Annotated in this window: 52 protein-coding genes, 1 tRNA gene and 1 riboswitch (1 of these 54 running past the window's edge); of the genes, 29 read left to right on the forward strand and 24 right to left on the reverse strand. The window is 62.4% G+C overall.

From position 1 onward, the window contains the following. Positions 1-154: 154 nt before the first annotated feature. Positions 155-679, reverse strand: coding sequence for a GcrA family cell cycle regulator (locus NKI24_RS17670; protein ID WP_023677348.1), 525 nt, complete (start codon positions 677-679; stop codon positions 155-157). 355 nt (positions 680-1034) lie between these two features. Between NKI24_RS17670 and NKI24_RS17675 the strand changes: the two genes are divergently transcribed. The 3 genes from NKI24_RS17675 (at position 1035) to NKI24_RS17685 (ending at position 4333) form a co-directional block, all read left to right on the forward strand. After that, a complete protein-coding gene (locus NKI24_RS17675) occupies positions 1035-2234 on the forward strand; it encodes an aspartate aminotransferase family protein (protein ID WP_352457728.1) in 1200 nt (399 codons plus the stop codon). 14 nt (positions 2235-2248) lie between these two features. Further along, positions 2249-3160 (forward strand): ornithine carbamoyltransferase, encoded by a 912-nt coding sequence (argF, locus tag NKI24_RS17680; protein WP_352747004.1) that lies wholly within the window; start codon positions 2249-2251, stop codon positions 3158-3160. Between the two features lie 162 nt (positions 3161-3322). Next, positions 3323-4333: an Hsp33 family molecular chaperone gene (locus NKI24_RS17685; RefSeq protein ID WP_023677351.1), complete on the forward strand. Its 1011-nt coding sequence runs from the start codon at positions 3323-3325 to the stop codon at positions 4331-4333. A gap of 6 nt (positions 4334-4339) precedes the next feature. Here NKI24_RS17685 and apaG read toward each other — a convergent pair whose 3' ends face one another. Beyond that, entirely contained in the window at positions 4340-4732 is a 393-nt protein-coding gene (gene apaG, locus NKI24_RS17690; RefSeq protein WP_352744534.1) for a Co2+/Mg2+ efflux facilitator ApaG/CorD, read from the reverse strand. Positions 4733-4959: 227 nt separating this feature from the next. On the opposite strand from apaG, the gene NKI24_RS17695 reads away from it, so the two are divergent. After that, positions 4960-6114 carry a glycosyltransferase gene (locus tag NKI24_RS17695; RefSeq protein ID WP_352747007.1) on the forward strand — a complete coding sequence of 385 codons (1155 nt, stop codon included), beginning with the start codon at positions 4960-4962 and terminating at the stop codon, positions 6112-6114. A gap of 36 nt (positions 6115-6150) precedes the next feature. On the opposite strand, the gene NKI24_RS17700 is transcribed toward NKI24_RS17695, so the two are convergent. Beyond that, the gene (locus NKI24_RS17700; protein ID WP_352747010.1) at positions 6151-7341 is read right to left on the reverse strand and encodes an O-succinylhomoserine sulfhydrylase; all 1191 of its coding nucleotides are present in this window, start codon (positions 7339-7341) and stop codon (positions 6151-6153) included. Positions 7342-7411: 70 nt separating this feature from the next. Beyond that, positions 7412-7489, reverse strand: a riboswitch (SAM riboswitch). A 135-nt stretch (positions 7490-7624) separates the two neighbouring features. On the opposite strand from NKI24_RS17700, the gene NKI24_RS17705 reads away from it, so the two are divergent. Then, positions 7625-8719 carry a 2'-deoxycytidine 5'-triphosphate deaminase gene (locus NKI24_RS17705; protein ID WP_352457732.1) on the forward strand — a complete coding sequence of 365 codons (1095 nt, stop codon included), beginning with the start codon at positions 7625-7627 and terminating at the stop codon, positions 8717-8719. A 17-nt stretch (positions 8720-8736) separates the two neighbouring features. On the opposite strand, the gene NKI24_RS17710 is transcribed toward NKI24_RS17705, so the two are convergent. The 5 genes from NKI24_RS17710 to chvE all read right to left on the reverse strand — a co-directional run bounded on the left by NKI24_RS17710 (position 8737) and on the right by chvE (position 14384). After that, on the reverse strand, positions 8737-9189 hold the full coding sequence (locus NKI24_RS17710) for a hypothetical protein (RefSeq protein WP_352747013.1): 453 nt from the start codon (positions 9187-9189) through the stop codon (positions 8737-8739). Positions 9190-9216: 27 nt separating this feature from the next. Beyond that, positions 9217-10209, reverse strand: coding sequence for an AraD1 family protein (gene araD1, locus NKI24_RS17715; protein ID WP_352747015.1), 993 nt, complete (start codon positions 10207-10209; stop codon positions 9217-9219). A gap of 189 nt (positions 10210-10398) precedes the next feature. After that, positions 10399-11691, reverse strand: coding sequence for a multiple monosaccharide ABC transporter permease (gene mmsB, locus NKI24_RS17720; RefSeq protein ID WP_292659525.1), 1293 nt, complete (start codon positions 11689-11691; stop codon positions 10399-10401). Then, the gene (mmsA, locus tag NKI24_RS17725; RefSeq protein WP_352747017.1) at positions 11688-13220 is read right to left on the reverse strand and encodes a multiple monosaccharide ABC transporter ATP-binding protein; all 1533 of its coding nucleotides are present in this window, start codon (positions 13218-13220) and stop codon (positions 11688-11690) included. Before mmsA ends, mmsB begins: the two co-directional genes overlap by 4 nt. 99 nt (positions 13221-13319) lie before the next feature. Further along, a complete protein-coding gene (gene chvE, locus NKI24_RS17730) occupies positions 13320-14384 on the reverse strand; it encodes a multiple monosaccharide ABC transporter substrate-binding protein (protein ID WP_254816339.1) in 1065 nt (354 codons plus the stop codon). Between the two features lie 316 nt (positions 14385-14700). Between chvE and NKI24_RS17735 the strand changes: the two genes are divergently transcribed. Further along, the gene (locus tag NKI24_RS17735; RefSeq protein ID WP_352747020.1) at positions 14701-15690 is read left to right on the forward strand and encodes a LysR family transcriptional regulator; all 990 of its coding nucleotides are present in this window, start codon (positions 14701-14703) and stop codon (positions 15688-15690) included. Positions 15691-15996: 306 nt separating this feature from the next. On the opposite strand, the gene NKI24_RS17740 is transcribed toward NKI24_RS17735, so the two are convergent. Beyond that, positions 15997-16070, reverse strand: a tRNA-Gly gene (locus NKI24_RS17740). A 131-nt stretch (positions 16071-16201) separates the two neighbouring features. Between NKI24_RS17740 and NKI24_RS17745 the strand changes: the two genes are divergently transcribed. Continuing rightward, positions 16202-16465 (forward strand): DUF6460 domain-containing protein, encoded by a 264-nt coding sequence (locus NKI24_RS17745; RefSeq protein ID WP_023677362.1) that lies wholly within the window; start codon positions 16202-16204, stop codon positions 16463-16465. 4 nt (positions 16466-16469) lie between these two features. Here the strand turns inward: NKI24_RS17745 and NKI24_RS17750 are convergent, their stop codons facing one another. Next, a complete protein-coding gene (locus tag NKI24_RS17750; RefSeq protein ID WP_352747023.1) occupies positions 16470-17372 on the reverse strand; it encodes a histone deacetylase family protein in 903 nt (300 codons plus the stop codon). Positions 17373-17422: 50 nt separating this feature from the next. On the opposite strand from NKI24_RS17750, the gene NKI24_RS17755 reads away from it, so the two are divergent. Next, positions 17423-18847 carry an MATE family efflux transporter gene (locus NKI24_RS17755; RefSeq protein ID WP_352747157.1) on the forward strand — a complete coding sequence of 475 codons (1425 nt, stop codon included), beginning with the start codon at positions 17423-17425 and terminating at the stop codon, positions 18845-18847. 3 nt (positions 18848-18850) lie between these two features. On the opposite strand, the gene NKI24_RS17760 is transcribed toward NKI24_RS17755, so the two are convergent. Further along, the gene (locus NKI24_RS17760; RefSeq protein ID WP_352747025.1) at positions 18851-19927 is read right to left on the reverse strand and encodes a quinone-dependent dihydroorotate dehydrogenase; all 1077 of its coding nucleotides are present in this window, start codon (positions 19925-19927) and stop codon (positions 18851-18853) included. Next, on the reverse strand, positions 19924-20274 hold the full coding sequence (locus NKI24_RS17765) for a DUF952 domain-containing protein (RefSeq protein ID WP_023677366.1): 351 nt from the start codon (positions 20272-20274) through the stop codon (positions 19924-19926). The genes NKI24_RS17760 and NKI24_RS17765 overlap by 4 nt, the downstream gene beginning before the upstream one ends. Positions 20275-20400: 126 nt before the next feature. On the opposite strand from NKI24_RS17765, the gene NKI24_RS17770 reads away from it, so the two are divergent. Together NKI24_RS17770 and NKI24_RS17775 are read left to right on the forward strand one after the other, a co-directional pair. Continuing rightward, entirely contained in the window at positions 20401-20832 is a 432-nt protein-coding gene (locus tag NKI24_RS17770; protein ID WP_352448652.1) for a hypothetical protein, read from the forward strand. A gap of 118 nt (positions 20833-20950) precedes the next feature. After that, complete coding sequence (locus NKI24_RS17775) at positions 20951-21613, forward strand: response regulator (RefSeq protein WP_473556440.1); 663 nt, start codon at positions 20951-20953, stop codon at positions 21611-21613. Positions 21614-21616: 3 nt separating this feature from the next. Here the strand turns inward: NKI24_RS17775 and NKI24_RS17780 are convergent, their stop codons facing one another. Further along, positions 21617-25105, reverse strand: coding sequence for a PAS domain-containing hybrid sensor histidine kinase/response regulator (locus NKI24_RS17780; RefSeq protein ID WP_352747028.1), 3489 nt, complete (start codon positions 25103-25105; stop codon positions 21617-21619). Positions 25106-25337: 232 nt separating this feature from the next. On the opposite strand from NKI24_RS17780, the gene mscL reads away from it, so the two are divergent. After that, the gene (gene mscL, locus NKI24_RS17785; RefSeq protein WP_352457754.1) at positions 25338-25760 is read left to right on the forward strand and encodes a large conductance mechanosensitive channel protein MscL; all 423 of its coding nucleotides are present in this window, start codon (positions 25338-25340) and stop codon (positions 25758-25760) included. Between the two features lie 111 nt (positions 25761-25871). Beyond that, the gene (locus NKI24_RS17790; protein ID WP_352747031.1) at positions 25872-27038 is read left to right on the forward strand and encodes a pyridoxal phosphate-dependent aminotransferase; all 1167 of its coding nucleotides are present in this window, start codon (positions 25872-25874) and stop codon (positions 27036-27038) included. Between the two features lie 149 nt (positions 27039-27187). On the opposite strand, the gene hemA is transcribed toward NKI24_RS17790, so the two are convergent. Beyond that, positions 27188-28465 (reverse strand): 5-aminolevulinate synthase, encoded by a 1278-nt coding sequence (gene hemA / locus NKI24_RS17795; protein WP_352448656.1) that lies wholly within the window; start codon positions 28463-28465, stop codon positions 27188-27190. 265 nt (positions 28466-28730) lie between these two features. Here hemA and galE point away from each other — a divergent pair, with 265 nt between their 5' ends. Then, positions 28731-29726, forward strand: coding sequence for a UDP-glucose 4-epimerase GalE (gene galE, locus NKI24_RS17800; protein WP_352448657.1), 996 nt, complete (start codon positions 28731-28733; stop codon positions 29724-29726). Between the two features lie 44 nt (positions 29727-29770). Beyond that, positions 29771-31021, forward strand: coding sequence for a D-amino acid dehydrogenase (locus tag NKI24_RS17805; RefSeq protein ID WP_352448658.1), 1251 nt, complete (start codon positions 29771-29773; stop codon positions 31019-31021). Positions 31022-31057: 36 nt separating this feature from the next. Here the strand turns inward: NKI24_RS17805 and NKI24_RS17810 are convergent, their stop codons facing one another. The 7 genes from NKI24_RS17810 to NKI24_RS17840 all read right to left on the reverse strand — a co-directional run bounded on the left by NKI24_RS17810 (position 31058) and on the right by NKI24_RS17840 (position 38199). Next, on the reverse strand, positions 31058-32428 hold the full coding sequence (locus NKI24_RS17810) for an FGGY-family carbohydrate kinase (protein ID WP_352448659.1): 1371 nt from the start codon (positions 32426-32428) through the stop codon (positions 31058-31060). Next, complete coding sequence (gene rhaM / locus NKI24_RS17815) at positions 32425-32742, reverse strand: L-rhamnose mutarotase (RefSeq protein ID WP_352448660.1); 318 nt, start codon at positions 32740-32742, stop codon at positions 32425-32427. The genes NKI24_RS17810 and rhaM overlap by 4 nt, the downstream gene beginning before the upstream one ends. Beyond that, positions 32742-33743 (reverse strand): ABC transporter permease, encoded by a 1002-nt coding sequence (locus NKI24_RS17820; RefSeq protein ID WP_352448661.1) that lies wholly within the window; start codon positions 33741-33743, stop codon positions 32742-32744. Before NKI24_RS17820 ends, rhaM begins: the two co-directional genes overlap by 1 nt. Continuing rightward, the gene (locus NKI24_RS17825) at positions 33740-34717 is read right to left on the reverse strand and encodes an ABC transporter permease (protein ID WP_352744510.1); all 978 of its coding nucleotides are present in this window, start codon (positions 34715-34717) and stop codon (positions 33740-33742) included. The genes NKI24_RS17820 and NKI24_RS17825 overlap by 4 nt, the downstream gene beginning before the upstream one ends. Continuing rightward, a complete protein-coding gene (locus NKI24_RS17830) occupies positions 34714-36255 on the reverse strand; it encodes a sugar ABC transporter ATP-binding protein (RefSeq protein ID WP_352747037.1) in 1542 nt (513 codons plus the stop codon). Before NKI24_RS17830 ends, NKI24_RS17825 begins: the two co-directional genes overlap by 4 nt. A gap of 83 nt (positions 36256-36338) precedes the next feature. Beyond that, positions 36339-37334, reverse strand: a complete 996-nt coding sequence (gene rhaS / locus NKI24_RS17835) for a rhamnose ABC transporter substrate-binding protein (RefSeq protein WP_352448664.1) — start codon at positions 37332-37334, stop codon at positions 36339-36341. Between the two features lie 55 nt (positions 37335-37389). Continuing rightward, positions 37390-38199: a DeoR/GlpR family DNA-binding transcription regulator gene (locus NKI24_RS17840; protein ID WP_023677380.1), complete on the reverse strand. Its 810-nt coding sequence runs from the start codon at positions 38197-38199 to the stop codon at positions 37390-37392. Between the two features lie 187 nt (positions 38200-38386). On the opposite strand from NKI24_RS17840, the gene NKI24_RS17845 reads away from it, so the two are divergent. The 3 genes from NKI24_RS17845 to ggt (NKI24_RS17855) all read left to right on the forward strand — a co-directional run bounded on the left by NKI24_RS17845 (position 38387) and on the right by ggt (NKI24_RS17855) (position 44268). Continuing rightward, complete coding sequence (locus NKI24_RS17845) at positions 38387-40489, forward strand: bifunctional rhamnulose-1-phosphate aldolase/short-chain dehydrogenase (RefSeq protein WP_352747040.1); 2103 nt, start codon at positions 38387-38389, stop codon at positions 40487-40489. Between the two features lie 180 nt (positions 40490-40669). Beyond that, on the forward strand, positions 40670-41962 hold the full coding sequence (gene rhaI / locus NKI24_RS17850; RefSeq protein WP_352747043.1) for an L-rhamnose catabolism isomerase: 1293 nt from the start codon (positions 40670-40672) through the stop codon (positions 41960-41962). 569 nt (positions 41963-42531) lie between these two features. Continuing rightward, the gene (gene ggt, locus NKI24_RS17855) at positions 42532-44268 is read left to right on the forward strand and encodes a gamma-glutamyltransferase (RefSeq protein ID WP_352747046.1); all 1737 of its coding nucleotides are present in this window, start codon (positions 42532-42534) and stop codon (positions 44266-44268) included. Between the two features lie 64 nt (positions 44269-44332). Here the strand turns inward: ggt (NKI24_RS17855) and NKI24_RS17860 are convergent, their stop codons facing one another. From NKI24_RS17860 to NKI24_RS17870, 3 genes are all read right to left on the reverse strand, one after another. Further along, positions 44333-44674 (reverse strand): hypothetical protein, encoded by a 342-nt coding sequence (locus NKI24_RS17860; protein WP_292663955.1) that lies wholly within the window; start codon positions 44672-44674, stop codon positions 44333-44335. Positions 44675-44852: 178 nt separating this feature from the next. After that, the gene (locus NKI24_RS17865; RefSeq protein ID WP_352747049.1) at positions 44853-45302 is read right to left on the reverse strand and encodes a hypothetical protein; all 450 of its coding nucleotides are present in this window, start codon (positions 45300-45302) and stop codon (positions 44853-44855) included. 140 nt (positions 45303-45442) lie between these two features. Next, a complete protein-coding gene (locus NKI24_RS17870) occupies positions 45443-45742 on the reverse strand; it encodes a DUF1236 domain-containing protein (RefSeq protein WP_352747052.1) in 300 nt (99 codons plus the stop codon). A gap of 423 nt (positions 45743-46165) precedes the next feature. On the opposite strand from NKI24_RS17870, the gene NKI24_RS17875 reads away from it, so the two are divergent. From NKI24_RS17875 to NKI24_RS17930, 12 genes are all read left to right on the forward strand, one after another. Beyond that, entirely contained in the window at positions 46166-46357 is a 192-nt protein-coding gene (locus NKI24_RS17875) for a DUF3606 domain-containing protein (protein ID WP_352747054.1), read from the forward strand. Between the two features lie 219 nt (positions 46358-46576). After that, positions 46577-46726, forward strand: a complete 150-nt coding sequence (locus NKI24_RS35965; protein WP_502901470.1) for a hypothetical protein — start codon at positions 46577-46579, stop codon at positions 46724-46726. 654 nt (positions 46727-47380) lie between these two features. Continuing rightward, positions 47381-47758, forward strand: a complete 378-nt coding sequence (locus NKI24_RS17885) for a VanZ family protein (RefSeq protein WP_352747059.1) — start codon at positions 47381-47383, stop codon at positions 47756-47758. Between the two features lie 512 nt (positions 47759-48270). Next, complete coding sequence (locus NKI24_RS17890; protein WP_352747061.1) at positions 48271-48942, forward strand: GntR family transcriptional regulator; 672 nt, start codon at positions 48271-48273, stop codon at positions 48940-48942. 85 nt (positions 48943-49027) lie between these two features. Further along, positions 49028-49873 carry a transporter substrate-binding domain-containing protein gene (locus tag NKI24_RS17895; RefSeq protein WP_352747064.1) on the forward strand — a complete coding sequence of 282 codons (846 nt, stop codon included), beginning with the start codon at positions 49028-49030 and terminating at the stop codon, positions 49871-49873. 85 nt (positions 49874-49958) lie between these two features. Continuing rightward, complete coding sequence (locus tag NKI24_RS17900; protein WP_502901469.1) at positions 49959-50672, forward strand: ABC transporter permease; 714 nt, start codon at positions 49959-49961, stop codon at positions 50670-50672. Continuing rightward, positions 50669-51388 carry an ABC transporter permease gene (locus NKI24_RS17905; protein WP_352453426.1) on the forward strand — a complete coding sequence of 240 codons (720 nt, stop codon included), beginning with the start codon at positions 50669-50671 and terminating at the stop codon, positions 51386-51388. The genes NKI24_RS17900 and NKI24_RS17905 overlap by 4 nt, the downstream gene beginning before the upstream one ends. A 21-nt stretch (positions 51389-51409) precedes the next feature. Beyond that, positions 51410-53002, forward strand: coding sequence for a gamma-glutamyltransferase (gene ggt / locus NKI24_RS17910; protein ID WP_352747066.1), 1593 nt, complete (start codon positions 51410-51412; stop codon positions 53000-53002). Between the two features lie 532 nt (positions 53003-53534). Continuing rightward, a complete protein-coding gene (locus NKI24_RS17915) occupies positions 53535-53918 on the forward strand; it encodes a hypothetical protein (RefSeq protein ID WP_352453410.1) in 384 nt (127 codons plus the stop codon). Beyond that, positions 53915-54670, forward strand: a complete 756-nt coding sequence (locus NKI24_RS17920) for an AAA family ATPase (protein ID WP_352698114.1) — start codon at positions 53915-53917, stop codon at positions 54668-54670. The genes NKI24_RS17915 and NKI24_RS17920 overlap by 4 nt, the downstream gene beginning before the upstream one ends. A 13-nt stretch (positions 54671-54683) precedes the next feature. Next, positions 54684-55502 (forward strand): class I SAM-dependent DNA methyltransferase, encoded by an 819-nt coding sequence (locus NKI24_RS17925; protein WP_352747070.1) that lies wholly within the window; start codon positions 54684-54686, stop codon positions 55500-55502. 1082 nt (positions 55503-56584) lie between these two features. Continuing rightward, positions 56585-56798: the beginning of a DUF927 domain-containing protein gene (locus NKI24_RS17930; protein WP_352747073.1), read on the forward strand. 3860 nt of this gene lie beyond the right edge of the window; the window shows 214 of its 4074 coding nt (coding positions 1-214); its start codon is at positions 56585-56587; the stop codon falls past the right edge of the window.

Here is a 56798-nt window from a genome sequence, read left to right on the forward strand (position 1 = left end):
GTAGGGCAGTAGGGCAGTAGGGCAGTAGGGCAGTAGGGCAGTAGGGCAGTAGGGCAGTAGGGCAGTAGGGCAGTAGGGCAGTAGGCTATCGCTTCGGGAGCGTGCTTCTCTACAATTCACCTACTGCCGTAGCCTTGCTCCCCTATTCCCCTAACTATCTGCTCCGCCGCCGCTCCGATGCCGGCTGGAACGCCACGCGGGCGTGGTACTTGCAGTAGGGGCCGGTTTCGGCGGCGTCGTTGCCGCAGAAATGGAAGTCTTCCGAAAGCGGATCGCCGTTCGGCCATTTGCAAGTGCGCTCGTTTAGTTCGACAAGTTGCAGATGCCGCGAGATCGGCACGACGACGTTCTCGACCGGGCGGATATAGTGGCGCGCCACCGGTTCGGCATCGAACTGCGCCTTGAGCGCGGTCGCACCGATCGACATCGAGGTGGTGGCATGGCGCGTGGCGCTTGCTGCCCGGGACACCGATTTCTGGATCGTCGATCCCTGCACCGTCTTCTTCTGGCGTGCCGGTGAGGCGGTCGTGCGTCCGCGACCGGACAGTTTCAGCCGGTGCACTTTGCCGATGACCGCATTGCGGCTGACCCCGCCAAGCTGTGCGGCGATCTGGCTGGCGCTGAGGCCCTCCGACCACAATTTTCTGAGAAGTTCGACTCGCTCGTCAGTCCAGTTCATGAGACCGCGCTCCTGCTGAAACGTGCGGCAATCGGAATCCATTCCCGACCCGGCTTCTGCCGGGCAGACACCACATATATCGGGTGATTAGGTCCGCCGCACGAAATCTAGTTATTTCTCTACTACAATTACCTTATGCGCTGACTCGGTGACAAGAGTCCCAAGGCCAACACGAATCGGTTTTTTCGGTTTTCCCCAACTTGCCCGGTCGCTTATGAGCCGGCGTTATGCTGGGGGACTTGCCGCGCGACCTTGCGCGACCTTTTCGTTGACTTCACGGCCGAAAAACACGATAAGCCACAAGGGCCGCCGCTTTGGCGGCTTTTTGATTTTTCCGGTTCCGGAGACGCATATAATGAGCGGTTCGGCGCTTTTCGAGACCTTTGTTCGCGCACCCCTGGCTTTCGACCACGGTGAAGGCACTTGGCTGGTCACCGACAAGGGCGAGCGATATCTCGATTTCGCCGGCGGCATCGCCGTGAATTCGTTGGGCTACAGCCATCCGCATCTGGTCGCGGCCCTCACCGAGCAGGCCGCCAAGCTCTGGCACGTCTCCAATCTGTACGAGATTCCGGGACAGAGCCGGCTCGGCGAGCGGCTGGCCGACGCAAGCTTCGCCGACAAGGTGTTCTTCACCAATTCCGGCGCAGAGGCGCTCGAATGCGCCATCAAGACGGCGCGGCGCTACCACTTCGTCAAGGGCCATCCCGAGCGTTACCGCACAATCACCTTCGAAGGCGCCTTCCACGGCCGCACCCTGGCGACCATCGCCGCCGGCGGCCAGTACAAGTATCTGGAAGGTTTCGGCCCCAAGGTCGACGGCTTCGACCAGGTCGGTTTCGACGATATGGATGCCGCCGAGAAGGCGATCACGCCTGAAACCGCAGCGATCCTGATCGAGCCGGTGCAAGGCGAGGGCGGCATCAGGCAAGTGCCGACGCAATCGCTGAAGCGGCTCAGGCAGCTCTGCGATCAGCACGGACTGCTCCTGATTTTCGACGAGGTCCAATGCGGCGTCGGCCGCACCGGAAAGCTGTTCGCGCATGAGTGGGCGGGTGTCACACCCGACCTCATGGCGGTGGCCAAAGGCATCGGCGGCGGCTTCCCGATGGGTGCCTGCCTCGCCACCGACGAGGCAGCGGTCGGCATGACCGCCGGCGTGCACGGCACCACCTTCGGCGGCAATCCGCTGGCAATGGCGGTCGGCAACGCCGTGCTCGACGTGGTGCTGGAAGACGGCTTTCTCGAAGACGTCCGGCGCAAGGCACTGCTGTTGAAGCAGGGGCTCGCTGGCGTCGCCGACGAATTTCCGGATGTTATCGAAAGCATCAGGGGTAACGGCCTGATGCTCGGGCTTAAATGCGCGATGCCCAACACCAAGGTCACGGTGGCACTGCGTGACCAGCATCTCTTGACGGTTCCGGCAGGCGACAACGTTATCCGCCTGCTACCGCCTCTTACCGTCACCGACGCCGAGATCCACGAAGCGCTCGAGCGCATTCGTGCCGGCGCCAAGAGCCTGGCGGATGCCATCGTCGCTGCCGCTGCGAAGTAATCCTGGAATTTCTGATGTCCCTTCGCCATTTCACCGATCTTTCCGCCGTTTCCGAAGGCGATCTGCGCTTCATGCTCGACGACGCAGCGGTGCGAAAGGCAAGGCTCAAGGCCGGCGAACACAGCAAGCCGCTCGAAGGCAAGGTGCTGGCGATGATCTTCGACAAGCCGTCGACGCGCACGCGCGTGTCGTTCGACGTCGGTATGCGGCAGTTGGGTGGCGAGACGATCATGCTGACCGGCACCGAGATGCAGCTTGGCCGTTCGGAGACCATTGCCGACACGGCCAAGGTGCTGTCGCGCTATGTCGATGCCATCATGATCCGCACCACCTCGCATGACCGGCTGCTGGAACTGACGGAAAACGCTACGGTCCCCGTCATCAACGGGCTGACCGACGAGACCCATCCCTGCCAGCTGATGGCCGACATCATGACCTTCGAAGAGCACCGCGGTCCGGTGGCCGGTAAAACGATCGCCTGGACCGGCGACGGCAACAACGTGCTGCATTCGCTGCTGGAGGCATCCGCGCGGTTCCATTTCAAGCTGAACGTCGCCGTGCCCGAGGGCAGCGAACCGGCCCAGAAGCATGTCGACTGGTCGAAAGCCAATGGCGGCAAGCTGAAATTCACCCGTTCGCCCGAGGAGGCCGTTCAGGAGGCCGACTGCGTCGTCACCGACTGCTGGGTGTCGATGGGCCAGGAGCACCGTGCCCGCGGCCACAATGTCTTCCTGCCCTATCAGGTCAATGCGGCACTGATGGCGAAAGCCAAGCCGGACGCGCTGTTCATGCACTGTCTACCGGCGCATCGCGGTGAGGAGGTTACCGACGAGGTCATCGACGGACCGCATTCGGTGGTGTTCGATGAGGCCGAGAACCGGCTCCATGCCCAGAAGGCGGTCTTGGCCTGGTGCCTGGGCGCTTGATACGAGCCGCGGTGATCCGGGCCGGCCTGATCTGCGCCGCCTTGATCTGGGCCGCCTTGATCCGGGAGTTGGTGGTGCCTATCTCAGGCGCATCACGCAAATCGAGCGCGTCTCGTCGCATGCGCCCCGGAGGGCGGTATCGCCGCGCCCCGGAGCTTTGTCATGTTGGAAACTCATCAATTGGCTGAACATAAACCCAAGCTCGGCGAATTCGGCTACGCCGGCGACGACCATGTCGTGCCGTTCGAGGTCGGCCCGCTCGACGTGCGCGGTCGCACCGTCCAGCTCGGGCCGATGCTCGATGCTATTCTCAGCCGCCACGACTATCCCGAGCCGGTCGCCCGGCTCCTGGCTGAAGCCTGTGTGTTGACGGTATTGCTCGGAACTTCGCTGAAGTTCGAGGGCAAGTTCATTCTGCAGACCCGCACCGACGGGCCGGTCGACATGCTGGTCGCGGATTTCTCCACGCCGCACGCGCTGCGCGCTTATGCCCGCTTCGATGCCGACCGGCTGCAGGCTTTGACTTCTGCGGGCGAGACGTCACCGCAGACGCTGCTCGGCAGCGGCGTCCTGGCGCTGACCATCGACCAGGGCGCTCACACACAACGCTACCAGGGCATCGTCCAGCTCGACGGCGTCACACTGGAAGATGCCGCACGCACTTATTTCCGCCAGTCGGAGCAGATTCCGACCGACCTCCGGCTTTCGGTTGCCAAGCTTCTGACGCCCGGCGTCGGCGGTGCCCGCGAGCAATGGCGGGCCGGTGGCCTGCTGGCACAATTCCTGCCGCAGTCGGCGGAGCGCATGCGCGTACCCGACCTTCCCGGTGGCGACGGCGATCCGCGTGAGGAAATCCACGACCCGACCGACAATTCCTGGCAGGAGCTGCTGGCGCTGGTTGGTACTATTGAACCGACCGAGCTGATCGATCCGACGATCGGCGCCGAACGGCTGCTTTACCGGCTTTTCCACGAGCATGGCGTCCGCGTGTTCGGCGGGGTGCCGGTCGCCGACCAGTGCTCATGCTCGAGGGAGAAGATCCACGGCATCCTCGAAGGCTTTTCTGCCGAGGAGATCAGGGACAGCACCGAGGATGGCAGCATTCACGTCGCCTGCGAATTCTGCTCGAAGCAATATGACTTCGACCCGGCGGAGTTTGCAGCGGCCGGATGACGGCCGTCAATTGACGGTGCGCCGCATTCCCGGCAAGTCGAGCGAGAAGGCGGGGATGGCGACGTCGAACGTCTCGCCCCGCTTGTTGCGCATGGTGTAGTGCCCGACCATGATGCCGGACGGCGTCGAGAGCGGGCATCCAGACGTATACTGATAGCTGTCGCCGGGGTTGAGTCCGGGTTGCTCGCCGACGACCCCGGGGCCGCGCACTTCCTCGACCTTGCCGGTGCCGTCGGTAATGTGCCAGTAGCGCGACAGAAGCTGCACGAACTCATCCGACTGATTGTCGATGATCACCTGATATCCCCAGACATAGCGGTTTTGCGGCGGGTCGGAGTGATCCTCCAGATAGAACGGCCTGACCTGCACTTCGATGTTGCGGGTGACGGCGCTGTACATAAACTGCTCCAAAGCAATGTAGATGGAACTTTCGACGCTCAGCGCAGTTTGATCAACGATGCGCGTCATCTCCTTGCCCGACTCGAGCGCAGGTGCCGAAAAACAATGTCATTTAAGTGACACATGACAATGATGGTGTGCAGGCTTGTGCCGGGCGACTCAGCGTTCTGTCGAATTGTTGAAAACGGCCGTCATGCGGCCGGCACTTCTGGAGTGACCAGATCTCGATGGAACCGACATTCGCAGCCGCCCTCCTTTCCATAGCCATCCTTCTTTCAAATCTCGCCAGCATCCTGTTAGCTTCGCTGAAGCTGAAGCGACCAGCCAGGATCGCACCGCCCGCGGCCAACGCGCCGCCGGTATCGATCGTCATCCCGGCGCGCGGCGTCGAGGCATTTGCCGAAGAGACGCTGGAGCGCGCCTTCTCACTCGACTGGCCGCGCTACGAACTCATCTTCTGCGTTGCCCATGCCGACGACCCGGTGGTCAAGCCGATCACCGCCGCAATGGCGCGCTTTCCAGCTATTCGCGCCCGTCTTCTAGTCGGTGACGACCGCATCAGCGGCAATCCAAAACTCAACAATTGCGTGAAGGGTTGGGAGGCGGCGCATTATAGCTGGGTCATCCTTGCCGATTCCAACGTGCTTATGCCGAGCGACTACGTCCAGCACCTGATGGCGGCGTGGCGGCACGACACCGGCCTCGTCTGCTCGACGCCGATCGGCTCGCGACCGGACGGCTTCTGGGGGGAGGTCGAATGCGCCTTTCTCAACACGCTGCAGGCACGCTGGCAGTACGCCGGAGAGGCGCTCGGCCTCGGCTTCGCGCAGGGCAAGAGCATGTTGTGGAATAAGCCGATGCTCGACGCCAATGGCGGCATCTGCGCGCTTGCTGCCGAGATCGCCGAAGACGCCGCCGCGACCAAGCTGGTCAACGGGCTCGGACTGCGGGTCAATCTTGTCGCCTCGCCCTTCGAACAGCCGCTCGGCCGGCGCACGTTTGGCGAGATCTGGTCGCGGCAGGCGCGCTGGGCGCGGCTGCGCCGCGTCACCTTCGCGCTGTTCTTCGCCCCCGAGATCCTGATCGGCGCAGCGCCGCCGCTGGTGCTTGCTCTGATCGCGGCGGCTGACGCCGGCGTCAGCCTGCCGGCAACCGCCATCGCCGTGCTGGTCGCGGCCTACCTGCCGGAATGCGCCTTGGCCTCGGCCAAGGGATGGCACCTGTCGCTGCGCACCATCCTGGCGATGATGGCGCGAGACCTGATGCTTCCCGCCATTTGGGCGCGCGGATGGCTGAGCGGCGCCGTCGACTGGCGCGGCAATGTGATGACTATCCAGACCAAGGCCGTCGCGGAGCTGGAAGAGACGCCGTCCGGCGCCTGATCGGCGCGTCCCCGCTCGCCTCTGTTCGGCCAGCCCTTATCCGGCAACTCTCAGTGCCTGCTCGATGTCTTCGAGCAGGTCGTCGGCGTCCTCAAGGCCAACTGACAGCCTGAGCGTTCCCGGTCCGATGCCGAGCTCGGCGCGGGCCTCATCGGTCAAGTTCTTGTGCGTCGTCGTCGCCGGATGGGTGATCAGGCTCTTGGCGTCGCCGAGATTGTTGGAAATCAGCACGACGTCGAGTGCGTTCTGGAAGGCAAAGGCCGCCTGCTTGCCGCCCTTCACATCGAGGCAAATCAGCGTCGAGCCGCCCGACATCTGCTTCTGGACCACGGCCGCTTGCGGGTGGTCGGCGCGGCCGGGATAGATGACGCGGGCGATTTGCGGGCGCTCGGCCAGGAAATCCGCGATGCGGCCGGCACTTTCCGTCTGCTGGCGTACGCGTAGCGGCAGCGTCTCCAGGCCTTTCAGCAGCGTCCAGGCATTGAAGGGCGAGAGGCTTGGGCCGGTGTGGCGGAAATAGTCATGCAGGTTCTCGTCGATCCATTTCTTGTCCGACAGAACGATGCCGCCAAGACAGCGCCCCTGGCCGTCAATATGCTTCGTGGCCGAATAGACGACGATGTGGGCGCCGAGCTGCAGCGGTTTCTGCTGCAAGGGCGTAGCGAAGACATTGTCGACGATCAGCCTGGCGCCGATCGAATTGGCAAGTCCCGCGACGGCGGCAATGTCGACTACCTCCAGCGTTGGATTGGTAGGGCTTTCCAGGAAAAACAGTTTGGTGTTGGGCTTGACCGCCTTTTCCCAATTGGCGATGTCGGTGCCGTCGATCAGCGTTGCCTCAATGCCGTATTTCGGCGCCAGCGTCTCGACCACCCAGCGGCAGGAGCCGAACAGCGCGCGCGCCGCGACGATATGGTCGCCCGCCTTGGCGCTGCACAGCAGTGCTGCCGTCACCGCCGCCATGCCGGATGCCGTGGCGCGCGCGTCCTCGGCTCCTTCCAGCGCGCACATGCGTTTCTCAAACATGTCGACCGTCGGATTGGCATAGCGCGAATAGATGAAGCCCGGCTCCTCGCCCTTGAAGCGGGCCTCCGCCGCTTGCGCCGTCTCGTAAACATAGCCTTGGGTGAGATACATCGCCTCGGAGGTCTCGCCGAAGCCGGAACGCAGCGTCCCGGCATGCACGAGTGCGGTCTGAGGCTTCCAGTCGCGCTTCTTGGTCATCATTCCATCCAAACACCAAAATTGGTCCAAACAACAAAAAACCGGTCGCGAAAGTCGCAACCGGTCCATATGGCCTTGCGGCCCGACGGTCCTTTAGCGACTTGTTTAACGTGGCTGCAAGCCGACCGGCCAAATCACCACGGGATAACGAGCTTTAGACCCGCGCCACGCTTGCGTCAATTGCCGGCATGATTAAGAGGGTTGTACCAAGCAGGTGCCAAAGGCGTCCACGGTCGGACCTGCGACAGAACAAGACCTCGCCCGGCGTTCGAACGGAGCCAGACCCTTGCGGCAGACAGGCATTCTTCCCGATCAGGATATTTCCGCGCTGTTCCAGACGGGTGCGCTGAAATCGCCGCGCACGCTCGATGCCGATCAGATCCAGCCGGCCAGCCTTGACCTCAGGCTCGGCGACAAGGCCTGGCGGGTGCGCGCTTCCTTCTTGCCCGGCCCGGACCACAGGGTTGTCGACAAGCTCGACCGGCTGAAGCTGCACGAGATCAACCTCGCCGAAGGTGCCGTGCTGGAAACCGGCTGCGTCTACATCGTGCCGCTGCTCGAAAGCCTGGCGCTGCCCGCCCATATTTCCGCCTCCGCCAACCCGAAAAGCTCGACCGGACGGCTCGATATCTTCACCCGGGTAATGACCGACCGTGGCCACGAGTTCGACAAGATCGCCGCCGGCTATGAAGGCCCGCTCTATCTGGAGGTCAGCCCGCGCACTTTCCCGATCGTCGTGCGCACCGGCTCGCGGCTGTCGCAGATCAGGTTCCGCACCGGCAATGCGCTCTTGTCGGAAAGCGAGCTGCACGACCTGCACCGCGCCGAGATGCTGGTCGCCACCGAACCACCCAATATCTCAGGCGGCGGCATCGCGCTGTCGATCGACCTCGACGGCGACAAGGATGGGCTTGTCGGCTATCGCGGCAAGCACCACACCGGCCTGGTCGACGTCGACAAGCGCGCCGCGCAGGATGTCGTCGATTTCTGGGAGCCGCTCTACAAGAGCGGTGCCGGCGAGCTGGTGCTCGATCCGGATGAATTCTATATTCTGGTGTCGCGCGAGGCGGTGCATGTGCCGCCGCTCTACGCGGCCGAAATGACGCCCTTCGATCCGCTGGTCGGCGAGTTCCGCGTCCATTATGCCGGTTTCTTCGACCCGGGTTTCGGCCATTCGGCGTCGGGCGGCACCGGCAGCCGGGCGGTGCTCGAGGTGCGTAGCCACGAAGTGCCGTTCATCCTCGACCACGGCCAGATCGTCGGACGGTTGGTCTACGAGCACATGCTGAAACGGCCGCGGGCGCTCTACGGCACAGATCTAGGCTCGAACTATCAGGCGCAGGGCCTGAAACTGTCCAAGCATTTCCGCGCCGCCCGCTGAGCTTGTTCGCAATTCCGTCAGCCGCGAAACAGATATTCTTTCGCGGCGCCAAGGCAGCCATGAAACTGACCGACAAAGAGCAGTTCTCGCACTGCCAATCGCTTCTTCCCCCAAAATCCTCTGGTTTGCTTCTCGTCGTCAAGTGAGGCGCTTGAGCTGGACTGCAAGGGGAACAACTGCTTGTCGATACATCCCAGCACATGGGCTCTGGCGGAGTCGACACCGCAGGCTCTGCCATTGTCGTTCAGTCTGTCAGCGCGGAGTGCGGACGTCATGCGATCCGCGTTGCGCATCAGAAAGCTCACTTGCGATTTCGAATAGCCGGTGGCCAGAAGCCGGTTAGTCATCGACATCCGGGCCTCGCGATAGGATTTTGCGCTGCATTGTCCGGCGCTGTAAGCCGCTGGGGAGAAATAGGCGAGGAACAGGACTAAACTTACGAACACAGTGCCAATCCGCAGGCCGTTCATTTCTCGCCCCTGAATTATGTCACCAGTTTACAACGCCTTCACCGCCACCTTCACCGGCTGCTCGATTTCAAGCGGGTTGCGCAGAGGCAGGCCGAAATCCTGCGCCTCGATTTCGAATACGTCGCCGGCCTCGGTCCTGATGCCGTCGGCGAAGGACAGCGTCGCCGTGCCGAACATGTGCACATGCACGTCGCCCGGCTGGCGGAAGGCCGAGTATTTGAAGTGGTGATGCTCGAGATTGCCAATGGTGTGCGACATGTTCGCCTCGCCCGACAGGAACGGCTTTTCCCAAAGCAGCTTGCCGTCGCGCAGGATGCGTGAAGCGCCGCGGATGTCGGGCGGCAGGTCGCCGATCAGGATCTCCGGCCCGAACGAGGCGTTGCGCAGCTTGGAATGGGCGAGGAAGAGGTAGTTCACGCGCTCGGTGACGTGGTCGGAAAACTCGTTCGACAGGGTGAAGCCGACACGGAACGGGGCGCCGTCGTCACCGATCACATAGATGCCGGCAATTTCCGGCTCCTCGCCGGCATCCTGAGCGAAGGCGGGCGACATAAGCGCCGCACCGGGCGCCACCGCCATGGTGCCGTTGCCCTTGTAGAACCATTCCGGCTGCACGCCGATCTGGCCTTTCGCCGGCTTGCCGCCCTCAAGCCCCATGCGGAACATCTTCATGGAATCGGTCAGCTGTTCCTCGCCGTCCGTGCTGAGCTTCTTGTGCATGGAATCGCGGGTCGCGGCGGAGCCGAGATGCGTCAGCCCGGTGCCGGTGAGATGGAGATGCGCCGGATCGGGATGGTTGATCGGCGACAGCAGCCGGCCCTTCTTGTAGGCTGCGTCGAGATCGACGGTTTCGCCGAAGCCTTTGCGCTCGATCAGGGCGACAAGCCCACTGCCGGTACGCGCGGCTTCCATCGCCAGCGAATAGACGCTGCGGGCGCCGTTGATGACGCGGGTCTTGCCGCCGTTGCGGGCAACGACGCGGATCGTCTCGGCGTCGTCGAGGATTTGTGAGATCAGCATGGTAACCCTCTCTGAATTGTGGGCTGGCCTGCCCTTTCTCGGCAAACCCTACCCTGCGCGGCCCGGACCCTGTCCGCGCCTCGGTTGAAATTCTCGTCCGGATTGCGCTCGCGGATCAGGTCCCTCGGGGGACTTCTTTGCGCCGCCCGGCAGCGCCGCGATGTGACCCGTATGCCTCCTGGTTGCCTCTCAAGCCTTGTTCTTGTTGTAGACGTCAAAGACGACGGCGCCGAGCAGCACCAGGCCTTTGACCACCTGCTGCCAATCAACATTGACGCCCATGATCGACATGCCGTTGTTCATGACGCCCATGATGAAGCCGCCGACCACCGCGCCGATCACCTGGCCGACGCCGCCCATCGCCGAAGCGCCACCGATGAACACCGCGGCGATGACGTCGAGCTCGCTGCCGAGGCCGGCCGCCGGCACAGCCTGCCCCAGGCGCGCCGCGATAATCAGGCCGCCGAGTGCCGACAGCACGCCCATATTGATGAACACCATCAACGTCAGCCGTTCGGTCTTGATGCCCGATAGCTGGGCTGCCTTGGCATTGCCGCCCATCGCATAGATGCGACGGCCGATCGTCATGCGTTTGGTAACGAAGACGAACAACGCGATCAGCACGCCCATCACCATGAGAACGATCGGGAGGCCCCTATAGGTGGCGAATTGGTAGACGAGAAACAGCGCCAGCGCGCTGATCACCAGCGTCTTGACGACGAACAGCGAGAAGGGCTCGGCTTCGTAGCCATGCTTCTCGCGGGTGCGCCGTGCCCTGAGCCCGAAATAGGCATAGGCGAGCACGGCGACGAGGCCGATCACGATCGTCGTCAGGTGCAGCGTCAGGCCGCTGCCGACAATGGTTTTGCCGGCGGCGTTCACGGTTGGCGGTATCAGCGTCAATGGGCCGATCAGGTCCGGAATGAAGCCGGAACTGAGCGCCTTGAAGCCGACGGGAAGCGGCCCTACGGAAGACCCGCCACCCAGCAGCGCCTGGCAGATGCCGCGGAAGATCAGCATGCCCGCCAGCGTGACGATAAAGCTCGGTATTCGGTGATAGGCAATCCAGTAGCCTTGTGCCGCGCCGATCGCACCACCGACGATCAGGCAGATGATCGACACCACCAGCGGATTGCTCAATGGGCCAAGCGGCCAGATGACCATCATCATCGCCGCCAGTGCGCCGATGAAGCCGGCGACGGAGCCGACGCTGAGATCGATGTGACCCGAAACGATCACCAGAAGCATGCCCAGCGCCATCACGATGATGAAGCTGTTCTGCTGCACGAGATTGCTGAGGTTCACCGGCTTGAACAGCGTTCCGGACGTGGTGAACTGGAAGAACACCATGATTGCGATCAACGCCAGCACCAACCCGTATTCGCGCAGGTTGGTGACCAGCGCCGAGACGGCAATGCGAGGTCCCTGTTGTAGATCCTGGGCAACGCCGGTCTGCGGCCCGGGAGCGCTTTCGGTGCTCATGATGCTTTTCCTTCTCCGCGGACGATGGCGCGCATTATCTTTTCCTGGCTGGCGTCGCTTGCCGCCATTTCGCCGACGATGCGTCCTTCGTTCATGACGTAGATGCGGTCGGTGATGCCGAGCAGTTCGGGCATTTCCGACGAGATGACGATGATTGCCTTACCCTCGGAGGCGAGACGCGCGATGATCGTATAGATTTCATACTTGGCGCCGACGTCGATACCGCGTGTCGGCTCGTCGAGGATCAGCACTTCCGGATTGGCGAACAGCCATTTCGACAGCACCACCTTCTGCTGATTGCCGCCAGAAAGGTTGCCGGTCATCTGGTAGACGCTCGAGGCGCGGATATTGGTCCTGCCGCGATAATCGTTGGCGACCGAAAGCTCGCGCAAATCGTCGATCACGCCGCGGCGCGACACGCCGGGCAGGTTGGCGAGTGTGATGTTGTGCTTGATGTGGTCGATCAGGTTGAGACCGTAGGTCTTGCGGTCCTCGGTAACGTAGGCGATGCCGTGTTCCACCGCCTTGCTCACCGAAGAGACGTCGATCGGCTTGCCGTTGAGGAACACCTCGCCGGTGATGCGACGGCCATAGGACCGGCCGAACAGGCTCATGGCAAACTCGGTCCGGCCGGCGCCCATGAGCCCGGCAATGCCGACCACTTCGCCTTTGCGGGCGTTGAGATTGATACCCTTGATGACCTGCCGCTCGGCATGGATGGGGTGGTAGACCGACCAGTTTTTCACTTCCAGAACGGTCTCGCCGATCTTCGGCTCGCGCGGCGGATAGCGGTCGTCGAGCGAACGGCCGACCATCGAGGTAATGATGCGGTCCTCCGAGATGTCCTTCTTGGCCAGCGTCTCGATGGTCCGTCCGTCACGGATGATGGTGACCTTGTCGGCGACCCGGTTCACCTCGTTGAGCTTGTGCGAGATCAGGATCGAAGTGATGCCTTGCCGCTTGAATTCGAGCAGCAGATCGAGCAGCGCCTGGCTGTCCTTTTCGGACAGGCTCGCGGTCGGCTCGTCGAGAATGAGCAACTTCACTTCCTTGCTGAGCGCCTTGGCGATCTCGACCAGCTGCTGCTTGCCGACGCCGATATTGGTGATCAGCGTGTTGGGGTCTTCCTTGAGGCCGACCTTCTTGAGCAGGGCGCTGGTGCGCGCCTCATTGGCATTCCAGTCGATGACGCCGTATCTGGCGTGCTCGTTGCCGAGAAAGATGTTTTCGGCGATCGACAGCATCGGCACCAGCGCAAGCTCCTGGTGGATGATGACGATGCCCTTGCGCTCGCTGTCATGGATGCCTTTGAAATGGCACTCATCGCCGCGATAGATGATCTGGCCGTCATAGGTGCCGGACGGATACACACCCGACAGCACCTTCATCAGCGTCGACTTGCCGGCGCCGTTCTCGCCGACCACGGCATGGATCTCGCCTTCCTCGACCATGAGCTTGACGTTCGACAGCGCCTTGACGCCGGGAAACGTCTTGGTGATGTCGCGCATCTCCAAAATCGTCGATGCCATTGAGAATACCACTCCTGCGAGGTCCGCAAACAATACCGGGCTGGCTCGCCAACGAAAAGGGGCCCTGCCTGCGCAGGACCCCAGGCTTTGTAACCGCGATTACTTCAGTTCTTCGGCCTTGATGTAGCCGGAGTCGACCACCAGGGCCTGGTAGTTCGACTTGTCGACGTCATGCGGCGTCAACAGGATCGAGGGAACGACCTTGACGTCGTTGTTGTAGGTCGTGGTGTCGAGGCCTTCCGGCTTGCCGCCCGAGAGCACCTTGTCGACGAGTTCGACCGTCGCCTTGGCGAGTTCGCGGGTGTCCTTGAACACGGTCGAATACTGTTCGCCGGCGATGATCGCCTTGACCGAAGCGGTCTCGGCGTCCTGTCCGGTGACGATCGGCCATGGCTGATCGGCGGTGCCGTAGCCTACGGCGCGTAGCGAAGCGATGATGCCGCGCGACAGGCCGTCATAGGGCGAGAGCACGCCATCGACGCGGCTGCCGTCCGAGTAGTTGGCGGAGAGCAGATTGTCCATGCGGGCCTGGGCGGTTGCCGCCAGCCAGCGCAGCGTGCCGACCTTGTCCATGCCCATCTGGCCGGACTTCACGACGAGGGTCTTGTCGTCGATCAGCGGCTGAAGAACCGACATGGCGCCGTTATAGAAGAAGAACGCATTGTTGTCGTCCGGCGAACCGCCGAACAGCTCGATGTTGAACGGGCCCTTCTTCTCGGGATAACCGAGACCCTTGAGCAGCGATTTGGCCTGGATGACGCCGACGCCGAAATTGTCGAAGGTGGTGTAGTAGTCGACATTTGGCGTCTTCTTGATCAGGCGGTCGTAAGCGACGACGACAACGCCGGCGTCATTCGCCTTCTGCAACGCATCGCCCATCGTGGTGCCGTCGATCGAAGCGATGATCAGCGCCTTCGGGCCCTTGGTGATTTCGTTTTCCAGTTGGCTGAGCTGGTTCGGAATGTCGTCCTGCGCGTACTGCAGGTCGACAGTGTAGCCCAGAGCCTCGAGCTGGGACTTGACGGCGTCGCCGTCGTTGATCCAGCGCTGCGAGGTCTTGGTGGGCATCAGCACGCCGATCAGGCCTTCGCCCGCCTGCGCCGGCAGCGTCATGGCCGCGATGCCTAGGGCCGCGACGGCGGCCAGTGTCTTGATAATCTTCACATTAACTCTCCCTGGTTGATGGACGCGTACCCTTGGGTTTCGTGGGCCGCGCAATCGTGCAGGAGCGCCAAACGCGCCGCTGCCGTCAATCGATCTCCGGTATCCTCCCAATCGGCCCCGAGACTCTGGTTCAATCGATACGAGTTTTCCCTCGTCACCGACCGTCAAGCCTCAGGACGCGCGAAGGGTGTGTCGCTTTGCCATAACTGTCAAATGCGATCTTTGATGGTTGCTATATCGAGACTGATATGGCTTAGGCTAGTGACGACGCTGCCGGATCCAGCCAGGGCGCCGGGCGTAAGAGTAGGGAAGAATCATGGCGGCGCTGCGAAATCCTGGCGGAATATCAGCCGGTTACGATGAGATCCCGGGTGATGGCGGAACCTTGCTGCGCAGCGGCTTGAGCCTGCGTCACATGCGCATGATCGCAGCCCTCGACGAGCACGGCCGAGTGAGCGCCGCGGCCCAGGTCATGAACATCTCGCAGCCGGCGGCCTCGCGCATGATCGCCGAGATGGAGGCCGTGCTCGACGTCAAGCTCTGCGAAAGGCTGCCGCGCGGCATCACGCTGACACCCTATGGCAAGGCGTTGGCACGGCGCGCGCGATCGATCCTGCTCGAGATGCGCGAGGTCGATCGCGAGATTTTCGAGCTCAAGGCGGGCAAAGGCGGCTCGGTGTTCCTGGGTGCGGTGACAGCACCGGCGATCGAGCTGGCGGTGCCGGCGATCCGCGAGATCCGGCGCCTTTATCCGCGCATCGAACTCACCATGCAGGTCGAGACATCGAACGTCCTGGCGCGCGAGCTGATCGCCTCCCGCCACGACTTCATCATCGCCCGCATCCCCGACGACCTCAATCCGCGGCTGTTCGAAGCGCGAGTCATCGGCGTCGAGAAGGCCTGCCTGATCGTGCGCCGCGGCCACCCGCTGACCAAGCGCAAGGCGGTGCGACTGGAAGACACCGCGGCCTATGATTGGGTTTTCCAGTCGGGCGGCTCGCCGCTGCGCCAGGCGATGGAGAGCAACTTCCTGAACCGAAACATCGCGCTGCCGGACCGCATCCTCAACACCAGTTCGCTGCTATTGACTCTGGTCATGGTCGCGCAATCCGACGCCATCGCGCCGGTGTCGATCCAGGTCGCGAAGTTCATCCAGAGCCCGGAAGGCCTGGCCGGCGCCATCGACGTCGTCCAGACCGAATTCGATATCGAGGTCAGGCCCTACAGCCTGATCACGGTGAAGAACCGCGCGCTGTCACCGGCAGCCAAGATGCTGCACGATTTTATTCTGCGAGAGGTGGGCTGAGGGTTGGAGCGGGCAGCGGGCGCATCCCGGCCAGACGACCAGACAAGCCCGCCAGCAGCGGCGCCGATGCACGTCGGCCCTATTGTGTGATGCTCAAAAAAGCCCGCCAGCAGAAGCCAGCGGGCCAAGGGTAGACTTTCCGGTTGGGGTCATTCGAGGCCCCGCCGACCCTCAATGTGAGATATTCCACGAACTGGCACATCGGCCAAACAGATGAAAGACGGCTAGCCGGGCTGTAAAAACTGCCTGTAAATCCGCTGGTTTTCAGCTTGGCCAGAACAAGTGCAATGCACCGGGGGCAAAAGCTGGAGCGGGTAGCGGGAATCGAACCCGCGCGTTCAGCTTGGGAAGCTGACAAGCTACCATTACATCATACCCGCGCAGGTTCCTCCGATATCATGGCCCGGCGCCGATGCGCAATCCGGTTTGAGGGCTCGGCTTGATGCAGGGCTATCAACTGCGTATTTCTAGGCATGTGCCCGAATCGCGGCACCCGACTGTGGAGACAGGCTTGTCCGCACTGAACCGCTTTCTCGGCGATACGCCGCTCCGGGTGATCCTGAAGCTGCTTGTGGTGTCGTTCCTCGTCGGGCTGGTCATGAATGCCTTCGGCTGGTCGCCGATGGATGTGCTTTATGGCATTCGCAAATTCTTCATCGACCTGTGGAATTTGGGCTTCCACGCCATCGACCGCTTTCTCGGCTACATCCTGCTCGGTGCCGCGATCGTCGTGCCGGCCTTCATCCTGCTCAGGATCGCTAACTACCGGAAGTGAATTTTCAGGCGTAGCCCGCCGCCACCTCGAACAGGATGGCGTGCCGTGCAGCAAGTGCTGCGACATCCGTCGAATAGCCTCCGCCGATAACGCCGCATACCGGTATGCCAAGCGTGCGGAAATGGCGGATCACCATATCGTCGCGGGCGCGTAGCCCGTCATCCGTGAGCGACAACCTGCCGAGCCGGTCCTCGACATGGACATCGACGCCGGCATTGTAGAAGACGAGGTCCCAGCGCCTTCGCGCCGACAGCTCCGGCAGGATGGCGTCCAGCCACTCCAGATAGGCTGCATCGCCGGCGCCGTCTGACAGGGCGACATCGAGATCGGAGGCGATCTTGCGCGCGGGGTAGTTGCGGTCGCCATGCATGGAGAAGGTAAACACGCGCGGCTCGTCGTTCAGGATATCCGCCGTGCCGTCGCCCTGATGCACGTCGAGGTCGACGACCAGTATGTTTTGGACAGCAGCTTCGGCGAGCAGCACCAGCGCGGCAACGGCTACGTCGTTGAAGGTGCAGAAGCCGGCGCCTTGCGCGCGCCGTGCATGATGGCTGCCGCCGGCGGTGCTGCAGGCGATGCCGTTCAGCAACGCCAGCCGCGCTGCCAGCACCGTGCCGGCCGTTGCGAGCTGCGCCCTCAGCGAAACCCGCTGTCCAATAGGGAAACCGATCTCGCGCTCGATTCTCACCGGCACTTCGCAGGCAAGCACCTGGTCGACATAGTCTGCCGCGTGGGCAAGCTTCAGCCATGATGACCGCGCCGCCTCCGGCATGTTGAGCGCTTCGGGCTGCGCCAGGCCGCGTGCCCGCAAGGTATCCATCAGCAGCGGATATTTGCTCATCGGGAAGCGGTGGTTGACGGCGAAGCCGGCGTCGTAGTCGGGATGATGAACGATCTGCAAGGGCATGGGACGGGCGGTGCGCCAGAGGCGGGTTTCGGTTGACCATAGCGGCGCGGATGGTTGCGCGAGGTCCGCAAACTGGGGCACATCGGCTAGCCGATCAAGCCGCAACAGGAAGCAACACGCGTTTGGAGCAGGCTTTACCCACCGAAGTCCACGCCTCCGAAGCCAGGGCCTTCGTCGTCACCAACCGCTCGGTGCTCGCCATCGCCGTGCCGATGACGCTTGCCTATCTGACGACGCCGTTGCTCGGAATTGTCGACACGGCGGTGGTTGGGCAGTTCGGCGACGCCGCCCTTCTCGGCGGCCTTGCGGCCGGCGCCCTGATCTTCGACGTCGTTTTCACGACCTTCAACTTCCTGCGCTCCGGCACCACCGGCCTCGTCGCCCAGGCCTTCGGGCGCGGCGATGCGCTGGAGGAGCAGGCGGTGTTCTGGCGCGCCGTGCTGATCGCGGTCGTCGCCGGCGTCGTGCTTGCCGCGCTTGCGCCGCTGGTCTCCACCGCCGGGCAATGGTTCATAGGCGCCGAACCGCGCGTCAGCGCGGCGATGGACGTCTATATCCGCATCAGGATGCTCGCAGCACCGTTCTCGCTGATCAATTACGCCATCCTCGGTTACGTGCTTGGGCGCGGCGAGGGCGGGCTCGGGCTGATGCTGCAGTTGATACTGAACGGCATCAACATCGCCCTCTGCTTCCTGCTTGGCCTGGAGCTCGGCTGGGGCGTTGCCGGCGTTGCCTGGGCAACGGTCACCGGCGAATTCGTCGCCATGCTGCTTGGTCTCGCCATTGTCGGCCGGCGCTTTTGGGCGGCGCCCAGGCTGCCGCGCCACCGCGTCCTCGATCTGCCGGCATTCCTGCGCATGATGTCGCTCAATCGCGATATCATGATCCGCTCCTTTTCGCTGCTCGCCGCCTTCGCGCTGTTCACGCGCCAGGGCGCACAATTCGGCACTCTGACGCTGGCCGCCAACGCCGTGCTGATGAACCTCTTCCTGGTTGCCGGCTATTTCCTCGACGGTTTCGCCACCGCTGCTGAACAGCTCGCCGGGCGCGCCATAGGCGCCCGTGCCGCCACGGCGTTTGACCAGGCGGTGCGGCTGACGCTGCTTTGGGGGCTCGGGCTGGCGGGCGCGGCGACACTCTTCTTCTTGCTAGAGGGCACGGATCTGATCGCCCTTATCACGACCGCGACAGACGTCCGCGCCATCGCCGATATCTACCTGCCCTGGGCGGCGTTCACCGCGCTCAGCGGCCTGCTGGCTTTCGAGATGGATGGTGTTTTCATCGGCGCGACATGGTCGCGCGACATGCGCAACATGATGCTGTTGTCGTTCCTGTCGTTCAGCGCCGCGCTGCTGATTCTGGCGCCGGCCTTCGGCAATCACGGCTTGTGGGCGGCGTTGCATGTCTTCCTGCTGGTACGCGGCTTCAGCCTGCTCGCCATATTGCGGCTGCGGGTGCGCACAGCCTTTAACTGATCGCTAAAGCGGTTTCGCCGCCCAGTGATCGAGGCGGCTGTCGCGAAGCTCGCGCAGTGACTTCAGCCCTTGACTGTCCACGAAACGGGCCATGCCGGAAAGAATGCGCCCCGGCAGCGCAGGCCCGGCATAGATCATGCCGGTATAGAGCTGCACGAGATCGGCGCCGGCACGGATCTTTTCCAGCGCCGTCTCGGCGGAATCGACGCCGCCGACGCCGATGATAGTGGGATCCGGGCCAAGCAGTTTTCGCATCCTTGCCAGCACGATAGTCGAGCGCTCGAACAAGGGTTTCCCCGAAAGCCCGCCGGTCTCGCCGGCAAGGCCGGCGCTGCTCAGGCCGGCTCGCGCGATCGTTGTGTTGGAGACGATGACGCCGTCCATTTGCTTGTCGCTGATCTCGGCAGCGATGTCCTCAAGCTCGGCCTCGACCAGATCCGGCGCGATCTTGAGGAACACGGGCGGTTTTGCCGGTGCCGCCGCACGCGCGGCCATGACCCGCGACAGGAGCTCGCCAAGCTGTTCGCGCGCCTGCATGTTGCGCAGGCCCGGCGTGTTCGGCGAGGAGATATTGATTGTCAGATAGCCGGCGTATCGCGCGAACCGGATCACGCCGCGCTCATAATCACTGACGCGGTCGGCGCTGTCCTTGTTGGCGCCGATGTTGATGCCGACGATGCCGGGGCGGCCTTTTCGGGCGGCAAGACGCTTCTCTGCGGCGGCGTGGCCTTCATTGTTGAAGCCCAGCCGGTTGATCACTGCCCCGTCCGAAGGCAGCCGGAAGATGCGCGGCTTCGGATTGCCCGTCTGCGGCAGCGGCGTGATCGTGCCGACCTCGGCGAAGCCGAAGCCGAGGCCGAGCAGCGCGTCCGGCACTTCGGCATTCTTGTCGTAACCCGCGGCCATGCCGAGCGGGTTCGGGAAATCGAGCCCGCAACGGCTGACCTTTAACCTGTTGTCCTGCGGCGGACGACCGGCGACCGGCAGCCCGCATCTCAGCGCGGCAATCGACAGCCCATGCGCGGTTTCCGGATCGAGCGTGAACAGCAGTTTCTGGCCGATCCGGTCGAACGCGCTCATTCGGCCTCCAGCGCCGGGAATTCATGCCGGCCGTCAGCGCCGAGCGGCAATGCCTGCACCGAAACGACCGCATCGAGGCCGAGCCCGCCATAGAGATGCGGGAACAGGGCGCCGCCGCGCGAGACCTCATATTTCAGCGCATCGCCGAGGCGCGCGCTATCGACGGCGACCAGCAGCAACCGGCTTTGGCCGGCGAAATGTTTGGCCGCCGTTTCCCGAACCTGCCCGGCGGTAGAAAAATGGATGAAGCCGTCGGCGACGTCGATCGGCGCGCCGGTGAAGCCGCCTTCTCTTTCAGCCTCGCGCCACAGCGCCTCGGGAACTATCTTGTAGATGATCTCGGACATCGTTGCGCTATAGTCCGAACCGACCACGCGGGGAAGGGCAGGCCCGTGTTCTTCCCCATTTCAGGTTCATCCCCATTTCAGGCGCAAACTGTGATAGATTGCGCTGACTGGCTCATGGAGGAAAACATGCGTCTGAAACACGTCTTGATCCCCGCAGCACTGGTGTCGCTTGTCGCGGCGTCGGCCTTTTCCGAGGAAGCCGATCGCTACCGGTTGGAGAAATCGGCCAATGGCTATGTCCGCATGGATACGCAAACCGGCGCCATGTCGCTCTGCGAGGAACGCTCCGGCCAACTCGTCTGCAAGACGGCGGCCGACGAACGTGCCGCCCTACAAGATGAGGTCGACCGGCTGCAAAATTCGGTGAAGGCGCTCGACGAACGCGTCGCCAAGCTCGAAAATTCGCTTGCCGCGCGTTTCGAATCGACTTTGCCCAGCGAGGAGGATTTCAACAAGACGATGGGCTACATGGAGCGCTTCCTGCGCAGCTTCATGGACATCGTCAAGGACATGGACAAGGACGAAGACAGCGCCAAGCCCAATTCGCAAAAGACCTAGGCAATTCGCAAAAAGACCTGGGGCGGGAATAGCAAGCCGCCCACCCGAACAGCAGGCGTAGTGTTATGATCGTTCAGATCCTGCAAGGCGGAAAATCGCCAACGGGATTCGGGGAGGGATATCACCGTTGGGCTACACATTCGTCATTGCCGATGATCACCCGCTTTTTCGCGGTGCATTGAGGGAGGCTCTCGCGGGCATCGGAGACGTTGCCGCCATTCATGAGGCCGGCGATTTCGAAAGCGCCAAGGCGCTGGTCCTGGCCAATGAGGATGTCGATCTGGTGCTGCTCGATCTCTCGATGCCGGGGGCAAGCGGTCTTTCCGGCCTGATTTCGCTGCGCGGCATCCATCCGGCGGTGCCGATGATGGTGGTCTCGGCGCATGACGATCCGGTGACGATCCGGCGCGCGCTCGATCTCGGCGCCTCCGGCTTCATCTCCAAATCGGCCAGCATGGAGGAGATCCGCAATGCGGTGCAGTCGGTGCTCGCAGGTGATATCGCGGCACCCGCCGGGGTCGATCTCGGTGTCGAGCGCGATCCCGAGATTTCCGACCTGATCAAGCGGCTGCAGGCGCTGACCCCACAGCAGACGCGCGTGCTCGGCATGCTGGCTGAGGGACTGCTCAACAAGCAGATCGCCTATGAGCTCGGGGTCTCCGAAGCAACGATCAAAGCGCATGTCTCGGCCATCCTGCAGAAGCTCGGCGTCGACAGCCGCACTCAGGCGGTGATCCTTTTGTCCAAAATCGGCAGCGACCCGCTGCAGACGGCCGGCTGATTCCTATTCGGCCGCCGGCGCCAGCGGCCTGACCCTGGCCATCATCGAGCGCAGCATCGCCGGTTTCAGTGGTTTGCTGATCACCGGCACGTCCAGCCTGCCGGCAGCGGCGCGAACCTCGCTGGAGCGGTCGGCGGTGACCAGCACGGCCGGCAGGTCCTCGCCATGGATCGCACGCAACTGGGCGATCAATTCGAGGCCGGTCTTGTCGTCGAGATGATAGTCGGCAAGCACGATGTCCGGCCGATGCATGCCGGACCTCTCGAGATCCTCCGCGCCGGAAAGCGTGTCGACGCTGCAGCCCCAGCCCTCGAGCAGCAGCCGCATGCCGTCGAGGATGCGGGCGTCGTTGTCGATGCAGAGCACATGGAGCCCGGCAAGCGAGGCCGCGGCACGGGCAGGCGGCTTCGCCTCGGCCTCGCGCCGCGGTGCCTGCACGGCCACCACCGGCAGCAACACGGAAAAGCGTGTGCCCTTGCCTGGGTTGGAGAAGATCCGGATTTCGAGGCGCAGGACGCGGGCGATGCGGTCGACAATGGAGAGCCCAAGGCCGAGGCCTTCCGCCTCGCGTGCGCCCTCGTCCAGCCGGGTGAATTCGCGAAACACGGTGTTCAGCTGGTCGCCGGCAATGCCGATGCCGGTGTCGATAACCTGGATCTCGGCCAGTTCGCCGCGCCGCCGCGCGCCGACCAGGATGCGGCCACGGCGCGTATACTTGATGGCGTTGGAAACCAGGTTCTGGATCAGCCGGCGCAGCAGATTGCGGTCCGTCATGACGCTGAGCGACGACGGCATGATCGAGAGTTCGAGCTTCTTTTCGGCGGCAAGCGGCCGGAAGTCGTTGCCGATCTGGCGCAGCAGCCCGTCGAGGCCGAAGCTCGTATCGTCCGGCTTCATCGCGCCGGCATCGAGGCGCGAAATGTCGAGCACCGCACCGAGGATGGTCTCGACCGATTCCAGCGACGATTCGATGTTCATCGCCGCCTTGCCGGCAGGTCCCTTGCCGGTCTTCTCGATCAGCGACGAGCAATAGAGGCGGGCGGCGTTCAGCGGCTGCAGGATGTCGTGGCCGGCGGCAGCGAGGAAGCGGGTCTTGCCGAGATTGGCCTCCTCGGCCAGCATCTGCGCCTGCGCCAGCTCCTCGTTGACGCGGGTGAGCTCGGCGGTGCGGCTCTTCACCCGCTGTTCCAGGGATTCGTTGGCGCGCTTAAGCGCCAGATCCTGCTCGACACGTCCGGAAATGTCGGCGTAGGTGGCGACGATGCCGCCGTCCGGCATCGGATTGGAGCGCAATTCCAGGATGCGCCCGCTTGTCTTCAGCTCCATCTGCCATGGGCTGACGAAGCTGGTCAGGCGGTTGAGCATGGTGACGCGCTGGTCTGCCGGTATGTCACCGCGCTCGGCAAGGTGGCGCAGGATACGATCGAGTGAGACGCCGACCTGGCCCATCTCGTCGGGCAGGTCGAACAGCGCCCGGTACTGGCGGTTCCAGCAAATCAACCGGAAATCGCGGTCGAAGACAGTGATGCCCTGTTCCATCTGGTCGAGTGCGATCTGCAGCAGATCGCGATTGTGCTGCAGCGCCTCGGTGGCGTCGTCGAGCAGGCGGAAGGCGTCCTTGGATTCGCGGTCGTTGCGGCGCAGCAGCAGCGACAGGATCAGCCGCGCCGAGGATGAGCCGACGGCACTGGCCAGAAGCTGTTCGGAGAAGCGGATGACGTCCATGCTGGCCTGTTCGTTGCCGAGCAGGGAAGTGCCGCTGCTCTTTTCGAACGACTGAAAGGACCGCTCGGTCCGTTCGACACCGAGATAGCGCGCGATCGTGTCCTTGAGGTCGTTGACGGTAATGGTGGTGCGGAAGCGGCGCAGGCTGGGCAGCGGACCCGCTTCGCGCGGCACGAAGATCGACGCCTGGATGCGTTCCAGCGGCACCGACGCCCGCGACAGCGAGCCGAACACAAAAAACAGCGTGTTGATCGAGAGGCTCCACAGCACGCCATGGTTCAGCGGCTCGGCGACGGTGCCGAAAAGCGCTTGCGGCCGCAACGCATCTAAGCCGAACAGGCCGTGGACGAGGATGCCGGTATCGGGCGCGATGAGCGAGGGAAGCAGCAGCGTGTAGCTCCAGACGACGATGCCGGCGACCATGCCAAGTGCGGCACCCCGGCCGTTGGCGCCGCGCCAGACCAGGCCGCCGATCAACGCCGGCGCGAACTGCGCGATCGCGGCGAACGACATCAGGCCGATCGAGGACAGCCGCGCGCTGTTGGTGCTCTCGCGGTAGTAGAGGAAGGCGATAAACAGCATGATGAAGATCGCCGCCCGCCGTACATTGAGGATGAGCGTCGACCAGTCCTCGTTCTCGGAGGTCGTGGTCCGCAGCAATCGCCTCACGAACAGCGGAATGACCAGGTCGTTGGAGATCATGATCGACAGCGCGACGCTTTCGACGATCACCATTGCGGTCGCCGCCGACAGCCCGCCGATGAAGGCGGCCATGGCCAGCACGTCGTGGCCGCTGAACAGCGGCAGCGACAGCACGTAAAGGTCGCTGCTGGTCTTGGGGCCGACCAGTTCCAGGCCGGCCAATGCGATCGGCAGCACGAACAGGTTGATTGCCACCAGATAGAGCGGAAACACCCATGTCGCGGTGCGCAGCTCGGCCTCGCTGCGGTTTTCGACGATGGTGACGTAGAACTGGCGCGGCAGCATGAGGATGGCAAAGCCGCTCAGGCATGTCAGCACCAGCCAGGTAGCGAGCGAGGTGTTGTAGCCCATCGCCTGGCGCACCTTCGTGTTTTCGGCGAGCTGGTCGAACATATCGCCTGGCCCGCCGAAGATCAGGAACGTGACCATCAGGCCGATCGCCAGGAAGGCGGCGAGCTTGACCACGGTCTCGACCGCCACAGCCAGCACCAGCCCGTCCTGGTGCTCGGTGGCATCGGCATGGCGCGTGCCGAACAGCACCGCAAACAGCGCCAGCAGCATGGCCACGACCAGCGAGATGTCACTGACGAACGGATCGAACGACGGCGGCGAGCCGGTATAGTGCTCGACCATCAGGCTGACCGAGCCGGAGATGGCCTTCAATTGCAGCGCGATATACGGCACCGCGCCGATGGTCGCGATCAGCGTGGCGATCGCCGCGACAGCGAAGCTCTTGCCGTAGCGGGCACCGAGAAAGTCGGCGATCGAGGTGATCTTCTCGGTCTTGGCCAGCCTGACGATGCGCTGCAGCAGCGGAAAGCCGAACACGAACACCAGCACCGGTCCGATATAGATGCCGAGGAACTCGAGGCCGCGCTCGGAGGACAGGCCGACCGAGCCGAAGAAGGTCCAGGAGGTGCAGTAGATGGCGAGGCTGAGCGCATAGATAAAGGGCCGGGCGCGGCCAGGCCCGGATGAAGTCGAGCGCCGGTCGCCCAGGCTGGCGATGGCAAACAGCAACGTCACATAGGCGATCGCGATGATGACGATGAACCAGCCCTGCACGGCTCGAACTTCCTCCCTGCGCCGATTTTTTCATCCGGCCTTGCTGACGCAATCACAGCTTGGCCACCGAGTCCATCGCGGCTTTCGGCGCATTATGGCCGCGGCTTCGCGCAATCCAGGCCGGGGAAACACGTCTTTGCGCCTGTCGCAACCGCAGGTTTTTGCTATTCTGCCCGCCGGTCGATGCCGAGGCGTGGACGGCAGCACGGCCGGTCAGGACAAGGAGGGTCGAATGCTGAAAGAATTTCAGGAATTCATTTCCAGGGGCAATGTGATGGACCTGGCCGTCGCCGTCATCATTGGCGCTGCCTTCGGCAAGATCGTCACCTCGCTGGTCGACGACATCATCATGCCGGTCATCGGGGCGATTTTGGGCGGATTGGACTTCAACAACTACTTTCTGCCCTTGTCCTCGGCCGTTAACGCCACATCGCTGGCTGAGGCAAAGAAACAGGGCGCGGTCTTCGCCTATGGCAGCTTCATCACCGTGGCGCTGAACTTCCTTATCCTCGCCTTCATCATCTTCGTGATGGTCAAGGCGGTGAACAATCTGCGCCAGCGGCTGGAGCGTGAAAAACCGGCCGCCCCGGCCGCTCCGCCGCCGGCCGACGTCGCGCTGCTCACCGAAATTCGCGATCTCCTCGCCAGAAAGTAGCGCCTGCGGTAACTTTCTGGACCAAAACCCCGGTCGCTTGCGGCCGGGGTTTTCTGTTTTCGTCCGCCCTGAAACACGCTAGCAGTCGAGCAAACGAAAACGGACCCATCCATGACCCTGATCGATACTCTGCGCGCCGAAGCGCGGGCGGCGCCTGAAAGCGGCATTGTCGCCGTCATGAACCGTGGCCGCGGCCGCGACGGCATGATCCCGCTCTGGGCCGGCGAGGGCGACCTGCCGACGCCTGCCTTCATCACCGATGCAGCCGCCAAGGCACTCGCCGGCGGCGAGACCTTCTACACCTGGCAGCGGGGCATTCCCGAACTCAGGCAGGCGCTCGCCCGCTACTATACCAGGCATTTCGGCAAGACTTTCGCCAACGAGGAATTCATCGTCACCGGCTCCGGCATGCACGCCATCCAGATGGCCATCGATGCGGTGGCCGGCAAGGGCGACGAACTCGTCTACCTGTCGCCGGCATGGCCGAACTTCGCCGCCGCCGCCGGCGTCGCCGGCGCCGTGCCGGTCGCGGTCACGCTCGACCAGTCGGGCAATGGCTGGTCTTGCGATGCCGACAAGATCGCAGCGGCGATCACGCCACGGACCAAGGCGCTGTTCGTCAACACGCCGTCCAACCCGACCGGCTGGACCGCCGACAAGGAGACGCTGCAGGCGATCCTCGACCTTGCCCGTGAAAGGGGCCTGTGGATCATCGCCGACGAGATCTACTCGCTGTTTCATTACGGCCATGGCCGCGCGCCGTCCTTCATCGACATCATGGCCGATGAGGATCGCATCCTGTTCGTCAATTCCTTTTCCAAGAACTGGGCGATGACCGGCTGGCGCATCGGCTGGATCAAGATCCGTCCCGCCTTGCAGCAGGTGTTCGAGAACCTGGTCCAGTATTCGACGTCCGGCGTTGCGCAGTTCATGCAGCGCGGCGCCGTCGTTGCCCTCGATGAGGGCGACGCCTTCATCGTCGAGCAGGTGGAGCGGGCGAGGGCGGCGCGCGACCTGGTCTGCGGCATTCTCGCTACGACCGGCAGGGCGCGGTTCACCGTGCCGCAGGGCGCATTCTATCTGTTCTTCGCGGTCGACGGCATCTCCGATTCCCGCGCCGCCGCCTTCGACATGGTCGACCGCGCCAATGTCGGCCTGGCTCCCGGCACCGCCTTCGGCCCCGGCGGCGAAGCCTTCCTCAGGCTGTGCTTCCACCGCCGCCTCGACCAGCTCGAGGAAGCCGCACACCGGCTGGCGAAATGGATGAAGAGTGTGTGAGCTGCCTCGAAGCCCGAGTTGAAACTCGCTCCGGCAGTCAGCTGGCGTGGGTTTCGAGAACCGGAGCGCAGCGGACATTTCGGTCCGTGAGCACCGGAAGCGCAGAAAGCCGCGTCAGATGGCCGCCGCAGTAGAGTTTCAAACGGGCTTCAGCCGCCCGACTTCGGCACCAGCAGCGGAATGACGCGGTCGCTCTTGGCGACCGACGGTCGGCCCGCCGAACCGTAGGGAATCCCCAACGCATCCCATGTCTCGACCAGCGCGTCCTGCAGGGACGCAATCAACGCGTCCGAATGGAACGGTGTAGGCGTGATGCGCAGCCGCTCGGTGCCGCGCGGCACCGTCGGATAGTTGATCGGCTGGATATAGATGCCGTGCACACCGAGCAGGCGGTCGCTGGCCATCTTGCAGAGCTCGGGATCGCCGACCAGAAGGGGCACGATGTGGGTAGGCGACTCCATCACCGGCAGGCCGGCCGCGGCCAGCACTTGCTTGGTCCGTGTCGCCTGACGCAGCTGCGCATCGCGCTCGGCCTGCGAGCGCTTGAGATGGCGGATCGAGGTGGTTGCCGCGGCGGCGATCGCCGGCGGCAACGCCGTGGTGAAGATGAAGCCCGGCGCATAGGAGCGCACCGCGTCGATCACCGCAGTGTTGCCGGCGATGTAGCCGCCAAGCGTACCGAACGCCTTGGCCAGCGTGCCCTCGATGATGTCGATGCGGTCGGCCAGCCCTTCGCGCTCGGTGATGCCGCCGCCGCGCGGCCCGTACATGCCGACGGCGTGGACCTCGTCGATGTAGGTCATGGCGTTGTAGCGCTCGGCGAGATCGACGATCTGCTTGATCGGCGCGATGTCGCCGTCCATCGAATAGACGCTCTCGAAGACAATCAGCTTGGCGCGCTCGCGGCCGGCCGTCTGCAGCAGGCTTTCGAGATGCGCGACGTCGTTATGGCGGAAGATCTTCTTCTCGGCGCCTGAGCGCCGCACGCCCTCGATCATCGAAGCGTGGTTGAGCTCGTCCGAGATGATCAGGCAATTGGGAAGCAGCTTTGCAATGGTCGAGATCGACGCCTCGTTGGAAACGAAGCCGGAGGTGAAAACCAGTGCGGCTTCCTTGTCGTGCAGGTCGGCCAGCTCCAGTTCGAGCTCGACCAGCGGGTTGCTGGTGCCGGAAATGTTGCGGGTGCCGCCGGCCCCCGACCCCATCTTGCCTGCCGCCTTCTGGAACGCGGCAATGACGTCGGGATGCTGGCCCATGCCGAGATAGTCGTTGGAGCACCAGACGGTGATTTCCTCGGCGCGGCCATTGGCGCGCCAGATGGCGCGCGGGAATTTCCCGACGATACGCTCAAGGTCGGCGAAGACGCGGTAGCGACGCTCCGCATGGAGCTGGTCGATCGCTTCCTCGAAAAACCGCTGGTAATTCATGTCGCCTTCCCAGTTTTGCGCGGGATCATAGTCATTGGCCCATTCATCGTCCACCTGGCCTTTTTGGTCAAAATGCCACGCCCCGAGCCTGTTCCTAACGACCACGGAACGTGGCCTATTCCCTTGATGTGGATCAATCTTGTTTCAGGACAATGCCACGCGCCGATGAGACTGGTTACCGCAGGTTTTAATGGCCTGGCGGCAGATTTTCCAGTACGGCGACGATTGAGACAGTTCCGACAAATCATGAATAGCGAGGATGCGGATGACGGTTTTGGTGACAGGCGGTGCCGGCTATATCGGTAGCCATATGGTCTGGGAATTGCTGGACACGGGCGACAACGTCGTCGTCCTCGACCGGCTTTCCACCGGCTTTGAATGGGCGGTCGCCCCGGAAGCAAAGCTCGTCGTCGGCGACGTCGCCGACAGGGAACTGGTCGCCTCGATCATTCGCGACAATAAGGTCGACGCGATCATCCATTTCGCCGGCTCGATCGTGGTCCCCGAATCGGTCGCCGACCCGCTTGCCTATTACGAGAACAACACCTGCAAGACGCGCACCTTGATCGAGACCGCGGTGCGCGAAGGCGTGCCCAATTTCATCTTTTCCTCGACCGCCGCCGTCTATGGCGGCGCCGGCCTGGAGCCGGTGCGCGAGGATGCCCGGCTTGCGCCGGAATCGCCCTATGGCCTGTCCAAGCTGATGAGCGAATGGATGCTGCGCGACGCGGCGATTGCCCATGGGTTGCGCTATACGGCGCTGCGCTATTTCAACGTCGCCGGCGCCGATCCGAAGGGCCGCACCGGCCAATCGACGCCCGGTGCCACGCATCTGATCAAGGTCGCTTGCGAGACGGCGCTCGGCAAGCGCCCCTTCATGCAGGTGTTCGGCACCGACTATCCGACGCCGGACGGTACCTGCATGCGCGACTATATCCACGTCAGCGACCTGGCGGCGGCGCATCGGTTGGCGCTTCAGCGGCTGCGTGCCGGCGGATCGAGCCTGGTCGCCAATTGTGGTTACAGCCACGGCTATTCGGTGCTCGAGGTCATCGACAGCGTCCGCCGCGTCTTCGGCCATGATTTCGACGTGCGGATGGGCGATCGCCGCGCCGGCGACGCCGCCGCGGTCGTCGCCAATTCGGAGCTGGCGCGCGGCGAGCTCGGCTGGACCCCGCAGCGCGACAACCTCGACCAGATCGTTGCCGATGCGCTTGCCTGGGAGCGCATCCTGACCAGCAAGAATTCGGCTCTGGGGTGAAGAAGGGCTCTCCGCAAAGGTTGGCTCAGCGCGCTGGGGGCGGAATGAAAATCCTGGTGCTTGGGGCCGGCGTCGTCGGTACGGCGGCGGCCTATTATCTGGCCAGCGACGGCCATGAGGTGACGGTGATCGAGCGCCATCCGGCGGCGGCACGCGGCACCAGCCGGTCGAATGCCGGCCTGGTGTCGCCCGGAGACGCCACCGCCTGGGCCTCGCCAGGCGCGCTGAAGACGTTCCTGCGCGGCCTCTACAACCACGATCTCGGCATCAAGGTGCGGCTGCGCTTCGATCCGTATTTTTTCGCCTGGAGCCTGCGCTTCCTGCGCCAGTGCACGCATAAGCGCATGCGCGCCAACACCGACGTCAAGCTTCGTCTGGCGCTCTATTCGCGCGACTGCATCAACGCCGTCTCGGCCGAAACCGGCATCCACTATGACGAGCGCAAGAAAGGCATTCTCTATTTCTTCCGCTCGCAGCAGAGCTTCGATACCGGCACCGACAATTATCGCTATCTCGGCGAACACGGCCTGCCGATCGAGATCGTCGGCCGCGACCGGCTGGTCGAGCTCGAGCCCGGCCTTGCCGGCGCCAAGGACAAGATAGCCGGCGGCGTCTATTCGCCGATTGACCAGACCGGCGACTCCAGCCAATTCACGCAGCGCCTCGCTGCCTATGCTGCCGAGAAACTCGGCGTCCAATTCCTCTACGGCACCACGGTCGAAGGCCTCGACATCGACGGCGACCGGGTGCGCGCCGTGATGACCTCGGCCGGCCCGGTGGCCGGTGACGCGGTGGTCATTTCCATGGGGCCGGAGAGCGGTCTGCTCGGCCGCCGCTACGGCATCGATCTGCCCGTCTATCCCGTGAAGGGCTATACCGTGACTGTTCCGCTGGAAGATGAAAACAAGGGGCCGATCATGGGTGGCGCCGACGAGGACCGGCTGATCGGCTATTCCAGGCTGGGAAATCGGCTGCGGATGTCCTCGACGGCGGAGTTCACCGGGTTCGACCGCACGTTCAAGCCACGCGATTTCAACTCGATCCTGAACACCGGCAAGGACCTGTTCCCCGGCGCTTTCGACGAGAGCAAGGCTGAGCTCTGGGCTGGACTTCGCCCGATGATGCCGAACTCCGTGCCGGTCATCGGACGGGCGCGGTACGACAATCTCTACCTCGACACCGGCCACGGCCATCTCGGCTGGACCATGGCCTGCGGTTCGGGAAAATTCCTTGCTGACGTGGTCGCCGGCCGCAAGCCGGAGATCGATCCGCAAGGATTGCTCTACGTGGGCTAGGCATCTCCGGACATCAGGGCGCCATGAGCTCGGCGGTCAGGCTCGTTCGTCGACCGCCGAACGCCAGGAGCGCACGTAACTGGTCCAGAGTGGATCGGCCGACGGTTCGGTCCTTTCGCCTCTGCCTTGCGGTGTCCCCTGGTCCGACGCCAGCAAGGCGGCGCCGATGCTGGTGCCTGTCGCAGCCTCGGAGGCAATGACGGCGCGCGCCGCCGCCGCAGCCAGCATGCGGGTGAACAGCCGGTTGCGGGCGAAGGGTCCTTCGACGATGGTGGGACCGTCCGCGCCGATCAGGTCGAGGCAGGTCGCGGTCATCAGCGCCAGGTAGAACGAGATGGCGACAAAGCGCTGGCCGACGCTCATACCGTCCGCGTTAAGCCATGATGCGGTATGATGCGGAAACGGCCCCGAACCCTGTTGGGTCGAGGGCAATAGGGACGTCTTGCGCGCTAGCACCGTGGCAACATCGTCTTCCGTCCAGTTCTCCGATTGGCCCTCGGTCAGCACGGAAAACTCGCGGCCACCCATGAAGCGCGCCGAGGGCACGGGATCGCCGAGCGCGTTGACATTGACCAGCGTATCGCGTGCCGGGTCGAGCGCGATCTTGTTGCCGCCGACTGCCATCGACACCACCCAGGTGCCGGTCGAGACCACGGAGAAAGGCGGTCTGTCGGACAGGAGATGCGGCAGCAGCGAGGCGTTGGAATCGTGCAGGCCGCAAAACACCGGCGTTTGCGGGTCGAGGCCGGTTTGCCGCGCGAGAGCGGGCAGGATCGGGCCCAAGCGGTCCTTGGCCTGCCGCACCGGCGCCATTAGCCGGCGCCATTGCAGCCGGTCGACCAGCGACGAAAAATCCGCTTTCCACGGGTTCCACAGATCGGTGTGGCAGCCGAGCGAAGTCACCTCGCTGGCGGCGACGCCGGTCAGGCGCAAGGCCCAGTATTGCGGATACATCAGGATCGCGGCGGTTCTGGCGAAATCCGCCGGAAAGCGCTTCTGCTGCCAGAACAGCTGCGCGCCGAGATTGAGGCCGGCCGGCAGGCGCGGCGTGCCGGTCTCGGAGAACGCCGGACGGATCGTGTCATAGTCCCCGGCAAGGGCATCCGGCCCGTCGAATTCGTAGTCGAGCACCGGCAGCGCCAGTTCGCCTGATGCGTCGACCAGCACGCCCGTAGCGCCATGGGTGGTGATCGATATCGCATCGATGCGCTGCTCGCGATCGATCTCGGCCAGGCTGCCAAGGATAAACGCCCATAACCGCTCGACGTCATGGTGCGGGTACGGGCCTTGCCGAACCGGCTCGTTCACCATCCTGCGCAGCGCGACTTCGCTTGCCGCGGCAAGATCGACCAGCGCCACCTTGGCGTTGGTCTTGCCGATATCGATGACGGCGACGTGGCGGGTCATTCCATATGGAACATTGTTTCCAGCGGCACCGCCACCGGCTCGTTGTTCGGCTTGGTCTCCATGATGTCCGCCATCTCGGCCCACCAACGCTGCATCACCGGATGCTTCGGCAATTCGTCCATGCCATGGTCGTCACGGCGCCACAGCACGCCGAACAAGGTGTTGGTCTCTTCGTCGAGATGGATCGAGTAATCGGAGATACCGGCCTGCTTGAGCAGCGCGACCAGCGACGGCCAGATGTCGTCGTGGCGCCTCTTGTATTCGGCCTTCATGCCCGGATTGAGCTTCATCTTGAACGCGTATTTCTCCGGCATCAGGCAAAGCGCTCCCGCCGTACTCGCCGCCACAGGATCGGCAGCGCGATGACGATGATCAGCAGCAGGCCGATGAAGATCGACATAACGATCCCCGGCACGTTGAGCAGGCCGAGGCCGAAGGTCACCAGTCCCATGATGAAGGCGGCCAGCACCACACCCAGAATGCTGCCGGCGCCGCCCAGGATGCTGACGCCGCCGAGCACCACCATGGTGATGACTTCCAGCTCGTAGCCCTGTGCGATGGACGGCCGGGTCGAGCCGAGCCGCGATGTGATCAGCACCGAGGCGATGCCCGCCATCAGGCCGGTCAGGCAAAACAGGATGAATTTGATACGGCCGACGCGTACGCCGGAAAACTGCGCCGCGACCGGGTTGTTGCCGATGGCAAAGACCCGGCGGCCGAAGCTCGTCCGGTGCAGAAGGAACCAGTAGACGACTGCCGCGATCAGGAAAAGCGTCAGTTCGAACGACACCACCCACCAGACATAGCCCTGGCCGAAGAAGGCGAAGCTCGCGGGATAGCCCTTGTAGGCCTGGTCGCCCAGGATGATGAAGGCAATGCCGCGAAACAGGCTCATCGTGCCGATGGTGACGACGATCGACGGCAAGCCGAGCCTGGTGACGAGCAGTCCGTTGAAGGCGCCGCAGCCGAGCCCGACGACGAGGCCGATTGCCACCAGTTCAGGCATGCCGGCGCCGGCCTGCACCGCCATGCCCATCATTGTTGACGCCAGCGCGATGATGGCGGCCACCGACAGGTCGATTTCGCCGGAGATGATCAGCAGCGCCATGGCCAGCGCGATCAGCGCCTTTTCCGTGAAGTTGAAGGTCAGGTCCGACAGCGACCACGCGTCGAGGAAATAGGGCGAGGCAAAGCTGTTGACGGCAAAGATGGCAACCGCCACGACGACCAGCAGCGCCTCCCATGAGAAGATCGCCGACGTCAGCGGCTTGTCGAGCCGGTCGGGAATATGGCGTGGGGCAGGGGTGTCGGTCATGCCGCTTCCGCCTTCTTGAGGATGATGCGGCCTTGCCGGCGTTCGCCGCGCGCGTTGAGCACCACGGCCAGGATGATGGCGCTGCCTGAAATCGCCATCTGCCAGAACGGTGAGATGTTGATCACCGGCAGCGCGTTGGAGATGATGCCGAGGAACAGCGCGCCGAGCACCGCGCCGCCGACCGAACCGATGCCGCCGGCAATCGAAATGCCGCCGATGACGCAGGCGGCGATGATATTGAGCTCATAGCCGTTAGCGACCTCGACCGAGGCGATGACGTAGCGCGAGATCCACAGATAGCCGCAGAGGCCGCCGATCATCCCCGAGATGCAGAAGACGATGAATTTCGTCCGGCCGACATCGATGCCGGCATAGACCGATGCTGTCGGGTTGACGCCAATGGCATAGATCGAGCGGCCGAGCGCGGTGCGAGTCATCACGAGGAAGAACAGTGCAATAACCAGCAGGGCGATCCACGACAGTACCGGAATGCCGAGGAAAGCCGCGCGCTGCAACCCGATGAAATCAGCGCTCATCTGGTCGGCGTTGACCCAGGCGCCGCCTGAAATGACGAACGTGGCGCCGCGGTAGATGGTGAGGGTGCCGAGCGTTACCACGATCGAGGGAATGTTCAGCCGCCATACCAGCAGGCCGTTGATGGCGCCGAGCACCAGGCCGACCAGAAGTGCGATGACGATCAGCAGCGGGATCGGGATCGCCGGATGCGCGGCGTTCAGCATTGCCACCACCATGCCGGTGAAGCAGAGATTTGAAGCCATCGACAGGTCGATCGAGCGGGTCAGGATGACGACCATCTGGCCGAGCGCCAGGATCATCAGGATCGACGTGTCGTTGAACACCTGGCGCAGGTTGGCCGGATCGGCAAAACCTGGAAACCGCGTGGAGATCAGCCCGATCAGCACGACGATTGCCGCCAGCAGCCAGACCTCGCGGCATTTGAGAAGAGCCTTCATGCCGCGATCCCCGCTGCCGTCCTGACCAAGGTTTCGGCGTCGAGCCCTTTATTGTCATAGACCGCGGCAATGCGGCCCTCGCGCATAACGACGACGCGGTCCGACATGCCGAGGATTTCCGGCAATTCGGACGACACCATGATCACCGACAGGCCTTGCGCGACGAGCTCGGCCATGAAGCCGTGCACGGCCGCCTTCGAGCCGATGTCGATGCCCTTGGTCGGCTCGTCCAGGATGATCACCTTGGGCGCGGTCGCCAGCCATTTGGCGATGACGATCTTCTGCTGGTTGCCGCCCGACAGCGTGCCGACGTCCTGGCTGAGCGAGGAGGCGCGCAGATCGAGCCGCTCGGTATAGGAGCGGGCCAGCGCGAACTCTTCGGCCAGCCGCAATATGCCGGATTTGGATGTCCGTTTGAGCGAGGGCAGCGAGACATTCTGGAAGATCGGCAGGCCGATCACCACGCCTTGCTTGCCGCGCTCCTCCGGCACATAGACGATGCCGGCGTAGATCGAATCCGCCGCCGATTTCGGCGCGATTGCCTTACCCTCCAGCGTGATCGTGCCGCCGCTGGTGCGGGTGATGCCTGATATCGCCTGCATCACCTCGCTGCGCCCGGCGCCGACAAGGCCGTAGAAGCCGAGGATTTCGCCCCTGTGCAGCTCGAAGCCTATGTCGTCGAACTCGGTCGGGTGCGACAGGCCGGAGACGGCCAGCACCGGCGCGCCGATCTCGGCCTTGCGCTGCGGAAAGATGTGATCGACCGAGCGGCCGACCATCATGCGCACGATCTGGCTCTGGCCGGCGTCCTTGATCAGGCCTTCGCCGACCATCTCGCCGTCGCGGAACACGGTATAGCGGTCGGCGATGCGGTAGATCTCATCGAATTTGTGGCTGATGAACAGGATCGCCTTGCCGTCGCTCTTGAGGAATTCGATCAGCAGGAAAAGCTCTTCGATCTCCTTCATCGAAAGCGCTGCCGTCGGCTCGTCCATGATGACGATTCGCGCGTCGATGGACATGGCGCGGGCAACCGCGACTAGGTGCTTGTTGGCAATGCCGAGATCCTTCAGCCTGGCGTCGGCGTCGATATGGCCGGCGCCCATCGTGTCGAGCACCTCGCGGGCATTCTTGCGCATGGTGCGCCAGTCGATGGTTTTGAAACGCGTGCGCGGCGCATGGCCGAGGAAGATGTTTTCGGCCACCGTCAGGTCGTCGAACAGCACGGTTTCCTGGTGGATGGCGGTGATGCCATGCCCGAACGCGGCGTGGGCGCTGGGCAGTGTGACCGGCTGGCCGTCGATGCTGATCGTGCCAGCATCCGGCTGGTAGATGCCGGTCATGATCTTGACCAGCGTCGACTTGCCGGCACCGTTTTCGCCGATCAGCGCGGTTACCTGGCCGGGATAGAGCGACAGGCCGACATTGTGCAGCGCCCGCACGCCGGGAAAGCTTTTCGAGATGGCGGACAGCGTCAGGCGCGGTCCGGATGACAAAGGCGCTTCATTTGCCACTTCGTGCTGGGCTGTCGTGTCCATAATCGTATCAAGCCCTGTAGCAAGGTTCGTTTGAAAGCGCGGCGGAACGTGAGCCCCGCCGCACCGTTTCGAAGGTCCCAGGATCAATAGATCTTGGAGAACTTTTCGATGTTCGACTTGTCGAACTGGAAGGGAGGAGCCATCGCAGCCGAGTTGGTGTCGTCGAGCGTGACCTTGCCGACGCGGCCGATCGACAGCGTAGCACCGGGCTTGGCCTCTTCCTTCTTCACCGCCAGGTCGTGGGCGAGGTAGACGGCGGAGTAGCCGAGATCGATCGGGTTCCACAGCGCAACCGCCTGGCTGGCGCCATTGTCGATGAACTTCTTGAACTCCGACGGCAGCGCCAGGCCGGTGACGTTGACCTTGCCGATCAGGCCTTCATCGGTCACCACCTGCGCGGCGGCAACGACGCCGACGGTGGTCGGTGCGATGATCGCCTTGAGGTTCGGATAGGACTTCAGCAGGCCCTTGGCTTCGTCCGTGCTCTTGGCCGAGTCGTCGTCGCCATAGACGGTGGCGACGAGCTTGATCTTGGGGAACTTCTCCGGCAGCACCTTCTTGGCCGCGTCGATCCAGGCATTCTGGTTGGTCGCGGTCGAAGAAGCCGACAGGATGGCGACATCGCCGCCTTCCGGCAGGTAGTCGGCGGCCAGCTTGATGATGGTCTCACCGATCAGGTTGGTATCGGAGGGGTTGAGGTGAAGCTGGCGTCCTTCCGGCGCGACGCCTGAATCCCACGAGATGACGGTAATGCCGCGCTGCATCGCCTTCTTCAGCACTGGCACCAGCGCGTCGGCGTCGTTCGCCGAAATGGCGATGGCATTGACCTTCTGGGCGATCAGCGAATTGACCACTTCGATCTGCGCTTCGGCGGTCGCCTTGGTCGGGCCGGTGTAGATGATGTCGACATCGCCGAGCTCCTTGGCCGCCTCTTCGGCGCCCTTGTTGGCGGCGTCGAAGAAGCCGTTGCCGAGCGACTTCACCACCAGCGCGATCTTGACGTTTTCGGCGTAGGCGGCATTCACGAACATGGCAGCGGAGAACGCCGCCGTAACCATCAATTTCTTCAGAAAGCTCATCGAATATCCTCCCTTGAGCGTTGCATTCCATCGCCGCTGCGGGCGTGAGTGGTTCTCAGGCCTGCAGCGAAGATTCTTCCTTGTTGGTTGCCGTTGTGCGGGCGATGATCAGCGTCACGCCGGCGGTCTCCAGCATCTTGGCTTCGCGATCCTCGATGGCGTCGTCGGTGATCACCGTGGCGATGCGCGACAGGCCGCACAGGATCAGGCTCGAGCGTTTGCGGAACTTCGAGGAATCGACCAGCACCACCAATTCGTCTGCCTGGTCGATCAGTTTCTGCTCGGCCTGGATCAGCAGCGGGTCGCCTTCCATAAGACCGAGCGGCCCCAGCCCTTGCGCGCCCATGAACATGCGGCGCGCGTAGAAATTGCGCGTCACGTCATTGTCGAACGGCGAGAGGATGATGTTCTGCTCGCGGTAGATGGTGCCGCCCGACAGCATCACCGTGTTCTTGGAGTGCCTGAGCAAGTGCTCCGCGATCGGGAAGGAATTGGTGAAGATCGGCATGCGGCGGCCGGTAAGGAAATGCACCATCTGGAAGGTGGTGGTGCCGCCATTGATGATGATCGGCTCGCCGTCCTTGCACAGATCCACGGCTTCCCGCGCGATTGCCCGCTTCTGCGAAGCGTTGATGGTCTCGTTGACGGAAAAGGGCCGGCCGGCAAGGCCGATGAACTGCGGCGGCGAAAGCGCCTCGGCGCCGCCGCGCACCCGGCGCAGCCGTTTTTGCACATGCAACGCCGCGATGTCGCGCCGGATCGTCGCCTCCGACGACTCCGTCAGGTCGACCATCTCCTGCACCGTCACCACAGGCTTTTCCTGGACGGCGGACAGAATGATCCTGTGGCGCTCTTTCTCGTGCATGGTTCCTCCCTGCCGGAGCATCTAGTCACCCAAAGCGCGCAGTGTCAATCATTTCCGATCAGATAATTTCATTGTGCAATGCAATATGACTGATATTGATCGTTTGTGATTGACAAGGCCGCCGCTTGCGTAGAAATTCGTACAAAAGGGACCCGCGCCGTTTGCGTGTCCCAAAGGGAGGATACCTATGCTCGACAAGCGCTCCGGCACGCGCCTCGCCAATCTTTGGGATGACGCAAAAGCGCAAGCAATGAGCGAGCCCGAACGTCTGGTCTACCGCTCGAATGTTCTTGGCTCCGACAAGCGCGTCACCAATTATGGCGGCGGCAACACCTCCTCCAAGATCTGGCAAAACGATCCGCTCACCGGCGAGAGCGTGGAAGTGCTGTGGGTCAAGGGCTCGGGCGGCGACAGCGCCTCGATCAAGCTCGACGGCTTCGCCACGCTCTACATGGACAAATTGCGCGCGCTGAAAGGTCTCTATCGCGGCCTCGAACATGAAGACGAGATGGTCGGCTATCTGCCCCATTGCACCTTCAACCTCAACCCGCGCGCGGCTTCCATCGACACGCCGCTGCATGCCTTCGTGCCGAAGCCTTATGTCGACCATATGCATCCCGATGCCATCATCGCCATTGCCGCCGCCAAGGATTCGCAGGCGCTGACCAAGGAGATCTTCGGCGACACGATCGGCTGGCTGCCATGGAAACGTCCGGGCTTCGAGCTCGGCCTGTGGCTGGAGAAATTCTGCCGCGAAAACCCCGAAGCCAAGGGTGTCGTACTGGCCAGTCATGGCCTGTTCAGCTGGGGCGACACGCCGAAGGAATGCTACGAGACGACGATCTCGGTGATCAACCAGGCGATCGACTGGTTCGAGCGCAAGAGCAAGGGCAAGCCGATTTTCGGCGGCGAAGTCGTCAAATCCCTCGATGCGCCTGCGCGTCGCGCCGTGGCCGCAAAACTGATGCCGAGGATCCGTGGCCTGATCTCGGAGAACAGCCACAAGCTCGGCCATTTCGACGATTCCCCTGCCGTGCTCGAATTCGTCAATTCCAGGGATTTGCGGCCGCTGGCGGCACTCGGCACGTCCTGCCCGGACCACTTCCTGCGCACCAAGATCCGGCCGCTGGTCATCGAGTTCGACCCCCAAAATCCCGACGTCGATGCCGTCATTGCCCGTCTTGCCGATGATGTGGCGGAGTATCGCGTCGGCTATCAGGCCTATTATGACCGCTGCAAGCACGCGGATTCGCCACCGGTGCGCGATCCGAACGCCGTCGTCTATCTGATGCCCGGCGTTGGCATGTTCACCTTCGCCGGCGACAAGGCGACGGCGCGCATATCGGGCGAATTCTACGTCAACGCCGTCAACGTCATGCGCGGTGCCTCGACGGTCTCGACCTATGTCGGCCTGCCCGACCAGGAAGCCTTCGACATCGAATACTGGCTGCTCGAAGAGGCAAAGCTGCAGCGCCTGCCGAAACCAAAGGCTCTTGCCGGCCAGATTGCGCTGGTCACCGGCGGCGCCGGCGGCATCGGCCGGGCCACCGCCAGCCGGCTGCTGCGCGAGGGCGCGTGCGTCGTGCTGGCCGATATCGATGAAGCAGCCCTTGCCAGCGCCAATGACGAGCTTGCCAAGGCCTATGGCAAGGATTTCGTGCGGCCCGTAGTCATCAACGTCACGTCCGAGGATCAGGTGATCTCCGGCTTTGCCGAAACGGCGGTCGAATTCGGCGGCATCGATATTCTGGTCTCCAATGCCGGCCTGGCCTCCTCGGCGCCGATCGAGGACACCACGCTGACGCTGTGGAACAAGAACATGGACATCCTGTCGACCGGCTATTTCCTGGTTTCGCGGGAGGCGTTCCGGCTGTTTCGGGCGCAGAAGATCGGCGGCAACGTCGTCTTCGTCGCCTCCAAGAATGGGCTTGCCGCATCGCCAAACGCCGCCGCCTATTGCACTGCCAAGGCCGCCGAAATCCATCTGGCACGCTGCCTGGCGCTGGAAGGCGCGGAAGCGCAGATCAGGGTCAATGTCGTCAACCCCGACGCTGTGCTGCGCGGCTCGAAGATCTGGAGCGGCGAATGGAAGGAACAGCGCGCCGCCGCCTACAAGATGTCGACCGACGATCTCGAGGAGCACTACCGCTCGCGTTCGATGCTGAAGCGGTCGGTGTTCCCCGAAGACATCGCCGAGGCGATCTATTTCTTCGCCTCCGATATGTCGGCCAAATCGACCGGCAACATCATCAACGTCGACGCCGGCAACGCACAGAGTTTTACGCGATAAGCGACCGTCTTTGAGGGTTGCGCTGCCCCTCATCCGCCTGCCGGCACCTTCTCCCCGTATAGTGACGGGGAGAAGGGAAGCGCTACAACGCCGGTGATCCCCCTCTCCCCCTTGTTTTTTACGGGGAGAGGGTAAGGGTGAGGGGCAGCGCCGACCAACGCAAATTGGGAGGAAACCACCATGTCCGAAACCATCATCTCCGCCGACCTCGTCGACAGGCACAATGCCGCGCGCGATGCCGACCTCAGACGCGACTACGAGTCTCTCGGCGAGCGCCTCGACCGCCGCGGCATCGCCATCGACGCCATCCGCGACAAGGTCGAGAAATTCGCCGTCGCCATCCCGTCCTGGGGCGTCGGCACCGGCGGCACCCGCTTTGCCCGCTTTCCCGGCGCCGGAGAGCCGCGTGACATTTTCGACAAGATCGAGGACTGCGCCGTCATCCGGCAATTGACGCAGGCGACGCCGACCGTCTCGCTGCATATTCCCTGGGACAAGGCCGATCCGAACCGGCTGAAGCAGGCGGCATCCCGCTTCGGCCTCGGCTTCGACGCCATCAACTCCAACACCTTCTCCGACGGCAGGGACCAAAAACTTTCCTATAAATTCGGCTCGCTGTCGCATGCCGATGCAGCAACACGCCGGCAGGCGGTCGAGCACAATCTCGAATGCATCGAGATCGGCAGGACGCTGGGCTCCAAAGCGCTGACGGTATGGATCGGTGACGGCTCGAACTTTCCCGGCCAGGTCAATTTCGCCAAGGCATTCGAGCGCTATCTCGACGCGATGAAGGAGATCTATGCCGGACTGCCGGACGGCTGGAAACTGTTCACCGAGCACAAGATGTACGAGCCGGCCTTCTATTCGACCGTCGTGCAGGATTGGGGCACCAATTACATCATCGCCAAAGAGCTTGGCGACAAGGCGTTCTGTCTGGTCGACCTTGGCCATCACGCCCCCAACGTCAACATCGAGATGATCGTGTCGCGACTGATCCAGTTCAAGAAACTTGGCGGCTTCCATTTCAACGATTCGAAATATGGCGACGACGATCTCGACGCAGGCTCGATCGATCCCTACCGGCTGTTCCTCGTCTTCAATGAACTGGTCGATGCCGAGCTTGCCGGTGCCGAAGGTTTCGATCCGGCCCACATGCTCGACCAGAGCCATAACGTCACCGATCCGATAGAAAGCCTGATGTTGTCGGCGGTCGAGGTGCAGCGCGCCTATGCCCAGGCGCTGCTGGTCGACCGCAAGGCGCTCGAAGGCTTCCAGGACGCCAATGACGCGCTGATGGCGACGCAGACGCTGAAGACAGTCTATCGCATCGACGTCGAGCCGATCCTTGCCATGGCGCGGCTGAAGACCGGCGGCGCCATCGATCCGGTCGCCGCCTACCGCGCCGCCGGCTACCGAGCGAAGGTCGCAGCCAAACGGCCGGCGGTGGCGAGCGTCGGCGGCGGGATTGTTTGATGTTGGTGAAAATGAAAACCCGCCACGAAGGGCGGGTCGTTGGAGCCAATTAGCACCATACCGAAATTAGTAGCATAGCTGCCGGCACAAAGCAAGAACAAAATTGCTGTAACGTGAAAATTCTGGGAGCCGCGATGAAGCGTGGCCTTGTTTCCAACGCTGCGGCGCTCAGAAGTAACGGCATGGATCCTAGGGTCTCCGCGACGTCGCTTCGCTCCTGCTCCGCCCTAGGATGACGAAGGCGTGAGGGCCTGCAGCTAATCGCAGATGTTGGGGATTGGCGGCTGATGGCAATGGCAAACGTTGCAGGCTGGCGGCTGCTGGCAAATCGCAAACTTTCGGGATTAGCCGATCCCTCCCTCCCTTCGTCATCCTAGGGCGGAGCAGGAGCGAAGCGACGTAGCGGAGACCCTAGGATCCATGCCGTTGCAGTCGCCGAAGATTGCAACGGCGGTTGCGAGGCGAACCGGCACAGGCGTGCGAACCCTCCCGATTCTTTCGATCTTCGCAGTAGACTCAACCGCTCCAAGCGCGTTTCCTAGGCACACCCCCACGCTCGGAGAACGGCCATGCACAACACCCGCCGAACCCTAATCGCCGTCAGCCTTTCCCTCACCCTGACCTTCGTACCCTTCCTCGCCTATGCCGCCTCGCCGCAGCCGGCGAAGGGCGAGCACGGCATGGTGGTGACCGCCCAGCATCTTGCGTCTGAGGTCGGCGTCGAGGTGCTGAAGCAGGGCGGCAACGCGGTCGATGCCGCGGTCGCCGTCGGCTATGCGCTGGCCGTGGTCTACCCGACCGCCGGCAATATCGGCGGCGGCGGCTTCATGGCCATCCGCTTCAAGGACGGCCGCTCGACCTTCCTCGATTTTCGCGAGCGCGCGCCGCTGGCCGCGACCAAAACCATGTATCTCGACAAGGACGGCAAGCCGGTAAAAGGCGCCAGTCTCGACGGCTATCTGGCGGTCGGCGTGCCGGGCTCGGTCGCTGGTTTCGAGATGGCGCGGGAGAAATACGGCACGCTATCGCGGCAGGACTTGCTGGCGCCGGCCGTCCGCTTTGCCAAAGAAGGCTTCGTGCTGGAGCAGGGCGATGCGGCCTCGCTCCTGGGCGGCGCGGAGCGGTTGGCGAGGGACCCAGCGGCGGCGGCCATTTTCCTCAAGCCGGACGGCAAGCCTTATGCTGTCGGCGAGCGCCTTGTTCAGCCCGATCTCGCGGCTTCGCTTGACGCCATTTCCGAACGCGGGGCGGATGCCTTCTACAAAGGCGCGACCGCCGACGCCATCGTCAAGGCGAGTGGCGAGAAGGGCGGCATTCTGGCCAGGGCTGTTTTCGAAAACTATGCGGTGCGCGAGCTCAAGCCGGCAACCTGCAATTATCGCGGCTACGAGATCATTTCCTCGCCGCCGCCGAGCTCCGGCGGCGCCATCATCTGCGAGATCCTCAACGTGCTTGAGTTCTATCCGTTGTCCTATCTCGGCGCCGGTTCGGCCGAGACGGTTCACGTCATGGTCGAGGCGATGCGCCACGCCTATGTCGACCGCAATTCGGCGCTCGGCGATCCCGGCTTCATCGACAATCCGGTCGCAAAACTGCTCGACAAGAATTACGCCAGGGAAATTCGCGAAAAGATCGATCCGTTCCGGGCCGGCGTCTCGCAGGAATTGATGCCGAAAGGGTTTGGCGAGAGCAACGAGACGACGCATTATTCGATCATCGACAATGATGGCAATGCCGTCGCGGTAACCTACACGCTGAACGGCTCCTTCGGCGCCGGCGTTGTCGCCGCCGGCACCGGCATCCTGCTCAACAACGAGATGGACGATTTCACCCAGAAACCCGGCGTGCCCAATCTCTATGGCCTGGTCCAGGGCGAGGCGAATGCGATCGCGCCGAAAAAGACGCCGCTGTCGTCGATGAGCCCGACCATCCTCGCCAAAGACGGCAAGCCGTTCATGGTCATCGGCAGCCCCGGCGGTTCACGCATCATCACCATCACGCTGGAGGCGATCGTCAACGTCGTCGACCACGGCATGAACATCCAGGAGGCCATCGACGCACCGCGTATCCATCACCAATGGTTGCCCGACACGGTCTATATCGAACCTTTCGGCCTGTCGCCCGATACCGAAAAGCTGCTTACCGGCATGGGCTACCGCCTCGATCTTGCCGACACGACCTGGGGCCAGGCGGCCGGCATCCTGGTCGGCGGCAAGAGCCTGGCGGAAATCGAGAAGGGTGGCGGCGCCCGCTACAATGGCGCCATCGACAGCCGCGCCGCAGCCGGCAAGGCTATCGGGTATTAAACCCCAAAAAGTGGGAACCGGTTTTCGAATAAGATCATGGTCAACAAGAAGATTGCGCCTTGCTTCAGGTGACCAGCGCGATCGTCGACGCAATCAGCATCAGCGCCGCGATGCCGACGAACAGCGCGTAGATGCGCGGCCGGTCGAGCAGAAGCGCATTGCCGGATATCCATGCTGCAGTGGCGCCACCAAGCGCGAAAAAGAAGGTGCTGCGGCGCCCGAAGCTCAAGCCGGCAGCCATCAGGCCACCGATGATCAGGGCGCCGAACACGATGATCACGGCGACTGCGTATTTTTCGAAATCGTTGCTGCCGGCGCTCGGGCCGATTGCGTTCAACCTCGACAGATCGTCCGGATCGAACGGGCTGGTCGACCCATATTCGTCTTGACCGACAGGCTCATGCATTATTCGTTCTCCGTAAACCGACAGCAAATCATCAAGCCTCGTCGAGCGCAACCGCTCGCCGAACGTGATCGGCACGGTGTTCAACACTTTCTGGCGACGGCTTGCCAGAGATTTTTGGATGCGTGCTTTGATCGCCCCGCTGCCAAGCCTGGTCAAGCGCTTTGCCCGAGCTGAATCTTCATGCCGCCCTGGCCAAGGACTGCGTTGCCTGAACGGAAGCCCCAAGCACCGCCTGTGCGGCGTCGGCCTGCCTTTCATCGACATGCGCCAGCACCAGGATCACACCTTGTGCGGCATCCGGCTGGCCTGGCTGCTTGCGGATACCGGGCGATGTCCCGAAAAGTCTGTCGGCGACGCAGCCCAAGGCTGCACCGACGAGGGCCGATGCCAGCCATGCCGCGCCGAGGGGATCGATGCCGGGGATATCGAAGGCGCCGAGGCCGGCCAACAAGCCCGCCGCCGCGCCAAGGGCGGCACCGCTGCCTGGACCGCGCAAGACGGCGCCGATTTCGTCATCATAGGGTCCGATGACACTGATTTCGTGGCGGGCGATCCCTGCCGCCTGAAGTGCTTCGACGGCTCGCGCCGCCTGGTCATGGGAATCAAAAAGTCTGCTGATTGTTCGCATTGAAACTGCCTGTGAGGCCCCCCGGCCCTCGACGGTACGGCGAGGTTCCTGCTGGGCGAAGACGCCGAGGAACCGCCTAACGCATACGTCGCCCGCCGCTCATTTCCGAGCGGCGGGCGACGGCTGCCCGAACTTTCACGTCAATCGATGATCTTGACGATCTTGCGCGTGCCTGGGTCGACCACGACGGTGCGATTGTCGACGATGACATAGCGGTATTTGACGCTGGGGACTTCATGAAGCTCGACGGTATCGGGGAGCGTCGAGCCAATGTTGAGCTCCACCCCAGGGATTTTCACCGAGGCCAGCGGCTGCTTTTTCACATACTCCTTAATGACCGTTTCCTGCTGCGGTTCGATGACAACGTCTTGCGCCGCAGCGGCGCCGATGCCTGCCAGCAGCAAAAAACCCGCCACCGCGGTGGAAAGATGCATTCTCATGGTCGTCTCCTTTGCGAACTCGGTCCGCTCTTCGCGCCAAGGCTCATTCGAACGGAAGGCAGCTGAAAACGTTCCGTCGACGGGGCTTCGGTCCCGCCCGGCAGGGACCAACCGACGTGTTGCCGCAGGACCTAAGTCTGATCCTTGCGCGCAAAGGGTGGGTTTGCCGCGTGACCCGGAACCGCCGCGGCACCTAGCCGTTGCTGGCTGCACATTCCGGGAGGATTCCGTGGAAAAGGTCGACGGTTGCTCGCACCGGTCCTGGCTGTTTCCATTCCGATCGAACCCGGCATCTGCGCAGCCCTGTCCCTTCCTGCGCCGATAAGGGTTCGCGCGTCACTTTGTGGCGGGCGAACCCTCAAATTGCTGTGTGCACCAAAGTTGACCCCCCTGAAGCGAAGAGAAGGGGCGAGGAGAGCGGAAATGGCCGATGACAAGAGCAAGCGAGACTTCAGCGACCGCAATCGCGTTTCGGCGGATGAATATTATGAGGTCGAACATTTCGCGCGGCAAAATGGTGTTTCGCCCAGCCAGGTGAGCAAGCTGATCAAAAGGACCGGCGGCGACCGGATGATCCTCTCGCAGGCGGTGAAGGCATTGCGCGAGCGCAAGTGAGCTGGCGGCGAAGCCAACGGTGGAGAGGCACTGATCGCGATCGGCCGAGATCCGGCCAGCTATCGACAACGTGCCCGGATGCCGCCGCTTCGGCCAAACGCAATGCCCCGCTACTTCTTCGATTCCGATGAAGACGGAATCGTCTATTCCGACGATTAGGGAACGTTATATGACGATCTCCCGCTGGTCAGGAAAGAAGCCCTTCGCACATTGGCCGAGATGGCCAGGGATGGCCTTCCTCATCGCAGGATTGCAGTCAAGGTCCGGGACGACCGTGGCGGTCTGGTCCTTGAAGTGGCTTTGACCTTTGCCGTTGAAACGCGGCACTTCGACGAGCGGATTTTCCAGATCGACTTGCGCACGAACTGACGGCTCGATCATCATCGCGCCGACCATCATCAGATTTCTGGTGCAGCGGCATCTTCCCCTAGCGCGGAACATTAGAAGTCTCTAATTGTTATCTTAAGCAGCGGGAACCTCCCAGGATTCTGCTGCAGATCGGGTGCAACCCGATCGGCCCGCGCCCTCCGCCAGAGGCGCGGGCTTCGTTTGTTTAGCCGATGCGCAACGCCATACGGCGGAAGCATATTGGAGACCTGCGGGAGCACTAGTAACATCAGTCGCTACCGTGGCGCCCTGGCGCCCAGGCAACGGAGCCCGTCGTCCGACAGGGCGGCGGGCTTTTTTGACGCGGGTCGGTCATCACGCAATCGATGGAATTCTGGCCGGCGCTGCTTCGTGTGGCATGGGGTAAGGTGCCCTGACGCAGCGCCGGCCAAGCGGAAATCAGGTCCGCCGCAGCCAGATTGTAGCCGCGCTGGCGCAGCAGGTAATTGCGTGATCGCGGAAGCTACACCATGCAGAGCCCTCCCCAGCAGTTCGGCCTGCCAGCGGCTGACCCGAGGCATTCATTCATTCTGACGATGCACCGGACGCCCCGACGGCGGAAATTGGACACCGCGCTCGCTCTCGATTCAGCGGCCGGTGTTCCCTGCAGATTTCGGACGAAAGGCCATTCTATCCTTGTTGCGCCTGGATTCTTATCAGATCGTGGCAAGGATTGCCTTTCCGGCCGCGTTTGCCGGCGTTCTGCTGTTCGCCCTTCTGCCGGAGCAACTCCTGCAGGGCCTTGGCCTGGCTTTCACGTTTGATCACGACAAGCTCAATCACGCCGCCGCCTTCGTCATCCTGGCGGCTCTCGGAAGTCTCGGCTGGCCGGAACGCAAGGCGAAGCTGATCGTACTCCTCGTTCTCACGGGTGCGGCGATCGAGGGGCTTCAGGCCGTGCAACTGATAGGGCGCGACCCGGATTTATTCGACTGGGCGGCCGACTGCGCGGGAATCGCGTGCGGACTGATGGTTGCAGGCTGGACAAAGCGGCTCGCCGGCGGATTGCCATAGCTCGAAAGCGCATAACGGAATCGGCGCGCCCGTGCCCCAATAAGGGGAAAATGGCCGGCGCCACTTGGGGGGCGCGTTGGGGTAAGTTGCCTGATGGGGCGCCGGCCAGGCGGAAAAATTACGTCCGCCGCAAAATAACATAGCAGGTATGGCAAAGCGCGGCAGTAGCGTGATCGCGGAAGGTCCGCGTTGGCGCCCCGGTGCGGTGACCCGTTTTGGATCAACAAATCTGGCACCTGAATTGCATTGCAGGCAATGCCGGGAAATCCCGGCCATCGTCCCCGAATATGGGGCCTCGCCGCTTCGCAAATGGAGCGGCGGGCCTTTTTGCCGGATGTTGAAAAGTAGGCCGATCAGCGGCTTAGCTGATCACAGTGTGCTTAACCCGATTTCCCCTACCAAGTGCTTATTCTCACAAGAGAAATTCTAAAGCGCCCAAGCATCGGTGCTTGACACAGGTTTCGACAACTGGATAAGTGGATACACAGATACGCTCTGATCGGACCAGGGACATGGCAGCTGACGCAATCGAGCCGTTGGGCATCGCGACCGCCGAGGAGGAAGCTTATCGCCACATTCAGCGGGCCCTGAGGATGGGGCGTTATCGGGCCGGGGACCGGCTGATCCCGGAAGAGATCGCGACGGAAATCGGCATGAGCCGCATGCCGGTTCGCGAAGCATTCCGCCAACTGGCCGCGGAAGGTCTTGTGGTCATTCGCCCGAACCGTGGCTGCATCGTCGCCGGGCTTACCCTCGACGAGATCTACGAAACGTTTGAAATGCGCTCGGTGCTCGAAGGGCTGGCGGTGAGGCTTGCCATGCCGCACATCGATGTCGAAGTGCTTGAAGAACTGGAACGCCAGCTTGACCGCATGGAGCGCGCCAGCCAGACCGGCAGCAGCGACTGGGTCGTGCGCCATCAGGCCTTCCATTTGCAGATTTGCCAATTGAGCAACAGACCCAAGCTGGTCCGGCAGATCGCCAGCCTGCACGTCGTGATCGAGCCCTACCTGCGCATCTGGTTCGACTATGTCGACAAACCCGCCAGCGCGCGTGCCGAGCACGAGATCCTGATCGACGTGCTGCGGTCAGGTGATGCCGGCAAGGCTGAGATCGTCATGCGGGATCATATCGTCGAGACAGCGCCGCTTCTGGCCAACTTCGCAAGTCCCGGCCGCCGCTAGGGAATACCGTCTAACTCGTTGAAGCCGGAAGATAATCCGGCACGACGAAAGGGAACTGTCATACCGGCAAAAAGAGGAGAATGATATGAAAATTAGCCGCATCACAGCCATTGCGTCGGTCCTGTTCGGCCTGGTCCAGGCCGCCGTTGCACAAGAAACACCAAAGGCAATTACCATTGCCACCGAAGGAGCCTACGCGCCCTGGAATTTCACAACAGCCGACGGCAAGCTGGACGGCTTCGAAGTCGATCTCGCCAATGATCTGTGCGGGCGAATGAAGATCGAGTGCAAGATCGTCGCACAGGACTGGGACGGCATGATCCCCGCGCTGACCGTCGGCAAGTTCGACGTGATCATGGCGAGCATGTTCATCACTGAAAAACGTCTGAAGATCATTGACTTTACCCAGCCGTATGCCGTGGATCCCTCAGGTTTCGCGGTCGCCAAGGATAGCGAACTGGGCAAGCTCGGCATCTCCAACGAGCGGTTGAAGCTGGACAATGAAGCCTCTGCGCAGGCGGCAATCGACAAGCTCAAGCCATTGCTGAAGGGAAAGATCATTGGAGTTCAGGCTGCAACGGCGAACCTGGAATTCCTGAAAAAATACTTCTCGGACGTCGCCGAGATTCGCGAATACAAGACCACCGAGCAACACGATCTCGATCTCGCCGCGGGTCGCATCGACGCGCTCTTCGCGCAACAGACAGCGCTGGCCGCCACCCTGAGCAAGCCGGAGTTCAGCGACTATACGCTTGCAGGACCAGGGTTTGTCGGGGGTCTCTTCGGTCTTGGCTCCGGGGCCGGTATCCGCAAAGAAGACACCAAGCTGAAAGACATGCTCAACGGCGCCATCGACGCCGCGACCGCCGACGGCACGATCAAAACCCTGTCGCTTAAATGGCTCAAGAGCGACGTCACTCCAGTCAAGTAAGCGCTTGCCGGCGAACGGCCATTCCTGACCACGTTCCGGAGCTGAGCCGTTCGTCCTGCCGGGGGGATCAATGCCGGGGGTATCAATGGTTGACGTATTCCGGCTGCTTGGTTTCCAGCACGGAGGTTGGGGGGCTGCTCTTCTCATGGCGGCCTCGGTCACAGTGCTCCTGTCTGTGCTGGGCTTTGCGCTTGGCGCTGTCTTTGGCGGGCTGGCAGCGGCCGGGCGTCTCCGCAACTCCAAAATATTGAGGTTCTTGGCCCTTGGCTATTGCACGGTTTTCAGGGGCGTGCCCGACCTTCTGACCATTTATCTGCTTTACTATGGAGGTAGTGTCGCCCTGACCTCGCTTGGTCATAGCCTGGGCGGGTCCGGATTCGTCGGCGTTCCGGCCTTTGCCACTGGAACCTTGGCTATCGCGATCATCTCGGGCGCCTATCAAGCCGAGGTCTATCGAGGGGCTTACCTCGCCATCGACCAGGGACAGCACGATGCCGCTTGCGCGCTTGGTCTCAACCGGCTGCAGCGGCTGCGACAGGTTATTTTTCCCCAGCTCCTGAGATACGCGCTGCCAGGTCTCGGCAATGTGTGGCAGTTGGTTCTGAAGGACTCGTCGCTGATATCGGTAATCGGCCTCGTTGAACTGATGCGCCAGGCGCAGATCGCTGCAGGTTCGACCCGTGAACCGTTCATCTTCTACATTGCTGCAGCCTTGCTCTATCTGGCTATCGCTTCCGTCACGGGCCACGCCTTTTACCGTCTGGAACGGAAGGCGCCGTGGCGCGTCCGGTCGGCATGATAGATTTCGGTTTTTTCCTCGAAATCCTGCCGAAGCTACTCGCCGGCCTGCCGCTCACGATGGAACTGGCCCTGACTTCCATCGTTGCCGGCTTCGTTCTTGCCGTCACATTGGCGCTTGCCCAGCAATCGGAATCGCCCTTTGTCGTCTTGCCGATCCGTGGCTTCGTTGCCGTGTTCAGGGGCACGCCTCTGCTGGTGCAGATTTTTCTGACCTATTATGGCCTTGGTCAATTCCGGCACCAACTGTCGGCAATTGGATTATGGGCCGTTTTCCGCGAACCCTACTGGTGCGCAATCATCGCGCTGACACTCAACACCACCGCCTATGGCAGCGAAATCCTCCGCGGCGCGATTCAATCGGTGCCACGCGGCCTTGTCGAGGCGGCCCGGTCTGTCGGCCTGTCCACCTATTTGACCTATCGGCACGTAATCCTGCCGCTGGCCTTTCGCCAGGCGCTGCCGAGTTACGGCAATGAAATCATCCTGATGATCAAGGGCACGTCTCTGGCTTCCATCGTGACCTTGATGGAGGTGACTGGAATTGCCCAGGGATTGATCTCCCAGACCTACCGCGCCTTTGAAGTCTTCATCTGCGCGGGCGCCATTTATCTCACTTTGAACTTCGCGATCATCCGTGCCTTGGCGGCACTCGAATACTGGATGTCGCGGCATCTGCGGCACCGCCCCTCGACGATGAGCGACGCCGCCTCTTGAGCACGATCAGAAGGGCATAGCATGCGAAATTTTGAGAAACCAACGCGCTCGGTCGTCGTTTCACGCGAGGCCATGGCCGCCACCTCTCATCCGTCGGCGACCCTGACGGCGGTGGAGATCATGGCGGCCGGCGGCAACGCCATGGATGCCGCCATCGCAGCCTGCGCGGTGCAATGTGTCGTCGAGCCAGCCTCGACCGGCATTGGAGGCGACTGCTTCGCTCTTCTGTCGCGAAACGGATCCGGCGAGGTCATCGCCTACAACGGATCGGGCAGGACACCCGCCGCCCTCACAATTGACTGGTTCCTCGAACGTGGCATGGCGGAGGTGGCCCGCAATTCTCCTGGCTCCGTCACCATCCCGGGAGCCATCGATGCCTGGACCAGATTGCACGCTGATCATGGACATATGCCCTTCGATCAAATCCTGGCCCCCGCTATACGTTTCGCCGAGGAAGGGTACGCCATTTCACCGCGGGTCCATCGTGACTGGGCGTTGGAAGAAGAACTTCTGGCCTCCGATGTAGCCGCGAAACGGATTTTCCTGCCAAACGGCCGCGCGCCAGGCGTTGGCGAAGTGCATCGCCAGCCTGAGTTGGCTGCAACGCTGCGGCTGATCGCCAAGAAGGGACGAGAGGCCTTCTACACTGGCCCTGTGGCCGACGACATGGTCGTCTATCTTCGTGGGCTCGGCGGATTGCACACACTCGAAGATTTCGCCTCGGCAACAGGCGAATACGTGACCCCGATCAGCACGGCGTTTCGAGGCTGCGATGTGTTCGAATGTCCGCCGAATGGCCAGGGTGTGATCGCGCTGCTCATTCTAAACATCCTCTCGCGCTTCGAAGCGCACGGCGACCCGCAATCCGCGGACCGGCTTCACCTGGAAATCGAAGCAACACGCCTCGCTTACGCCGCGCGTGACCTGCTCGTCGCCGATCCTGATGCGTCCGAGGTCCCGGTGGCCGACATGTTGTCGAATGCCTGGGCCGATCGTCTGGCCGGCATGATTGACCTAAAGCGCGCCCGCGCGGACCTGCCGGCGTTCGATATGCCGCTGCACAGCGACACGGTCTATATTTCCGTTGTCGATAAGGATCGCAATGCGGTCAGTTTCATCAACTCGGTCTTCGACAGCTTTGGCTCGGGCCTGGTCTCGCCACGCTCCGGTGTCGTCTTGCACAATCGCGGGCAAAGCTTTTCGCTTGACCCCAAGCACCCCAATGCAGTGGCGCCGAACAAGCGACCTTTGCATACCATCATACCCGGGATGCTTGCGAGAGACGGCCGGGCAGAAATGCCTTTCGGCGTTATGGGTGGCTACTACCAGGCAATGGGCCATGCGCACCTGCTGACGAAGGTGCTCGACTTCGGGATGGATCTGCAGGAGGCGATTGATCTGCCGCGGGTCGCCCCCGTCAGCGGCACCATGAACGTCCAGGCCGAACACGGGCTCGCTGGCGAAACCGTAGCTGAACTTAGCCGACGCGGTTTCGAAATCATTCCGGCCACGGACCCGATCGGCGGTGCGCAGGCCATTCGCATCGATTGGGCAAACGGGACCCTGCTGGGCGGTTCTGAACCGCGCAAGGACGGCTGCGCCCTCGGTCTGTAGAGCGGTTATGGCCAGAGCGGGATCCAAGATGCCGAAGATGCTCTTCATCGTCATTTGGCCGGCGAGCAGGAGCCGCTGGCGCCATGGTCCAGATAATTTTTGCACGCCATCGACAATCCGATCGGCGCGAGGGTGTCACCCATGTCTTAGGTACAACTGTCACCCATGTCTCCGGGCCGTACAGGGAAAAAATGGTGCCCAGAGGCGGTTCGAACCACCGACACGCGGATTTTCAGTCCGCTTTCGGTGATTGATATTGTTCAGATTTTAGGCCGAATGTCGCGTTTGTGTCGCGTCAAGCCAAAAAGCGCCCGCTCGGCCTGAACTCGTTGCCCTGTTCAGCGTCCAAACACGCGTGCCGTGGTGCCGACAGTCATTCAGATGGATGATGGTATGGTTCGGCACTCCTAGTAAGCTCCGATCCACAGGCAATTTAGAGACTTTCTGAGGTCCATATTCCTATGGGCGCAAGCGGCGCGACGACGGAGGTGTTGGCGCAGGCGGCGGGGTCGGGTCGTCGAGGCTCGCACGCGTGGAAGCCACGACGACCGACGTCGACCAACGGGCAACCGTGGGGCGCTCGATCGATCAGGAGATGGCACGGGCGACGAGCCAGTTCGACAGCGACAGGCGTGTCAACCAGCCGCAAGCGCAGGCGATCGAGAAGCAATTGCAAGTTCTCAAGTCAACCGGCAACGCTGTCGCGGCTCAACAGGCGGGACTGCACGCCATGGAAAGGCAGTCTCCCGCCGCATCGCATCTCCTCCAAAGCTTTTTGCGGCGTCAGCAGGATGCCAGCGAGCGGGGTCAACTCGGCCAGGCTGATGCCAGAGTGTTTACGCTCGCCACACCGCCGGAGCGGGCGAACTCGCTTCATCCGATCTTTCTGCGTCCTGTTCGGGAGGTCCCTACATGATCATCGAGTTGTTCGGTCCGCCTGGTGCAGGCAAGACGACCCTTCTCCGCGCCCTTTGCCGTGAGCTGGCGAAACGCGACATCCGTGTGAAGACAGTCAATGGCTATCGCCGGATTGATTTTGTGTCTTTCGGCAGCGAAGTCGATTCGGTCGAGGATGAAGGCCCGGAGACACGCCATGGCATCCAGCGTCTGGTGCACAAGCTCGCCACCGCGAGTCCGGTCTTGTTCTCGACCCCGCCGAGCGAGGGGGCCGCTGCGCGGCTTTTGGCATCGATCCCTCCAAAAAGTCGAATATGGGCGTTGCGTCTGAAGATCGATGTCGTTTTGCTCTTCGAAGCCTGGAATACGGCGCAGGCCTCAGAAGGGTACTTCATTTTCGAAGAGGGCATCGTTCAGGCGTTGTGCGCGCTCGTCCTGTTGGCACGAAATCCAAGTATCGACATGGTTCGTAATTGCCTGACGTTCCTGCCGCGACCGGATCTCCTCATTCAAGTCGACGCGCCCGGGGAAACGCTGCGCCACCGCCTCATTGAGCGGTATGCGCGGCAGCCGTACCTCGAGCGCCTTCTCGAAGTCGGAGTGGTCAGGGGCCTGAAGCAAGCGGATATCGCGAGGGAGATCGGCCAATGCCTGCAAGACAAATGGCCGCTGATGCGTGTCGACGGCCTCGACCCACGCAATTTCGAACAGGTCGTCGCGCGCATCGTGGGGCACGGATTGCCCGCGACGGCATGCGTCGGGCCAAACTAGAGGCGCGAGTTGCATGGTGCTCACGGTGAGATCGTTCGTTGGCATTCGCAGATTTCTGCGGGCGCAGCGGCGACCGTTAGGCAGCGTCCATGAGAACCGTGCACCCGCTCGTCGGGATTACCGAGCAAGCCACCAGACGGATGGGTACGGTGCCCATTACTCCGACACGTTCCGGTCCGGCTACTATGCAGCTCTGTGGTCGGGTATCGAAAAGCCTTTGGTCGAACGTATTCTCCTGCCCGTCGGCGGGCCGAACCGGAAATGCCTGGACTTCGCATGCGGCACAGGCCGCATAGCAAATATCGCAGCTCAATTTTTTGGTGAAGTCGTCGGCGTTGACATCTCCCAATCTATGCTGGCTAGCGCACGGGTTCCGAAGAACGTGAAATTGGTCCGCGCTGATATTACGTTCTCTCCGCTTGCCGAAAGGTTCGACGTGGTCACGGCATTCAGATTCTTCCTCAATGCTGAAGATGAGCTCAGGAAGGATGCACTGTCGGCCATCAGCGCGCATTTGAACGAAGGTGGATTGCTAATCTCGAATATCCACATGAACGCGACTTCGCCAATAGGGCTGGTCTGCCGCATTCTGAACCGTTATGCAGGAGGGACAGTCCGCCACACTTTGAGCATTAAAGGATACGAGCAGACGCTCATTGCAAATGGCTTTATTGTCGAGCGGATAGTTGGGTACGGTTTTTTGCCGCGACCCGGGAAATTGCTGCCAAGACTCTGCGAAATATTGATCGTGCCGTTTGAAAGGATCTGCGCAAGTGCCAGGATTCCGGCGGAGCTTGCGCAGAATTTCCTGGTGGTTGCCAGAAAGCGGTAAAGCCGGCGGGCACATGAAATTTGAAACCGAGCATTTGCCATGAGGCTGGCTCAATCAGACAAAGCGCTGCTCGCCTCTGCTCATCAGTGCGTTTGGCGACGGCGCTCGCCGGTGACCAACGATGCACTTGCCTATCGTTCGCCCTGTTGAGGCGGCCTGACCGAATCCTCTGGTATGGCCTTTGCCCCGCTTACAAAAGTCATACCAGACCTCATTCGCTTCGCTTCCTACAGTCCGTGCTCGCTAATCGAGCAGCCGATTGATCGGACAGCAACATCGGCGCGCTTTACGCGTGCTCATGTCGCGTGGAGTTGTCGACAGTCGCAGGAAACCCTTGAAAATCAACGGTAACAGTTCGCAACACGGCGCGACATGAAATGCCGTAAGTCGCCAAGTTGGCGACACCGCAAGCCGTTGATTTTATGTGAAGAAGTAGTGGTGCCCAGAGGCGGATTTCGACCGAAACGACATTCAGCATTGATTTTACTACACAATTTCCGCTCGACTTCGAGTCTTTGTATGACACCGTGTATCACAAAAGGCAAGCCCAGACCCTCGCATTCTGAGAGTCCGATCGGCTGCCGGCGGTTTGGTAGCGTTGATGGTCGATCGGCTTGGTGATTTAGCAGGATGAGCGCAGAACCTCGCAGAATGCGATGCGGTCAAGTTTGAAAGTTACCAAAGCAGAATGCGAGTATAGAGCGAGATTACCACTTGGTAATGTCCCGCATATGCGGTCAGTCTGTCAAGCGTGTCTAACTCGTCGTGAGCCACTGTCACCATTTCCTTGACTGATTATTAAAGCGAGCGCATACCCAATCTTGCCGATCCGCCACGATACCCGACGCCGCTGACAGAAATGTCGGTGGCGTCACCATCGGGCACCGGCCGCAGCCATGTATTGGCTGACGTACGCGAGTTTTCGGTGACGGGGTCGCCAAAAAGATCGCCCTCACCCGTTAGCGTATCGTCGCGGAGATCGGCAAAAACCTCCCCTAGATCGCTGACACCGACTTAACAGGCGCGCGCCGCATTGGTGCGTCCAGCGGATTCGCGCGTCATGATCTAGGGTAACGAAAACCATGTCCAAGTCCCCTTCGGCCAAGAACAAGGCCTCCAACACCACCCAGCCATCCGCTTCCATCCATTCATTCGAGCCCTCGCAAGCCGCACGACAACTGCGCGCTATGCTGCCGGGTGCCTCGACTGTGACACTGTTCCATCGCAACGATGAGGGCAAACGCGAGGGCATCGTCACCAAGCCAATTGCCGATATTGCAGCAGCTATCCATGAAG

Origin of the sequence: Mesorhizobium sp. M0701 (assembly GCF_040320365.1) — a bacterium.
In the GTDB taxonomy this organism is placed as follows: Bacteria; Pseudomonadota; Alphaproteobacteria; order Rhizobiales; family Rhizobiaceae; genus Mesorhizobium.

Excerpts from the sequence above, each read along its gene's own strand:
- NKI24_RS17670 (WP_023677348.1), bottom strand. The coding sequence starts at position 679 with ATGAACTGGACTGACGAGCGAGTCGAACTTCTCAGAAAATTGTGGTCG.
- NKI24_RS17675 (WP_352457728.1), top strand. The coding sequence starts at position 1,035 with ATGAGCGGTTCGGCGCTTTTCGAGACCTTTGTTCGCGCACCCCTGGCT.
- argF (WP_352747004.1), top strand. The coding sequence starts at position 2,249 with ATGTCCCTTCGCCATTTCACCGATCTTTCCGCCGTTTCCGAAGGCGAT.
- NKI24_RS17685 (WP_023677351.1), top strand. The coding sequence starts at position 3,323 with ATGTTGGAAACTCATCAATTGGCTGAACATAAACCCAAGCTCGGCGAA.
- apaG (WP_352744534.1), bottom strand. The coding sequence starts at position 4,732 with ATGTACAGCGCCGTCACCCGCAACATCGAAGTGCAGGTCAGGCCGTTC.
- NKI24_RS17695 (WP_352747007.1), top strand. The coding sequence starts at position 4,960 with ATGGAACCGACATTCGCAGCCGCCCTCCTTTCCATAGCCATCCTTCTT.
- NKI24_RS17700 (WP_352747010.1), bottom strand. The coding sequence starts at position 7,341 with ATGATGACCAAGAAGCGCGACTGGAAGCCTCAGACCGCACTCGTGCAT.
- NKI24_RS17710 (WP_352747013.1), bottom strand. The coding sequence starts at position 9,189 with ATGAACGGCCTGCGGATTGGCACTGTGTTCGTAAGTTTAGTCCTGTTC.
- araD1 (WP_352747015.1), bottom strand. The coding sequence starts at position 10,209 with ATGCTGATCTCACAAATCCTCGACGACGCCGAGACGATCCGCGTCGTT.
- mmsB (WP_292659525.1), bottom strand. The coding sequence starts at position 11,691 with ATGAGCACCGAAAGCGCTCCCGGGCCGCAGACCGGCGTTGCCCAGGAT.
- mmsA (WP_352747017.1), bottom strand. The coding sequence starts at position 13,220 with ATGGCATCGACGATTTTGGAGATGCGCGACATCACCAAGACGTTTCCC.
- NKI24_RS17735 (WP_352747020.1), top strand. The coding sequence starts at position 14,701 with ATGGCGGCGCTGCGAAATCCTGGCGGAATATCAGCCGGTTACGATGAG.
- NKI24_RS17750 (WP_352747023.1), bottom strand. The coding sequence starts at position 17,372 with ATGCCCTTGCAGATCGTTCATCATCCCGACTACGACGCCGGCTTCGCC.
- NKI24_RS17755 (WP_352747157.1), top strand. The coding sequence starts at position 17,423 with ATGGTTGCGCGAGGTCCGCAAACTGGGGCACATCGGCTAGCCGATCAA.
- NKI24_RS17760 (WP_352747025.1), bottom strand. The coding sequence starts at position 19,927 with ATGAGCGCGTTCGACCGGATCGGCCAGAAACTGCTGTTCACGCTCGAT.
- NKI24_RS17765 (WP_023677366.1), bottom strand. The coding sequence starts at position 20,274 with ATGTCCGAGATCATCTACAAGATAGTTCCCGAGGCGCTGTGGCGCGAG.
- NKI24_RS17770 (WP_352448652.1), top strand. The coding sequence starts at position 20,401 with ATGCGTCTGAAACACGTCTTGATCCCCGCAGCACTGGTGTCGCTTGTC.
- mscL (WP_352457754.1), top strand. The coding sequence starts at position 25,338 with ATGCTGAAAGAATTTCAGGAATTCATTTCCAGGGGCAATGTGATGGAC.
- NKI24_RS17790 (WP_352747031.1), top strand. The coding sequence starts at position 25,872 with ATGACCCTGATCGATACTCTGCGCGCCGAAGCGCGGGCGGCGCCTGAA.
- hemA (WP_352448656.1), bottom strand. The coding sequence starts at position 28,465 with ATGAATTACCAGCGGTTTTTCGAGGAAGCGATCGACCAGCTCCATGCG.
- galE (WP_352448657.1), top strand. The coding sequence starts at position 28,731 with ATGACGGTTTTGGTGACAGGCGGTGCCGGCTATATCGGTAGCCATATG.
- NKI24_RS17805 (WP_352448658.1), top strand. The coding sequence starts at position 29,771 with ATGAAAATCCTGGTGCTTGGGGCCGGCGTCGTCGGTACGGCGGCGGCC.
- NKI24_RS17810 (WP_352448659.1), bottom strand. The coding sequence starts at position 32,428 with ATGACCCGCCACGTCGCCGTCATCGATATCGGCAAGACCAACGCCAAG.
- rhaM (WP_352448660.1), bottom strand. The coding sequence starts at position 32,742 with ATGCCGGAGAAATACGCGTTCAAGATGAAGCTCAATCCGGGCATGAAG.
- NKI24_RS17820 (WP_352448661.1), bottom strand. The coding sequence starts at position 33,743 with ATGACCGACACCCCTGCCCCACGCCATATTCCCGACCGGCTCGACAAG.
- NKI24_RS17825 (WP_352744510.1), bottom strand. The coding sequence starts at position 34,717 with ATGAAGGCTCTTCTCAAATGCCGCGAGGTCTGGCTGCTGGCGGCAATC.
- NKI24_RS17830 (WP_352747037.1), bottom strand. The coding sequence starts at position 36,255 with ATGGACACGACAGCCCAGCACGAAGTGGCAAATGAAGCGCCTTTGTCA.
- rhaS (WP_352448664.1), bottom strand. The coding sequence starts at position 37,334 with ATGAGCTTTCTGAAGAAATTGATGGTTACGGCGGCGTTCTCCGCTGCC.
- NKI24_RS17840 (WP_023677380.1), bottom strand. The coding sequence starts at position 38,199 with ATGCACGAGAAAGAGCGCCACAGGATCATTCTGTCCGCCGTCCAGGAA.
- NKI24_RS17845 (WP_352747040.1), top strand. The coding sequence starts at position 38,387 with ATGCTCGACAAGCGCTCCGGCACGCGCCTCGCCAATCTTTGGGATGAC.
- rhaI (WP_352747043.1), top strand. The coding sequence starts at position 40,670 with ATGTCCGAAACCATCATCTCCGCCGACCTCGTCGACAGGCACAATGCC.
- ggt (WP_352747046.1), top strand. The coding sequence starts at position 42,532 with ATGCACAACACCCGCCGAACCCTAATCGCCGTCAGCCTTTCCCTCACC.
- NKI24_RS17860 (WP_292663955.1), bottom strand. The coding sequence starts at position 44,674 with ATGCATGAGCCTGTCGGTCAAGACGAATATGGGTCGACCAGCCCGTTC.
- NKI24_RS17865 (WP_352747049.1), bottom strand. The coding sequence starts at position 45,302 with ATGCGAACAATCAGCAGACTTTTTGATTCCCATGACCAGGCGGCGCGA.
- NKI24_RS17870 (WP_352747052.1), bottom strand. The coding sequence starts at position 45,742 with ATGAGAATGCATCTTTCCACCGCGGTGGCGGGTTTTTTGCTGCTGGCA.
- NKI24_RS17875 (WP_352747054.1), top strand. The coding sequence starts at position 46,166 with ATGGCCGATGACAAGAGCAAGCGAGACTTCAGCGACCGCAATCGCGTT.
- NKI24_RS35965 (WP_502901470.1), top strand. The coding sequence starts at position 46,577 with ATGGCCAGGGATGGCCTTCCTCATCGCAGGATTGCAGTCAAGGTCCGG.
- NKI24_RS17890 (WP_352747061.1), top strand. The coding sequence starts at position 48,271 with ATGGCAGCTGACGCAATCGAGCCGTTGGGCATCGCGACCGCCGAGGAG.
- NKI24_RS17895 (WP_352747064.1), top strand. The coding sequence starts at position 49,028 with ATGAAAATTAGCCGCATCACAGCCATTGCGTCGGTCCTGTTCGGCCTG.
- NKI24_RS17900 (WP_502901469.1), top strand. The coding sequence starts at position 49,959 with ATGGTTGACGTATTCCGGCTGCTTGGTTTCCAGCACGGAGGTTGGGGG.
- NKI24_RS17905 (WP_352453426.1), top strand. The coding sequence starts at position 50,669 with ATGATAGATTTCGGTTTTTTCCTCGAAATCCTGCCGAAGCTACTCGCC.
- ggt (WP_352747066.1), top strand. The coding sequence starts at position 51,410 with ATGCGAAATTTTGAGAAACCAACGCGCTCGGTCGTCGTTTCACGCGAG.
- NKI24_RS17920 (WP_352698114.1), top strand. The coding sequence starts at position 53,915 with ATGATCATCGAGTTGTTCGGTCCGCCTGGTGCAGGCAAGACGACCCTT.
- NKI24_RS17925 (WP_352747070.1), top strand. The coding sequence starts at position 54,684 with ATGGTGCTCACGGTGAGATCGTTCGTTGGCATTCGCAGATTTCTGCGG.